Consider the following 57,671-nt stretch of genomic DNA (forward strand, 5'->3'; position numbering starts at 1 on the left):
TTCTCCATTTGGCATTACTTGATGGTTTTTATTCCAAATTCGTTGACCATTTGTATAAAACAGAAGACTTCCATTTTTATCTGATATACTTGCAGGTGCAGAACCGTTACTCATAAGTCCATCAAATTTGACAGATGGATTCTCAGAATCAAAATCTATACCAGCCCTAAATCCAAAATACCAATTAGTGAATTCCTTTTGTCCATGGATAATTCCACTAAAAAATATTAAAAGGAATGTGACAGCGACTTTCATTTTGAATTTGAATCAAACTTTAATATAATATAATAGCTGTATTAATACAACTTTCTTGTTAATATTACGTCAAAGAATAACATAAACACTATGAAGTTCGTTTTGTTTAGTACCTTTGAATTATCCAATACGCTATGAAAGCCTTTTTACTTGTTTTATGTACCCTATTCGGCATGCATCTTTATGCACAGGATACTAATGCACAAAATCAAGATCCCACTACGGTTAAAGGAAAAATTATTAGCACTACGACTAATGGCCCTTTAGTTGACGTTAACATCGTTAACATCAATCAAGTTATTGGGACGACTACCAACAATGAGGGTGATTTTGAAATTAGAGCAAAAGCTAATGACACATTACATTTATCTTACTTAGGCTATAAATCCATCAAAGTGAGAGTCACAAATGACTGGTTAAAATTTGGGAATACCGAAATTGAAATGACCGAATTGGCGTTGGCGTTAGAAGAAGTTGTTGTGAATCAGTTGAAATTGACGGGTTATTTAGAAGTCGATATGGCACAAGTTCCTGTAACATCCAATAACAGATTTAGAATTTCAGGCTTACCTAATCAAGGCTATGAAGCCGGTGATAGAAATGTGGTTAATAAAGTGTTAGGTGCTATTTTTAATCCTGCTGACTTCCTCTACAATATGTTTGGAAAAAAACCGAACGAAATGCGGAAGCTAAAGCAGATGAAGCAAGACGATGAGATCAGAAATACACTTGCCAATCGTTATGATCGCGAAATGTTGACCGTGTTACTACAAGTCGATAAGTATGACCTAGATGAAATCGTGAATCAATGTAACTACTCACGTGATTTTATACGTACAGCCAATGATCTTCAAATATTGGATGCTATTAGTGAGTGTTATGAAGAGTACAAAGTGCTTAACCGAAACGCTAGGAAGTAAGGCTTAACTGTGTCTTACTGATTAGAATGCAATGCTATTCTATTCCCTTCAGAATCAATAAAAACACCCATAAAGCCATGCTCGTCAGATATCTTGGTTTTTTCTAAATAGAGTTTGCCACCCGCTGCTTCTACTCTACCTAATTCTATTGAGACATCGTCGGACATAAAATAAACCAAAGTTCCTTCTTGACTAGGAACATAAGATTCTTGCTTAATCAAGGTACCTGAGGCTCCATTAGCATTTTCACTATGCGGAAACCATCCCATTAATAGACCACCAAAATCGACTTCTTTAATCTCAATTTTGAACACCTTTTCATAAAACGCTATTGCCCGTTTCATATCATTGACCGGAATTTCAAACCATGCTATCATAATTTCTTTGAATAAAGAGTTAGAAATTAAATTTACGAAATTTCTTGCTCTGATTGGTAACGTGTTACAATAGCATCATAATTTTTAATCGTTTTTTTAATCCAGTCGAATCGTTTTTTAATGATTTCAGCCTCTGATAATCGCCAAGAAACTTTGCTCTTCTTTAATTTTGAGGTGACATGTTGTAAAATAATAGCTGCGGAAACCGAAATGTTTAAGCTCTCAGTAAAACCTACCATTGGTATCTTTAAAAAACAATCGGCATTGTCTAACACGTCTTGGGACAATCCTTCAGTTTCCCTACCAAAGAAAAAGCACGACTTTGGAGTAATATCAAAATCATACAACTCACAATCCTCCGCATGAGGTGTCGTTGCTACAATTTGATAACCTTGAGATTTTAATGACTTAATGCATGCTTTTGTGGTATTAAAGCGGTTTAAATCTACCCATTTTTGAGCTCCCATGGCAATTTCACGATCTATCCGCTTCGAATTTATCTCCTCAACAACGTTCACTTCCTGTATACCAAAAACATCACAAGAACGAATCACTGCGCTTGTATTGTGCAGCTGATAAACATCTTCCGTCGCTACGGTGAAGTGCTTTGTACGTTGGGCTAATACTTTATGAAACCTATCCTTACGTCGCTCGGTTAAGTAAGATTCTAAATGTTCTAATAGTTTTAAATCTTGCATTGGTTAAAAATAAAGAAACCTGACCAAACGGTCAGGTTTCTCTCTTAGTTTATAAGCGGAATTGTTTAGTTAATTCCTATGTTTCCTTGAGCAACTAATGTTGCTAGGTCATCAACACTAAGATGTACATTAACGTAGCCATCAACTGCCAACACATCACTATACCCAAACGCTGTAGAGTCATCCAATGCTGATACGTTGGTTTTACTTTCTCCAGATGTACCATCTACAGAATTAAATGTAAATAGTATAGCACCTGGTGCAGTTGCAACACTACCAGCATGAATATGCGCAGGGTGACTTGCACCATCTGTAGTACCAACTAGTGAAATTGTTGCCAATGCCTCCCCGTTAACACGTTCTTCAAAAGTAACTGAACCATCAATACCGGGAACATCAACAGTAGCTAGTGCATATACAGTTGTCTCACCTGTTAATTCATTTTGTCCAATGTCACCTTGAGCAACTAACGTGGATAGGTTATCAGCACTTAAATGTACGTTGATATAGCCATCATAGTCTAATATAGCTTCATAAGTAACTGTAGTTATATTGGTTTTACTCATTCCTGTTGTTCCGTTAACTGAATTAAACGTCACTTCAATATCACCACCCTCAGCAGCAGTATTTGCATGTATGTGAGCTGGGTGCATTCCACCATCTGGTGTGTTATTTAAGGCTAATGTTGCCAATACTTCACCGTTTACACGCTCTTCAAAAGTCGCTGTACCATCGACACCTTCAACATCTACTGACCCTAAGGCATATACTTTTGCTTCACCATTTAGTTCATTTTGCCCAATGTCGCCTTGTGCAACTAAAGTCGATAGATCATCAGAACTAGCATGGACATTAACATAACCGTCAAACTCTAAGAGCTGTTCATAAGAAATAGTTGTGCTATTATCTAACATTGTAGTCGTTACAGTACTAAACCCTGTAGAGCCATCAACAGTTCCTAAGGTTAAAGCAATGTCTCCACCTTCGGCGGCTGTATTAAAATGGATATGTGCTGGATGCATGCCACCAGCTGTAGTTCCATTCAATTGTAATTCAATGGTTGTTGAATTATCAGTATTAGCAATAAACGTTACTGTACCCGAAATACTTGGATCAGAGACCGAACTTAATTGGTAAGTCTGATTTTCACCTGAAGGAGATGGTCCCATATCGGTAGCATCGTCATCAGAGCTACAACCCGTAGCCACAATAAGTAGAAAGCTTAAAAGAATTGATTTGATTGCAATTTTCATAAATATGTTTTTTTGATTCGAATCATAATACTTATATTTTTATACTATGTTTTGCTCTTTTACTATAAAAATTGATTCTATTTCAATGGAGCACCTTAATTTAGCTTTAAAGCACATTAACCTTTAAAAATGAAGCATATTGTTGTATTGACTGGTGCAGGTATGAGTGCCGAAAGTGGTCTAAAAACTTTTAGGGATAGTAATGGCTTGTGGGAAGGCCACGATGTTATGAAAGTTGCCTCCCCAGAAGGATTCAGAGCCAACCCAGAACTGGTCTTGGATTTTTACAACCAACGTCGTCGTCAATTAAAAGAAGTAGAACCAAATAAAGCACACAAAGCTTTAGCCGAACTCGAAAAAGAGTTTAACGTAAGTATTGTTACCCAAAATGTTGATAACCTTCACGAAAGGGCAGGAAGCACCAATGTGATTCATCTGCATGGAGAACTATGTAAAATTAGAAGTTCTGCTAATCTCGATGATGTAAGAGAATGGACTGAGGACATCAATATAGGTGATGTTTGTGATCGTGGCCATCAATTGAGACCACATATTGTTTGGTTTGGTGAAGCTGTGCCCATGATAGAAAAAGCTGCTGAAATTTGTGCCACAGCAGATATTCTTGTGATTATAGGAACGAGTATGCAGGTATACCCTGCTGCGAGTCTTATTCATTATACTAAACCAAATATTCCGATGTATTATATTGATCCAAGCCCTGCTTCTGTAGAACTTCAGAATATAAAAGTAATTCCAAAATCTGCCACAGAAGGTATTGAAGAACTAATCCCGCTATTAAAAAATTAATCAGATGCGTTTAAAAATCACTGTTGCCATACTAAGTTTCGGTCTTTTTAATTGTGGTCATTCAAAGAAAGAATCGAATAAAAATACACTTAACACCTTACATGTTAAAGAGCGTTGTATTGAGAACATTTTAAAGCAAGATGATTCCCTAGGCAGTGTAAGAAATTATGCTTGTGAATCTATGTCATTGAGTAATACCATTAATCAATATGTCAATGCGATTGAAAAATTGAATTTTGAAAAATGTCCGGAAGAATTTCACAAAGCCTTCAAGTCTCATACTGCAGCTTGGTCTAATATGGGTGAGTTTACTGAAGCGTATTCTGATTTAAGAGGTGAAATGCATGATCTATTCGACCAGATAGAAAAAAGCAAGGACAGTACCGAATTTAAATTGCTTTTAGATGCTATTTGGGATACTTGGAAAGATGTTGAAGATGCCAAAATACAGCCAGAAAAACCTTAGCCCAAAAGGATTGTTAAAACGAAATAAACCAGTGACATTACTAAGCTAATCATCATCGCTTAATTTAAAAAAATCATTGACTGGCTTATTGAATATTTCTGAAAGCTTCAGTGCTAAAACCGTTGATGGTACGTAGCGGTTTGCCTCTATAGAGTTTATGGTTTGACGTGACACCCCAATCTTCTTTGCTAAATCCTCTTGTGTAAGACTATGGATGGCACGCTCTACTTTTATGGTATTTTCCATTATCTATTCCGCTTTAAAATTTCAAAAAACATAATTTGGATAATCAGCATAAATGACAATACTTGAAAATAGCTAAAATCATTATCCTTATTTGCTTCCAAAATAAAATTGTTAACTACATAATCGGCAAGTGGCTGAATTAAACTGTATACAACAGCCATAATAAATGCTAAAGTGTAAGCTTTAAATCTTAATGTAGTCACCATTTCATCCTCAATCTTTTCCTTTGATAAAGTCACAATTAACAGACCAATCAGTAAGCATTTACGCAAAACATCCTTCAACCACAGTGGCTCACTATCTGTAAATTTTAATGCTATCATGGTTCCAAATATTAAAAGGCAAATAACCGTTCCTCTTAATTTCCATGCATTTGCTAATTGAAACGAAGACCATTTCTCTATTTTGGTGCGTTCACATTCTCGCATCTCTTTTAAATTCATGTCAAATATATTTTATAATTAGTAAAATTATTTTTACTTAATGACAAATATACTTTACATTTTGAAATAAAAAAATAGTTTAACGATTTTTTTCCTCAATCCACTTACTCATGTATTTGATACTCTGTAATGTATGGTGCATTAATACTTGTCCCATAAAATTGTTTAGTCGTTGATTCTTAAGATTTATCTGGAGGTATTCCATCGTTTTTGAGAATTCTGTTTCAAATTTCTTCTTATCAAATCGTTTTGAAATGGTCTCAAACCCATTCTGCTGCATTTCTTTCCAAACATCTGGTTGATTATATAACTGAATTGCTTTTTGTGCAAAAGTCTCAGGGCTGTCCTCAATAAAACCACAAGGATTGATATCACCAAACATACCTTCTGCTGCTATTGAAGACATTATACAAGGGGTTCCGTTTTGCATGGCATCAATCAATTTTCCTTTAAGTCCGGCACCAAATCGCAACGGTGCCAAACAAACCTTAGCATTCTGCATAACGGTATTGACATCTTCAGCGAAGCCTTTAATCAAAAAGCCCGTTTTTTCATCATTTAGTTGGTTCACTTTCTGTGACTCATAGGCCCCATAAATATGTAATTCCGCATTTGGTAATTGCTTTCTAATTAATGGCCATATATTGTTTTTTAGATAAAGAACAGCATCGCAATTTGGTGGATGTAAAAAGTTACCAATAGTCATAAAATGGTGTCGTTCTTCAAACGTTGGCAAACTTAAAATGGATGTTTCTGACACTGAATCCATCAAAAACGGCAAATAGTGTAGCAGCTTTTGATCAATATTGAAGTCTTCCTGAAGGAGATTCATTTCGAATTCTGAAATAATCAAACTCAAATCACATCGATAGATACTCGCTATTTCTCGTTTAGTTGTGTCATTATAAAGGTCTTCAACAGTTAGTGTCTTGTTCTTTTTTACTACCTCTTCCCTAGCCTTTCGCAATCCATGAAAATCCTCAGTATCTAGAATACGTATAGCATTTGGGCATTGTTCAGTAACTCGCCAACCGAATTGTTCTTCGACCATAAATCTATCAAATACCACAACATCTGGATTTAGGTTTTTTACAAAGTCATCGAATGAGGAATCATTAAGTTTTATGGATTCAGCCTTGACGCTAATAGAATCTAAGTCGAACGCATTATCAGAATGTTTTGCAGCAGTTGCAAAAACGATATCAAAACCTTGGTTCTGAAATTGTTCTATTATTTGCAACAAACGACTCCCCGCAGCAGAACTCCTTGGCTCTGGCCAAACAAAGCCAATAATTAAAAGGTTGCTATGAGACATAACAACCTTTTAAATGAATATTTATAATCTTATGATTACTATTTAGATACATGTTCTGATTTTACTTATCTTTTAAGTAAACAAAACGTTCTAAACGAGCGAGCTCTTTATCATCTACATATTTTCCGATTTCTTTTCTAAATTGACTCATACTAGTATAAGGTCTGTATTCTTCAAATTCGTGTGCCATACGGTTTCCAACTCCAGGCAATGCTTTGATATCCTCCTCCGAAGCCGTATTTAATTCCACCGGAACAAAAACATAATTTAAATAGTGCTCAACCTGATTCTGATCTACATACTTACCAATTTCTTTCTTAAATTGTTTTACGCTTGTATAAGGTCTATATTCTTCAAACTCGTGTGCCATTCGGTCACCAACACCCGGTATCATCTTAAAATCTGCTTCTGCTGTGGTATTCAAGTTAAATGGAACAAACATTTTTTTGTAAAGTTCTTCTTTATTCACACCTTGAAGGATGGCATCTAAATCCTTCATGTCAAGAAATGGCCTGTTTTCTAAAATCTGGGAAATCATTTCAGAAGAAAGTCCCAATCCATTGAGATCGGCTTCGGTAGCTAGATTAGCATTCAAAACCGTATTCACCATCGTTTCGGCTTCTGTACTTACTTCTTCCTCAGTGGTTTCAACAACCTTGTTTGCTTCTTGATTTTCTTCTGAAGAATTTTTACAAGACGTAAAGCTTGTGCCTACTACGACTATTGCTACTATTAACTTTGTTATGGTTTTCATTGTTTTTGATTTATAATTATTAAATATGAATATCCTATTAACGCTAAAACTATCATACTAAATGGTGCTAGCGCAGGCAATGCACCAGAAAGACTTTCAGAAAGTAGGTCCAAATTACTTGCGGTTGGGGTCATCTCAAGCTCAAACTCATAATTGGCAAGAAGATGCAAATAACTGCCATAAATACCACTTAAGGCCGTAATTACCAATATGAATTTAAATATACCTTTGACCAATGGTGTTCTCAAGAAGACCAAAAGTATTGCAGTTAAAATAACCAAGCCAATGCAAAGTATCGGAATGAGCTGTAATTTATCTTCATAATGATTTAGCAGATACAATTCTAGTACAGTACCTAAGGCCATGATGACAAAAGCAAACAAAATAACTTTCTTTAAACTCAAACGCTTTACCGTGTCTTTATAAATTAATATGAAGCCGTAAAATTACACACGAAACATTGGAAATAAAAATTATTTAGATAAATTCTAAATAAAAATAAATCACATTTCTTTAAGGTGATTTTTTTATCGAAAAATTGATAAATTTAGGCTTTCAAGGCTATCCTTTAGAATATACAAGTGCATTCCATTTTGACAAAAGACCAACTTTACAACGAATTAAATTACGTAAACCATTCGCGCGAAAAACGATTGAAATATGCCAACTTGGTCATTGACAATCCTGAATTAATTCAACCTTTATTAGATATTCTGTTTGAAGTTGATGATAAAATTTCCTGCAGAGCAGCTTGGGTTTTTGAGTTTATGTGTAGCGAAAAGCTTGATGAAATCATTCCGCATTTAAATTATTTCACTGAGAACATTTCCAAAGTCCACCTAGAACCTGCCATGCGGCCTGTTGCTAAAATATGTGAACTTTTGGCGACAGCCTATTATGGAAAAGACGATTCCAAAGTAAAATCTCATTTAACACAAGTGCATAAAGAACGAATTATTGAAGCCTGTTTTGATTGGATGATTAACGATATAAAAGTCGCACCAAAGGCCTACAGCATGAATGCCCTATTTTTATTGGGAAAAGAGTTTGATTGGGTTCGTCCTGAATTAAAAATTATTTTGGAACGTGATTTTACTTCGCAGAGTGCGGCTTTTAAGGCTCGTGCAAGACATATTTTAAAGAAGCTTTCAAAATCAAAATAACGACACATTACAACCTTCAAAACTATTATCTTATAACTTACTTTGCTATCTTTGCTGCTTCAAAAAATCTAGGTACAGATGACATTCTCACCACTCACGGCAATATCTCCAATAGATGGTCGCTATAGATCTAAAGTTGAAACTTTAGGCAATTACTTTTCTGAAGAAGCTCTTATAAAATATAGAGTTTTGGTTGAGGTAGAATATTTTATTGCGCTTTGTGAATTGCCTTTACCGCAATTAGAAAACGTACCATCTTCTCAGTTTGAAGATTTAAGAAGCATCTACAAGAACTTTACATCGGTTGATGCTTCAGCTATAAAAGATATTGAGAAAGTGACCAACCATGATGTCAAAGCGGTTGAATATTTTATAAAAGAAAAGTTTGATGGTTTAGGGCTTTCAGATTTTAAAGAATTCATCCACTTCGGATTAACTTCTCAAGACATCAATAATACGGCCATTCCTCTGAGTATTAAAGAGGCAATGAACGATGTTTATGTACCTGAGTATTTAGAAGTTTTAAAGAAACTAGAATCTCTTTCTAAAGATTGGGCAGACATACCGATGCTTGCTCGCACACATGGTCAACCTGCATCACCTACGCGACTTGGCAAAGAAATTGACGTTTTTGTAACACGCTTAAAAGAGCAGTTCAATCTTTTAAATGATATACCAAGTGCCGCAAAGTTTGGTGGAGCCACAGGTAATTATAATGCTCATAAAGTCGCTTATCCTAATATTGATTGGAAAGCATTTGGGACTCGATTTGTTCAAGAAAAACTTGGGTTGCATCATTCCTTCCCAACCACCCAAATTGAACATTACGACCACATGGCTGCTTTGTTTGATACACTTAAACGCATCAATACAATCATTATAGATTTAGATCGCGATATCTGGACCTATGTCTCTATGGATTACTTTAAGCAAAAAATTAAAAAAGGGGAAGTAGGGAGTTCAGCAATGCCACACAAAGTAAACCCAATAGATTTCGAAAATAGTGAAGGTAATTTGGGTATGGCTAATGCTATGTTTGAGCATCTGTCGGCAAAATTACCGATTTCGAGGTTGCAACGCGATTTAACAGACAGCACGGTGTTGAGAAATGTTGGTGTACCTTTTGCACATACCATAATTGGTTTTAAATCAACCCTAAAAGGTTTAGGCAAACTCTTATTGAATAAAACCAAATTTGAACAAGATTTGGAAAACAATTGGGCCGTGGTTGCTGAGGCTATACAAACCATTTTAAGACGTGAAAATTATCCAAATCCTTATGAGGCATTGAAAGGATTAACACGTACTAATGACGCAATAAACCAAGCTTCAATATCAGACTTCATAGAAACACTAGACGTTTCTGATGTTATTAAAACTGAACTCAAAGCTATTACACCAAGTAATTATACAGGGATATAATGTTACCTCGATTATCTAAAAACAATGTTGCTAGAGCATTAACGATACTAGTCGTTGCAGGCTTTTTTATTACAGGTCTTTTTGACATCCTTGATTATGTGATTGTAAAAATCATTTTATTTGGAAGTACAGCAGTGCTCTTAATAGGATTTCTTTACATTCTATTTATGGAGGAAACAAAAAAACGCCCAGAAGATTAATTCTGAGCGATTTCTATTAACATTTTAAATACGTGTCAGATATTTAAAAGGGGCATTATTTTTTACTGGAAAAAATCCATAAACTCATTCACTTTTCCTTCTTCAAAATTGGCATCTTTTAAGGACATTGCCAATTGTACTAAATGACCAGCATTCATATCATCACCCAAAATCCTTACGATAGCAAATCCTCTGTCATTAGCATTTCCAAAAAGAATTAATTCATCTAAACTGTCTGGGTCACCTATTATCTTAACCACAAAACGACCGTCAGTAGAATTACCACCACGCATCAGTTCGTCGTACTTAGGATCTTCAAAAATAGTTTTGACCTTAGCGAGTTCTACCTCGTATTCTGCTCTATTATCTTCATTAACAATAAAGCTGAGCATATTGAGTTTATCAACACTTTTATAAGCTTCTTTCTGCTCTGTAGTGAGACTTGTTTCTTCAATATCCAAAAAACTTGTTGGGATATCCAAAGAACTAAATCCTGGTTTTAACTCATTATCGACGTAATACGTCTGTAAGGTTGGTCCATTATCGCAACTGAAGATAGCTGCGATAAAGAGGACTCCTAATATTGTTTTTTTGATTGATTGGTATAGCATGATAATTAGTTTTTCTTCTTACCTGCCTTTTCTAAGTTTTCACCACCTGGTAAATCCATACTCTTGGTTAACTTAGATATTTGTCTTAGGTCTATATCACCAGTTATGGTAATCAAAACTGTTTCAATCTCTCTTTTCTTACCATTGATAGAAATATCCTGACCTTCAGTTAATTCTTTTAGTCCGTTGACAAACATCAACAACTCCTTAACGTGATTTTCGTCTTTTCCTTCCTTTACATAGAACTTTACAGTTTGATTTCCATCTTTAATTCTCATCAACTCTTCTAGAGTAGAGCTCTTAAGATATTTTGAGACCGTAGCGCTCATATCAGCTGATATTTTCTCATCACCAGTTGTAAATACTTTAAGTCCGGTAATTTTTTTCGCCATATCCATAAATTGCTGTGCTTCTGGGTCGTCCATATCAATATCGATACTTGCCAACATGGTAAACATCTTTTGATTAAGGATAACAGATCCTACTTCGGACATGTCTTCGTATTTATCAAAAATACTTTGTCCAAAAGTTATTGCTGGTGCTAGGATAAGCGCAATTATTACTACTAATTTTTTCATGATTTCTTGTTTTTAAAGTGTGTGTTAATTGTTTGTTTTTAAAATCTTATTTGTTGCTATATTAAAAGCGGTTAATTTACTGGCTCCTTCTCTTCCGTCTTCAAAACCTTCGGAGACTAATGCCAAGGGGTTTAATTGTTCTTTTCCTTCATTGATTCCTAAAGACACTAAACTCAAAGCTTCCATAGTTTGATTATACGTAGCCATAGCTAACTCTCTGTCTTTAAGCTCTTGTTCTGATGGTCCAGACAATTTTGGTATTGCAATACCAAGCATAAGAATTGTTACAGCTGCGACAGAAATCCATTGATACATCGAAGTTTTCTTAGTTTTTAATGGAACGTCTTTGGTAAACTCTTCTTTTTGCGTTTTAGAAAAATACTGAAACAACGGCTTATAATGCTCCAAATGTGGCGCTACATCATCACTATTAAAATAAGCTTTTAATTGTGCTTCTTCTTGTAATGAAGTCTCTGCATTGTTATACTTCTCTAGTAATTTTTCTACATTATTTAATACCATAATTATGTGTATTAGTTAATTGTTCTCTTATTGTTTTTCGTGCTCTTGAGAGATTCACTCGTATTGCCGTTTCATTCATGTCTAACATTTTGGCAATTTCTGCATATTCATACTGCTCAATATCTCTCAGTTGCAATATTATTTTTTGTTGTTCTGGTAGCTCTTCAATAATCTTCGACACCCAATCGACACTATCTATAGCTTCTAATTGCTTTTGAAGCGTTGATCCTTTTTCTTGATAGTTATTATGAACTATTTTCAAATTCTGTGCCTGTTTTGATTTTAGGCGATCTAAACAGAAATTTTTCGTCATCGTCATCGAAAAAGCTTCAACATTGTTATAGCTACTTATCTTTTGTTTATTCTTCCATAATTTCAAAAGGATTTCTTGTGTAGCATCTTCTGCTTCCTCACGAGAAACAAGTAATCGCTTTGCTAAACGAAATACTTTATCCTTAAACGGTGTCACTAAGCTTGTAAATTCTGCCTGTGTCATTTTTGGTTTTTTGATTGGTCGTTGAAGACTTTTGTTTATTGGCCTTCATACTTACGACGATATAGTCTAACATTTGTTACAACAGTATATTATAATTTTTTAAATAACTGATAATTAATTAGATAAGCAGCATTAAAATTACTGGATATAAATCAGAAGTTCCATTCTAAAGCTCTGATTCGCCTTTTTCTTTTTTATTTCACAATAATGTAAGTAAATTTAGAGTTTTGTAGACTACATAAAAAATTGCTAGTATTTTAAAATTTTGAAAATGAAAAAACTAAAACTTATTGCCCTAAGTGTTTTAGCTGCTGTGTCGGCAACAAATTGCTTTGAAGATAGAGACGACAACTTAACTTTTTCTACTAACAGTATTAACGATTATGTGTGGAAAGGCATGAATGCTTTTTATGTCTATGGCGATGATGTACCAAATCTAACGAATGAACGCTTTGGTATTAATGGATTTGACGATAGGTACGATACAACTGAAGAGTACGAAAATTATTTAAACGGTTTTTCTACACCTGAAGCTTTATTTGAATCCTTGATTTTTCAACCTGGTGTTGTTGACCGTTTTAGTTTTATCCATCCAGATTTATTTGAACTCATTGATTTATTGCAAGGTACGTCCACAACAAACGGATTGCGCTTATTTGCCTATCAAGTCCCAGGAAGTGATACTGAGGTATTTGCTCGTATTAGTTTAGTACTTAATGGTAGTAATGCGGATAATGCAGGTTTGGAGAGAAATATGGTCATCAGTGGAGTTGATGGCACAACTTTAACATTATCTAACTTCCAAGCACTTTTATCTCAAACTACAGCCACGTATGATTTTGCCGATTATGATGACAACGGTACAGAGACAACTGACGACGATACCATTACCCCAAATGGACAAAGCGTAACGCTAACCAGAGAAGAGTTTACAGACAATCCTGTACATAGAACTGAGATTCTTAATATAGGTACAGATCGTATCGGTTATATAATGTACAATAGTTTTAGAAGTAATTTTGAAGCGGAATTAAACACTGCCTTCGGTCAACTTGCAGGTAACGTTGACCATTTGGTTCTAGATCTGCGCTACAATGGTGGGGGATCTATTACTACAGCAGTAGCTTTAGGAAGTATGGTGACTGGTCAATTTAATGGAGACGTTTTTTCAAAAGCTATTTATGGACCAAACCGACAAGATGAGAATACGACTTTTAGTTTTACTAATACGCTTAATGGAGGTGCATCAATAAATAGCCTAAACCTAGATAAATTGTATGTCATCACTACAGAATCTAGTGCTTCTGCGAGTGAACTTATAATTAATAGCTTAAGACCTTACATAGACGTTGTACAAATTGGTGAAACCACTACAGGTAAAACAACTATTAATCGACTAGTTTTCGATTCTCCAGATTTTGGGAGTACACAGGTAACTTCGGCACATACATACGTAATGTTTCCACTTATTGGGGATTCAGTAAACAGTAATGACGAATTAGTGCCGTCCACAGGTTTGGTCCCCAATATTACATTGTCCGAGTCTAGCACTAACCTTGGCACACTTGGGGACCCCAATGAACCTTTACTGGCAGCTGCTATTGCCGACATCACTGGTACAGGACGTTTTTTACTTTCTAATCAGAATGAAAATTCTGCTGAAAGGCTAAAATTTACAACAGAATTTTCAACTATTGAAGGGCTAATGTTTATTGAATAGTATAAAAGAGGTCTAAAAAAATGTCATTCTGAATGAAATGAACCTGCCTGCCGCAGGCAGGGAGTCTCATCAATCTATAATATTTTGATTGTTAATTAAATTAGATTCTTCGTCCCTAAGTGTCGGAACTCTGAATGACAGATCAATTCATTTTTTCAGATCTCTCTTTAATTATAACTTTAGATTAAAGCCCAAACTAACATTTCTACCTCTAGTTGCAAACCCAAACAACTCTTGGTACTCAGCATTTAATATGTTTGAAACAGTTGCGAAAACAGTCAATTTGGAATCCATAAATTTTTGACTAAAATACAAATCAAGCAAACTGTAGCTTTCTAAGGTTACATCTCTAGATTCAAACGTTGTGGAATCAAAATACGCATCATTGCGTTCGTCATTATATTGGTAAGACAGGCTTAAAAGTGTATCCTCGCACAATTGATAGTCTAGTCGTGCATTGGCTTTTAATTCTGGAATACGAAGATTTAGTTCCTCCTCTACTTTTGTATAGGTGAAATTTGTACTTAAGCTCAATGTATTTAAAAATTGAAACCGCCCAACGAACTCTAAACCACTTGCGGTAAATTCAGTATCGATATTTTGATATTGAAACACAAAACCACCCGTATCAACAAAATCAATAAACTGCTGCTCGTTTCTGCTAAAATAAACCAAACTAAGCAAGGCTTTATCAGTAATAGAAACCTCCGCACCAATTTCGAGTGTTGCATTTTCTTCAGGTTGCAACTCTGGGTTTCCAAAGTTAGGTTCAAACAGCTGATATAATGATGGGGTTATAAATGCTGTACTATAGCTCGCTAATCCTTTTACGTAACCGAAACCAGTGTCGAATTTATAGGACGGATTAAAGCTATAAACCAAATGGCTACCATATTCGCTATGATTATTCAAGCGTGCACCTGCATTAATATTTAAACCCATATCAGACACATAAACGAGGTTTACGTAAGGGTCAGTAATTTTGAAATTTGCAGTTTCAGGATCAATATCCTGACTGAAATCATCTTCGCCAAAAGGAATAGAAAAACTCTCCATGGTGTTATCTTGATGATTCACCCCTAAAACGGTGTAAAACTTTTCATTAAACGTGTAGCGATTAAAAGCATCAATGACAATATTATCAGCATTGAATTGAGATGGAAAATCGGAGTGAATTTCTCTATCTATAGTACTAAACGCTGCATTTACAGTAAAGCTACCATTGTTGTATTTAAATTTTGGTGAAATACCAATTCTATACTGATTAGAAACAGATAGGTTATCTGCATCAGCAAAATTAAAACTATCATCAAACGCTGCTTTAAATTTATCAAAGCTACCATAAGTGTCCAGTTTAAAGCTATCCGAAAATGAATACCCCAACTTTAAGTTTCCGTTATAACTGTTAAAAGCATCAGATTCCGTTCCTTCAGCAATTGCCGACAATCCATCAGTGAACTGATGACCAAAACTCGCCAAATATTGAAACTTGCCCAATGTACCATTTAGCGCCACACTGTTTCTAAAATCTTCAATATTGTAATCAGATTCACTTTCTGATTGGTTAGTTCCCAATGAACTCTGAACACTCAGACTTACGGGGTCAGACTCCGACTTTTTTAGTGTAATATTAATTACAGCAGTCGCTGCACCTGTTCCATACAAAGTACTTGAAGCTCCTTTTAATATTTCAATAGATTCTACCTGATCTGCATTTAATAAACGTAAATCGTAATCATTTGCAATCTGCGAAGCATCCGTAACTTGAATACCATCAATCATAACTAATACTTGGCGGTTTCGTCCACCTCTAACAAAATAACTCAAGTTTTGGCCAGCGTTACTCCGCACGCCGTTAACTTCGACACCAGCAGTTCTGCCAATAATTTCGGCAACGGACTGTCCTTTAAGTTTTTCTAAATCTTTTGAAGTGATTTTGGTGATGACTTTACCAGAATTTTCGCGTTTTAAATTAAAACGAGAGTCTGTGATGACGACTTCGTCTAATTTTTCTACTGTTACTGAATCTTTCTTTGTTTGTGAAAATCCAGAACTTAGCATACCAATACATAGTATGCAAAACCATTGTGTTTTGTGCATTTTAATTTTTAATTGCTCGAGAACATACAGCGAACCGCACGTAAACTTTTATCCCGAAAGTTTGACTTCTTTGTTGAAAATGGCAGGTCTCCTGACTTGCGTCTTGCTATTTGCCTTCCCGCTCTAATTATAGAACAGTGACTTTTGAAGAATAATAACAAGCTTTATAGCTTACAGTTGCGGGAACAGTTCTGGACTTAATGTTTCCATCTCACCAGATTCCCTTTTAATCGATAACGTCATACATTATCAAACCAAATTTCGACGCAAAAATAAACATTCATTCGGAATCCATATTCAATAAAGCTTATAAATCTTATTTTTGAATCAAATTCTAAAGGCTTGAAGTTTATAACTCTTTTATTTACAGCAATTTTAATCGTTTCATGTAAAAATGAAGCCTCTCAACAGCTTAAAGGTGAGTCTAAATCTATACGTCTAGATTTAAAATATGCACAAGGGTTCTCAACTGAAGATTATGGTGATTATAAAGTATTGAACATAACAAAACCATGGCCTGAAGCTACAAAAACATATAAATATCTTATTGCGTCTAATGAGCAACTAGCCAAAATGACATTCCCAAAAGACGAGTATGACGCTGTTATTACAGATTCAATTTCAAAAATTGTTGTCACTTCTACCACTCACATTCCTGCGTTAGAACTATTGGGCGTAGAGAGCGCATTAATTGGCTTTCCTGAAACGGATTATGTCTCCTCAAAAAAGGCCAGAAAACGAATTGACTCAGGGTTTATACGAGAATTAGGCAAAAATGAAAGTATAAACACCGAGGTTCTTTTAGAACTCAGCCCTGATGTCGTTATTGGTTTTGGTGTTGATGGCGTCAACAAAACCTTTGAAACGATTAAGAAAGCGGGTATTCCTGTAGTTTATAATGGAGATTGGGTAGAATCGTCGCCTTTGGCAAAAGCAGAATGGATTAGGTTTTTTGGTGTCCTTTTTAATAAAGAAAAAAAAGCTGATTCTATTTTTAACCAAATTGAAAAGGATTATTTAAACGCTAAGCAAATTGCATTACAAGCAAAGAGCAAGCCGACAGTTCTTAGTGGTGCTATGCATAAAGATGTCTGGTATCTGCCTAATGGAGAAAGTTCCGAAGGGCAATTAATGGCGGATGCCAATATCAATTATTTATGGCAAGACACTTCTGGTAATGGTAGTTTAGCTTTAAGTTTTGAAACGGTTTTTGACAAAGCCAAAGATGCAGATTTATGGTTAAGTCCATCGTACTATTCAACTTTCGAGCAATTAGAAGAAGCTAATAGTTTATACTCTAATTTTAAAGCCTTCAAACAAAAAAACATATACTCATTTACAAATACCACTGGAGAAACTGGAGGCGTATTGTATTATGAATTGGGAACTGCCCGACCAGATCTTGTTTTAAAGGATCTCGTAAAAATCTGTCACCCAGAATTGGAATTTGACCACGACCCTGTATTCTTTAAACTTCTTGAGTAATTGAAAGATAAACCAGAAACATATAGATTACAGTTTATTGTTCTAAGCTTTTTAGTCGTACTCTGTTTTTTAGCCAATCTCAGTTTGGGCTCAATTCATATTCCCATCTCTGCCATTTTAGAAAGTCTGTTCAGTAGAGCAGATAATGAAACTTGGCAAGTTATCATTACAAATTTTAGATTGCCTAAAGCTATAACTGCGGTCTTGGTTGGCTCTGGACTTGGTATTTCGGGTTTATTGATGCAAACTTTGTTTAGAAATCCGTTAGCAGGTCCATTTGTACTGGGTATTAGTTCTGGTGCAAGCTTGGGAGTAGCTATCGTTATTTTAGGCTCAGGCTTATTTGGTGGTATTCTCGCGACGTATTTAATTTCCAAATGGAGCATTGTTATCGCAGCAAGTTTAGGCAGTTTGTTGGTTCTTTTTTCTGTTTTAGCAGTATCCCAAAAAGTGAGGGACACCATGGCCATATTAATTATTGGGTTAATGTTTGGCAGCATAACCGCTGCAGTTGTAAGTGTTTTATCATATTTTAGTTCTGCAGAACAGTTACAGCAATATATCTTTTGGGGCTTTGGGAGCTTAAGTAATTTATCTTGGAGTGAGTTGCTTGTTTTCTTTTCCATATATGCTGTAGGCATTTGTATGAGTATCGCCTCTATTAAAGCCTTGAATGTGCTCTTATTGGGAGATAATTATGCGAAAAGTTTAGGTCTTAATTTGAAATGGAGTCGATTAATACTCATAATTGCCACAAGCTTATTGGCTGGCACCATTACTGCATTTGCAGGACCTATTGCCTTTATTGGCTTGGCGATTCCTCATTTAACACGGCAAATTTTTAAAACATCAAACCACAAAATACTATTGCCTGCCGTATTTTTAATGGGTGCAATCGTTATGTTAATTTGTGATAGTATCGCTCAAGTTCCATTGTCTGATTATACATTGCCAATTAATGCCATTACCGCACTTGTAGGGGCACCAGTAGTTATTTGGTTATTGGTTAGACAACGAAAAATGTTATTTTAATTTGAAAGAGGCAAACACAAATATCGTTCTTAAAACAGAAAATCTTTCAATTGGTTACACAACTAAAAAGACAATTTATACCGTTGCTTCGTCCATAAATTTCGAATTACATAAGGGTCAACTTATTGGTTTAGTCGGTGCAAATGGAATAGGGAAATCGACATTATTAAGAACTCTAACCAAGGTTCAAGATGCCATATCTGGAAAAGTAATTATTAACGATTCCGACCTAAACGCTTTGAGTCCAATAGAACTGGCGAAACAATTGAGCCTTGTGTTAACAGAACCTCTATATTCAAAAAACAGCACGGTGTACGAATTAGTTGCACTTGGTAGGCATCCTTATACCAACTGGGTTGGTACATTGACAGAAGAAGACAAATCTATAGTCGATAATGCCTTGCGATTAATCGGTATAGAAGTATTAAAATCGAGGCGTTGTTTTGAGCTTAGTGATGGACAGCTACAAAAAGTGATGATTGCCCGTGCTATTGCCCAAGATACAGATCTCATCATTCTTGATGAGCCGACGACTCACTTGGACATGTACCACAAAGCCTATATTTTAAAGTTGCTCCAAAAACTAACCAAAGAAACCAAAAAGACGATACTTTTTTCTTCGCACGAAATTGATTTGGCCATTCAATTATGCGACCAGATGATAGTTATGACCGAAAATGAAGTTGTGTCCGACTCACCTTGCAAATTAATTGAACGAGGTACGTTTGAAAGTCTATTTCCTAAAGACTTGATTGATTTTGATAGTAAGACAGGTAGTTTTAAGGTAAAAAAGTGATTTACTTGATATTCTACCAATCGACACTTTTTTAAAATAGTCTTTGTTTTAAATTAATTTTAGTACATTTAATGGCTGATTATCAATAACTTAATTGTATTTGAAATCTTCAACAAAGCTTCCTTATCTAAGTGACACTTTCTCTTTTCTAATTTGAATGATTATGAAAACTAAAACCAACATCTTACTCGTAGGTCTTATTGCAGTAATACTTGCTTATTTCATTTTTACCGAGCAGTCCAAAGCAATAACAGATCCACCACCCAAATTAGCAATGAATTTTGTTAAATGTACTTCCACCAAATACTTATTGGAAGTTACAGATACGACTAAACAGATTTCACCACTGTTTAAAAATTTAGGAAATCTTCATTTTAAAATAAGTACGGACAACGAGCGATCACAGGCATTTTTTGACCAAGGTTTGAAACTAGTGTATGCTTTTAATCATGCTGAAGCACATCGCTCCTTTATGGAAGCGGCGCGATTAGATCCTAATGCGGCCATGAACTTTTGGGGTCAGGCCTACGCCCTTGGTCCAAACATTAATGATCCACTGCCAACTGAAGAGCGCAAAATCAAAATAAATGAAGCCTTGGCAAAAGCTAAAGAATTGGCAGCAAAGTCTACTTCAATGGAGCAAGCCTTAATTAAAGCATTAACCTCTAGATATAGTAATGATTTAACAGCAGATGTTCCAGAATTAAATATGAAGTACATGCATGCCATGGAGAAGGCTGTGAAACAGTTTCCCGAAGATGCTAATATGCAAATTCTATATGCTGCATCGATTATGAACACAGTACCTTGGAATTATTGGGACAAAGACGGGAATCCTTCACCAAATATTAAAGAAGCAAAGACTGCTTTAGAAAAAGCCATCGCAAAAGAACCCGAAAATCCTGGTGGCCATCATTATTATATTCATATGGTGGAACTGCCTTATCCAGACCTTGGAGTTGCAAGTGCTGACCAACTTGCCTCCTTGATGCCTGGTGCTGGTCACATCGTTCATATGCCATCCCACATTTATATTCGAGTAGGCAGATATAAAGATGCTGTTATCGCTAATCAAAAGGCAATTTTAGCCGATGAAGATTATATCTCACAATGTTTTGCTCAAGGTTTGTATCCCCTAGGTTATTACCCTCATAATATTCATTTTTTATGGTCATCAGCAAGTCTATTGGGAGCGAGCGATATTGCTATTGATGCTGCAAAAAAGACAGCGGAAAAAGTTCCGGTTGGCGAGTTCATAACCATGCCTTTCTTACAAGATTTTGCATCAACACCAATGCTGGCGTATACTAGATTTGGTAAATGGAATGAAATTTTGACCATTCCAGCTCCAAACGCTGAAATAAAACACCTCAATCTCATAAGACATTACGCAAGAGGAATTGCATTTATCAGAAAAGGAAATCTGAAAGATGCACAAGAAGAATTAGATGCGATTGAATCTCTTAAAAATGATCCAGAACTTGAAAATTTAATAGCTACGCCTCACAATCCATCTGTACGCGCAGCCAATATTGCTTACGAGGTAGTTGCAGGTGAATTGAAAGCGGCCAAAGGAAACATTTTGGAAGCTATTAAACATCTTGAAAAAGCGGTAGAACATGAAGATAATTTAACTTATACCGAACCTGCGGCTTGGCATATTCCGACCAGACAAAACTTAGGTGCTGTCTTAATGAAAGCAAAAAAATATGAAGATGCCGAAATTGTTTACAAACAAGATTTAAACATTTTGAGGCAAAATGGCTGGTCGCTTACGGGACTTTATAATAGTCTTGTTGCCCAAGGGAAAACTAAGGAAGCAAATGCTATAAAAAAAGAATTTTCTAAAGCTTGGAAAGATGCGGATATCGAAATTGAAACTTCCGTAATGTAAATATTCAATTTAAAATTCTAATCTTTAAACTGAAAATAGCTTTCTAATGTCAAAATTGAAAATAAATAGGCTAACACTTATATTGAGTATAATCTTGGTATTTGTGTTGGCCTATTTTTCTTCCACTTATTTTTTTCCGAAAGAAACACTTCCTATTTATAATCCTTCAAATTTTAATCCTGAGTTGGTTGATGAAAGTCTCCAAGATAAAAGTAAAGCACACACTGTTTCAGATTTTGAACTCATCAACCAGAACGGGGAAGTTATCAACCAACAAGCCTACAAAGATAAAATCTATGTAACCGATTTTTTCTTTACGCGTTGTGGCTCTATCTGCCCAATCATGACAGACAACATGGTAAAAATTCAAAATGAATTCAAAAATGAAAATGACGTTATGTTGCTATCACTTTCCGTCACTCCAGAAATAGATAGTGTTTCAGTATTACGAGATTACGCCAACAATAAAGGTGTTATTGATGCAAAATGGAATGTTACCACTGGAAACAAAAAGCATATTTACAATTTGGCGCGCAAAAGCTATTTTGCTGTTTTAGAAAGTGGTGATGGTGGCCTACAGGATTTTATTCATACTCCAAATTTTATCTTAATAGATAAGAACAAGCAAATTAGAGGAATTTATGACGGTACAGATGAAGACGAAATAGAACGAATTATTAATGATATTAATGTTCTAATAAACTAATATATATCCTAAACTTCAATACTTTATTTTTCACCAAAACATATATCTTTGGTTAAATTTCAACCATTTCATGAACGATACACTCATTTTATTAATCACCATAATTGTTTCAGCTGGCATTGGTGCTTTTATCGGATTTAAATTCGCACAATTAAAAAGCAAAAGTGAACGTAGTACTTTAGAGGAACGTCAGAGCCAATTAGAAGAAACCATAATCGAATTAAAAGAGACAATTAATAAGATTGAATTTGAACGTGAAGATATCCGTAAAGAAAAAGAGTTCTTAAACTCAGAATTAACTCGAAGAAATACTGAGTATCAAAACCTTTATGAACAATCGAAAAAGCAAGATGAAGAACTGGTAAAGCAGCAAGAGCAGTTGAGAAAAGACTTTGAGTTAATGGCTTCAAAAATTCTGGATGAAAAATCAGAAAAGTTTACACTTCAGAATAAAGAGAATATTAAGAACATTCTAAATCCGCTAGAAGAAAAAATAAAAACGTTTGAGAAAAAGGTAGAAGACACCCAAAAAGAAAGTATCAGTATGCATTCTGCCTTAAAAGAGCAACTACTTGGTCTAAAAGATTTAAATATACAAATGACCAAAGAAGCCACTAATCTCACAAAGGCTTTAAAAGGCGATAGCAAATTACAAGGTAATTGGGGTGAGTTAGTTTTAGAGCGTGTTTTAGAAAAATCTGGTTTAGAAAAAGATCGTGAATATTTTGTGCAGCAAAACTTTCAACGAGAAGATGGCACGAGAGTAATGCCAGATGTTGTTTTACATCTACCAGACTCCAAAAAGATGATTATAGATTCTAAGGTATCACTTGTGGATTATGAGCGTTTGGTAAATGCCGAAGACGAAGAACGTGATGCTTTTTTAAAAGCCCATGTTAACTCCATTAAGCGACATGTCGATCAGTTATCTGCTAAAAACTACCAAGATTTATACGACATAGAGTCCCCTGATTTTGTATTGATGTTTATCCCTATTGAACCTGCTTTTGCAATTGCCATAAATGAAGACAATTCACTTTATAATAAAGCCTTTGAAAAAAATATTGTCATTGTTACACCTTCTACTCTTTTGGCTACGTTGCGTACTATTGATACCATGTGGAACAATGAAAAGCAACAACAAAACGCCGTTGAAATTGCTCGCCAAGCTGGAGCTCTTTATGACAAGTTTGAAGGTTTAGTAACAGATTTAACTGGTGTTGGAAAAAAGATAGATGCTGCTAAGAGTGATTATTCTTCTGCCATGAACAAATTAGTTGAAGGAAAAGGCAATTTGATATCTAGAGTTGAAAAAATAAAAAAAATGGGGGCTAAAGCTAAAAAATCACTTCCCGAAAAAATAATCAAACGTTCATTGAATGAAGATTGAGCGAAGTAATTTTATTAGATATATTGGAAGAATTAATTATGTAGTAATTTTTATTTTTGGAATTATGGCCCTATCAAGCGGAACACTTATTCTTTTTGATGATAATGATTTTAATAATGAAGGATTAAAGTATTTTGTTTCAATATCAGCAATAATTGTTGGTATAGTAATAATTATTATAGCTTTTAACATTCGTAAAGAATTTGAAGAAAAGATAAGTCAAGACGACAAGACGGATTTTTAAAGATTTTGAATAAAAAAACAATAGATATTATCTACAAATGGACTCTCAGGGTATCTTACGCTAGAGCTATAATTTTAGGTATTGTTTTTATAAGCTTTGCCTTAGTGCTTTTAATTACAGATTATAAAATAACAACAAATGCTGGTTTTAATGTTTTCCTTATAATTTTCCTTTCACTATTGGGTATTGTATTTATTATAGTTGGTTTATTTCAAAAGGCTGAAACCGAATACGGCATACGAAATAAATGGCATGAAAAAGAGATTGAATAAACCTTTCTTAGTTATTTATAAATTATTCCATAATAATAGCATAATTAATATTATTCCATTTTAATGGCATAAATTAGTTTATTCCATAAAAAAGGCATATATTTGTATAAAATATATATACTATGACTGGTATTATAACAGGTGATATTATAAAATCTAGGAAGACAAAAGATGAGAATATTTGGCTTACTCCTTTAAAATCAGCTTTATCAGATGTTACAAAAAACGCATCATTTTATGACATATACAGAGGAGATAGCTTTCAATTAGAATGTAATAACGTTGAGGATAGCTTTAGCACTTCTGTTTATATAAAATCGTTCTTAAAATCGGTAAAAGGTTTAGATGTACGTATGTCTATTGGCATTGGAGGTAAATCTCATCAGGGAGATACGGTAAGCGAATCTAATGGGGAGGCTTTTGTTTATTCTGGTGAAACCTTTGAAACCCTTAAAAAGGAGAAACAAAACCTTAAGATCAAAACAAAAGACACTACCATCAATGAAGAATTAAATCTATATTTTAAACTAGCACTTATAGCAATGGATAATTGGACGGTGAACTCAGCAGAGATTGTAAAGCTTAGTTTAGAACACCCAAATATGATTCAATCAGAATTGGCTAAATTAGTGGGTATAAACCAAGACGCTGTCAGTAAGCGCCAAAAAAGAGCTTACTTAGATGATATATTAGCATTAGACCTTATGTTTAGAAAAAAAATAGCCCAACTCAAATGACACTACTACTTTTAAAACTAATTCTTGCACACCTCATAGGAGATTTCTTTTTACAGCCCAAAAAATGGGTTAAGGATAAAGAGAAAAAGAAACTGGCATCGTTATGGCTGTATGCTCATATATTAATTCATGTTGTACTAATGTTTCTAATTGTATGGGATGCTTCATACTGGAAATTGATACTATCCATCGGATTAATTCACTTTGTTATAGATGCATTAAAACTTTTACTTCAAACTAAAAAGAACAAGCGTTGGCTATTTTTTATAGACCAATTACTGCATGTCATCACCATTTTTGGCTTGGCTACTTTCTTTTATAGAGACAGCTATGAATTTGTATTTACTTTCGATCCAAAACAGCTAATACTAATTATTTGCATTTTATTCTTAACAATGCCCACATCTATAATCATGGGAATTGTTTTTAGTAAATGGAACCTTAAAAAAATAGCAAAAGACAATGAGTCTTTAAAAGACGCTGGCAAATACATTGGTATTTTAGAGCGTCTATTAGTATTTGCTTTTATTGCCTTAGATCATTGGGAGGCCGTCGGTTTTTTAATCACTGCTAAGTCCGTATTTAGATTTGGGGATATTTCTAATTCTAAGGAACGACAACTCACCGAGTATATTTTAATCGGAACCTTATTGAGTTTTGGTATTGCCATACTCGTAGGTTTGCTGTATTTAAGCCTTATCAATTATGTTTAAATCTATAGAAGATTCCCGGATTCTTATATCTCAATTGATGTTGCCTTCTCACGCTAATTTTGGAGGTAAAATCCATGGCGGGTACATTCTTAATTTAATGGATCAAGTAGCATTTGCATGTGCTTCAAAACATTCAGGTAGTTATTGTGTTACAGCTTCTGTTGACAAAGTCAATTTCAGAAACCCCATAGAAGTTGGGGAACTAGTGACCATGAAAGCATCTGTAAATTATGTGGGCTCATCGTCTATGGTTGTTGGTATACGTGTAGATTCAGAAAACATACAAACTGGTTTAAAAAAGCATTGTAATTCTTCATTTTTTACTATGGTTGCAAAAAATGATAAAGGACAATCTATTAATGTCCCTGGACTTATTATAAGTTCAAAATTAGAAGCAAAGCGGTTTATTAAGGCTATTTCTAGAAAAGAGAGCGAATTCAAAAAACAGGAAACTCTAAACGAAATATATAAAAACATAGATGAACATTTATCACTTTTAAAGGATTACAGAATTAAATTAGAGTTTTAAAGACTCTAGACATGACTCTGACCTTATCTTAATTTTCGCTATATTTATATTCAACTTTTTTATGCTATGAAGAAAAAGTGGGTCATTTTATTCGTCGCTCTTATTGTTGGAGCATATTTCCTATATAGGTACATCAATAAGGACCACAGGGACATTTCATCCGAAAAAGCAGAGTTTGAGATTTCTGCTGTACAAATTGCTTCAGAATTTCAATCAGAACCTCTAAAAGCTCAAAACAACTATCTCAATAAAACCATTATTGTTTCTGGTAAAGTATCTGAATTTGAATTAAATACATTGACATTAGATAATACTATTTTTTGTGACCTTAAAAGTGGTGCTAATACCAATGAAATTGTAATAGGAGAAACTATATCTATTAAGGGACGTTGTATAGGCTATGATGACCTTTTAGGGGAAATAAAACTAGATCAGTGCTCCATTTTGAATTAAATTTTAAAGTATGAAATATTTAGTTTATTGTCTTTGTCTTATGTCACTCTCAATCTATTCACAAGATGATTTGTTAGATGAAATTGACTCCGTTGCTGTCGCTGACAACTACGCTATAGCAACATTTAAGGGCTTGAAAATAGTAAATTTTGAATCTACGAAATTAGTTGCAAAAGGCGAGCTCACTTTTATAGTTGCCCACCGCTTTGGGAGCATAGAAAATGGTTTTGAAAGCTTCTTTGGTTTGGATGATGCTGTAACACGGCTAAATTTTGTCTATGGAATTAACGATTGGCTTAATATAAGTGCCTCACGTAGTTCTTTTCAAAAAATATATGAAGCTGCTCTAAAATATCGCTTGGTTCAACAAAGCGAAGGAGGTTCTCCTTTTACAATTGTAGGGTACAACTCAATTCTTATAAATACTGCGTTGGATAAAGATAATTTACCAAAATTAGAATTTGATAATAGGCTGGGCTATACAACCCAAGTTTTGATAGCCCGTAAAATGAGTTCTAAACTTTCTTTAGAGTTAGCACCTACGTACTTTCATGATAATTATGTTGTTGACAATAATCAAGATAATTCTCAGTTTGCATTAGGTTTAGGTGGACGTTATAAGCTAGGAAAACGCTGGTCATTAAATATGGATTATGGATGGCACCTCAATAGGTCAGATACTTCACCGTTTAAAAATCCGTTATCTATAGGTATTGATCTAGAAACCGGTGGCCATGTGTTCCAGATGCATTTTACCAATTCGCAGGCTATGAATACCAATGGGTTTCTTGGGCAAGCCACAGGAGATTGGGGTGATGGAGATATTTATTTTGGGTTTAATTTAAGTCGCAGATTTTAATTTTTAATGTTATGAAAAGAAAACATTTATATTTATTTCTATCGACAATTATGTTATTTACAACATCATGTACCAACGATAGTGAAGATGATTTAATTGATAATACACCTCAGCCAAATACGATTACTTATGTTGACGATGTAAGACCAATTATACAAACCAACTGTACATCTTGTCACGGTGATCCACCTACCAATGCAGCGCCAAACTCTATGGTCAACTATAGCCAAGTTGTTGATGCTGTAGAAAACAGAGGGTTAATTAACCGAATATCAAGTCAGCCAGGTGAAAGTGGTTTTATGCCACTTGGTGGTTCAAGATTGCCCCAAAATTTAATAGATTTAATAGAACAATGGGAAGATGAAGGATTTATTGAACAATAATATGAAACAGATTATCAGCATTTTAGTTTTGTGTGTTGCAACTTTTAGTTTTGCACAAGAAAGATACCTTACCAAAACAGGGACAGTTCAGTTTGAAGCTTCTGTGCCATCATTTGAAGAGGTAAAAGCAAAGAATAGCAATTCCACAGCTATTCTTAATACAAAAAATGGTGAGTTTGCCGCTTTGGTATTGGTCAAAGGGTTTCGATTTAAAAACGCCTTAATGGAAGAGCATTTTAATGAAAACTATGCAGAGTCAGACAAATATCCAAAAGCAACTTTTAAAGGTACTATTACTGGTTTTGATCTTAATGCAATAGACAACAACCCAAAAGAAATAATTTATAATGGAGATTTAACGTTCCACGGAAAAACCAAGTCTTTAAAGAACGAGACTTTGACTATTGTAAAAACTTCAAAAAATTCTATCTTAATTTCGGGCAATTTCCAAGTAGATGTTAGTGATTTTGATATAAAAATTCCAAAAATCGTTAGTAATAAATTATCGCGGGAGGTAGATGTCGTTTTTGAGTTTGATTTAGCGGAAAAATAAAATAGCACCTCAATTGAAGTGATATCTAGTATTTTTTCTTAATATTATTGTTATTGCTTCATAAAACGTTTAGTATGTGTTGTTATGTCATTTGAAACACGCACGAGATAAACACCTGACTTCCATCCTGATACTTGAATAGAGGTTTCTAGCTTTGTTAATTTGCCATTGTAAATACGTTTTCCAAGTACATCATAAACCTCAATACTTAATTCGGTAGTAAATTCATCTAACTTAATGTTTAGGAAATTACTAGAAGGATTGGGTTTAATACTAAAATCATCTACAATTGTAGAATTATTAAGTACCACATCATTGGAATTTGATTGACCAAATGCCGAATAAGAACCGATTAATAATAATAAAACGAGTAATTTTATCTTCATAGTTTAGGGCTTTAATCAATCTAAGTTAGAAAAAATATTGATTATATGAGATAATTATCGAAATTTTAACTAAAAAATCGACCAATAACACATTGACAATCAATAAGTCTTGAGAAATTCAATTATTTTACTTACTCAAATACATCTTACGTCTTGAGTACAAATCGTAAAACTCATCATCTTTTAAACTATCTATAAACAATATACTTTCTCCCGTACTCTTCATTTCTGGACCTAACTTTTTATTCACATTCGGGAACTTATTGAACGAGAATACCGGTTGTTTAATAGCATAACCTTCCAATTGTGGGTTAAAGTCAAAATCAGTGACTTTATTCTCACCTAACATCACCTTGGTGGCATAATTGACGTAAGGCTCTTTGTAGGCCTTTGCTATAAAAGGCACAGTACGAGAGGCTCTTGGGTTAGCTTCAATAATGTAAACCATATCATCCTTTATGGCGAACTGAATGTTTATTAAACCAACGGTATTTAAAGCTAGAGCTATCTTATGTGTATGGTCTTTAATTTGTTGCATCACAAACTCACCTAAATTAAACGGTGGCAATGTTGCGTTACTATCACCAGAATGAATTCCACATGGTTCAATATGCTCCATTATTCCTATGATATAAACGTTTTCCCCATCACAAATAGCATCCGCTTCTGCTTCTATAGCACCATCTAAATAATGGTCTAAAAGCAATTTATTATTCGGGATTTTACGCAATAAATCAACGACGTGCTCTTCTAACTCTTGTTTATTGATTACAATTTTCATCCCCTGACCACCAAGTACATATGATGGACGAACCAAAATTGGAAAATTAAGCTTATCTGCTACCGCAAGTGCTTCATCAGCAGTTTCCGCTGTATCAAACTCTGGGTATGGAATATTATTTTCTTGAAGTAGTTTTGAAAAACTTCCACGATCTTCAGCCAAATCAAGAGCCTGATAGGTTGTTCCCATGATTTTAATACCGTAACGATCAAGTTTTTCAGCAAGTTTTAAGGCTGTTTGACCACCTAATTGCACAATGACTCCTTCTGGCTTTTCATGCTGAATGATGTCATAAATATGCTCCCAGAAGACAGGTTCAAAATACAGTTTATCTGCAATATCAAAATCCGTAGAAACTGTTTCAGGGTTACAGTTAATCATTATGGTTTCATAACCGCACTCAGCTGCTGCCAAAACACCATGGACACAACAGTAATCAAACTCAATGCCCTGCCCTATTCTATTAGGACCAGAACCTAATACTACTATTTTCTTTTTATCTGTAACCACACTCTCATTATGAACAGTTACTGTCCCATCAGGATACTCTACTTCACTTTCAAAGGTTGAGTAATAATAAGGTGTTTGAGCTGTAAACTCTGCCGCACATGTATCTACTAACTTAAAAACCCTATTAATTTTAAGCTCTTTTCTTTTGTTATATACCTGACTCTCTAAACAACCTAACATGTGGGCAATTTGACGATCACCATACCCTTTTTGCTTAGCTTCGAGCAGTAATTCTCTTTCAACAGTGTCTATTTTGTATGTCGATATTTCTTTTTGAAGTTGAAACAGCTCTTCATATTGCTTTAAGAACCACATATCAATTTTTGTAATCTCATGGATACGACTTAATGGTATACCCATTTCAATGGCATCATATATAACAAATACACGGTCCCAACTAGCGTATGTCAGCTTTTCAATAATAGTTTCATAATCCTTATAACCTTTACCGTCAGCGCCGAGACCATTACGCTTTATTTCTAAGGATTGTGTGGCTTTATGTAACGCTTCCTGGAAAGATCTACCAATGGCCATTACCTCACCAACGGCCTTCATTTGTAGTCCTAAAGTTCTATCAGAACCTTCAAACTTATCAAAATTCCATCTTGGTATTTTTACCACAACATAGTCAATAGTCGGTTCAAATAACGCTGAAGTGAGTTTTGTTATTTGATTGTCCAATTCGTCTAATGTATAGCCCATTGCCAACTTTGCAGCTATTTTAGCGATTGGATACCCTGTAGCCTTACTAGCCAATGCTGATGACCTTGATACTCTTGGATTAATCTCTATGGCAATTATATCTTCTTTTTCATCTGGGCTTACAGCAAACTGCACATTACAACCACCAGCAAAATCACCAATGCTACGCATCATGTGTATTGCCATATCTCGCATACGTTGATACGTTGCGTCCGATAAGGTCATTGCAGGCGCAATTGTAATAGAATCTCCAGTATGAATCCCCATAGGGTCCATATTTTCGATGGTACAAATGATAACGACATTATCATTTTTATCGCGTAAAAGCTCAAGCTCATATTCTTTCCAGCCAATCAAAGCCTTATCAATCATCACCTCGTGAATTGGCGAAGTTTCAAGACCTCTTGTCAGCATTTCATCAAAATCTTCTTCTTTATATACAAACGAAGCACCTGCACCACCCAAAGTATAAGAAGCTCTAATTACCAATGGAAAACCAAACTCTTGAGCAATTTCCTTTCCTTTAAGATAAGATGTAGCTGTTGCTTGTGGTGCCATGCCAACACCAATTTTTAACATTAATTCCCTAAACTTTTCTCGATCTTCGGTAATATTTATTGCATCTATATCGACCCCAATAATATCGACATTAAAATCTTCCCAAATCCCTTTTTCATCTGCCTCAATACAAAGGTTTAAAGCAGTTTGACCACCCATAGTAGGCAATACAGCGTCAATTTGTGGGTGCTCTTTTAAAATTTTTACTAATGATTTTGTAGTCAAAGGCAATAAATACACATGATCTGCCATTGCAGGATCTGTCATTATGGTTGCCGGATTTGAATTGATTAGAATAGTCTCTATTCCATCTTCACGTAAAGAACGTAAGGCTTGTGATCCGGAATAATCAAATTCACATGCCTGACCAATAATGATGGGGCCAGACCCGATAAGAAGAATAGATTTAATGTTTTTGTTTTTCGGCATTATTTTGATGATTTTGGTTTACAAAAATAGGTATCGATAGGGTATAAAAAAAGGCGTTACACCTAAGTAACACCTTTAAATATTAACAATTGTTAATCATTATTTTTTATGTCTAGCTTCAGAAGATACAGACAATCTCTTTCTACCTTTAGCACGTCTACGTGCTAAAACTTTTCTTCCATTAACAGAAGCCATTCTTTCTCTGAAACCGTGCTTGTTTCTTCTCTTTCTTTTTGATGGTTGAAACGTTCTTTTTGGCATTACTCTATATCTTTAAATCTTACTTTATTTCTTTAGTTGGATGCTATTCCAAAACTGCGTGCAAATATACAACAAGTTTTTACTTTAACAAGAGCTCTTTTAAAAATATTTTTATTTGTTTTTATTACCTTTGCCCTCCTAAATTGTCAATACTATATGTTCAATAAAAATATAAAACTTGTTATTGCTTTTTTAATTGTTGCCTATGCTGTTTATCAGTTTACAGAAGGTGAAATAGGAAATGGCATCATGTATATTCTGTTATCAACAATATTCATTTTTCTGTATTTTAAGAATGAAATGATTCTTTTAGCATTTTTTAAGTTGAGAAAACAAGATTTTGAAGGCGCTAAAAAGTGGCTAGATAAAATTAAAAATCCTGAAGGAGCTTTAGTTAAGAAGCAGCAAGGATACCTTAATTATCTTAATGGCATTATGGTGTCTCAAACAAACATGAATGATGCTGAAAAGTACTTTAAAAAAGCACTGAGTTTGGGGCTATCAATGGATCATGACGCGGCAATGGCAAAATTGAATCTTGCTGGTATTGCTTTTAGCAAAAGAAGAAAGGCTGAAGCACAAAAGTTGTTAGCTGAGGCTGATAAGCTCGATAAAAGAAATATGCTTGCCGACCAGATTAAAGTGATGAAGCAACAAATGAAAAAGGCTTCTATTCCGAAACAGCATTACGGCCAACCGACATCTCCTAGGCAACAACGACGAAGCCGAAGATAACCACTAAAGTAAAGGTGCCATCAATCGTGCTACTGCTTCAACAACTTTAATCCTTTTGGGACGATTTCGCCAAGATTTAAGTGTTAACTGCTCACAGTCCTCTAAATCTGTTTTAAAAAGCGATTTTAAAGCTATAGTTGTTTCCTTATTATAAATAAGAGCATTAACCTCAAAATTAATATTAAAGCTTCTGTAGTCCATGTTTGCCGTACCTATGGTACTAAACACATCATCAACTACCATTGTTTTAGCATGTATAAACCCTTTTTTGTAATGGTAAATGCTAGCCCCAGCTTCTAAAAGACGCCCTAAGTAAGAATTAGTAGCGTATTCCGCTATCCACGAATCAGACTCTTTAGGTACAATTATCTTAACATCAATATTGCTCCGTGCAGCAACCTGTAATGCTGTTATAATTTCATCGCTTGGTATTAAATAAGGGGTTGTGATATATACATAATCAGTAGCATTGGTAATGGCTACAAAAACAGACTCCATAATGTTAGACCAATCCGTATCTGGACCACTCGCAGCAATCTGGATGGGCACATCTTCCTTTATTTTATGTTCTGGAAAATACGCTTTTGAGATCTTAATATCATGATCAGTGACAAAATCCCAAGTTGTAAAAAATAAAATCTGAAGGGATTTTACTGCTTCACCTTCAATCCTTAGATGAGTATCTCTCCAATACTTTTCATTATTGGCGTTGACGTAGGTGTCCGAAATATTTATACCCCCAACATATCCTATTTTACCATCTATAACCACAATTTTTCTGTGGTCTCTATAATTCATTTTACCAGTGAATTTAGAAAAGAGAACAGGCATAAATGAGTACAATTGCACTCCACAATCCTTTAGTTTGGATTTATATTTTGAAGATATTGAACTCCCCACATCATCAATAATTATTCTTACCTCTATACCCTCTTTCGCTTTTTGGCAAAGGGTATCTAAAACTTTTTTTCCTATTTTATTGTCCTTGATGATAAAGTATTCTAAATGGATATGATGTTCAGCCTTATCAATATCCGCAAATAATGCTTCAAATTTTTCATCTCCGTTTTTTAGCAACTGGGCTTTATTTTTAACGGAAAGTTTAGAGTTTTCATTATTGTAAAGCAGCCTTATCAATTTAGACTTTTCATCTAAAATGGAATCTACTTCATCTATGGTGCGCGAATCAAGTTCTAAGTCATTTTGAATTCTCTTTACAACATTTTGATTCAGAACATTTTTTCGACTAAAAATCTTATTCTTCCTATATTCTTGACCGAAAAGGTAATAAGCGATTAGCCCAACAAAAGGAAAGACCAAAAGCACAATAATGTAGCTTAAGGTCTTTGTAGGGTTTAATTTTCTTAATAAGATAGTAATTACACCAGAAATGGCCAATACATAGTTTAACACTATGAGAATTTGCCAGATATTATCTTTCACATAATCCAAACAGTTAAGGGTTTACCGAGTAATGGCCTTTCTCAGGGATTTCAATGTGGTATAATTTTCTTGACTTATTATTGAGATGAGGCTCTCGTAGCCAAGGGTTGTGGAGTTTTAAGATTTTATAATTTATTTCAAATTGTTTTGCAAATTGGGCAAAATCGGTAACTGCGGTATCTACTTTAACCTCATAGGTTGGCACGTTTTTATACAATTGATTTTTATTAAAGTTAAAACCGTATTTCTGCGGATGGGATAGAATTTCCTTCAATGCAACGATTCTAAACATATAACGCCCGGTTTCCTCCCCCAAAAGCAAATCGTAATAATCCGTAACCTGTTGCTCTCTTAATCGTCTCGAAATCCCAGCATTACCTGCATTATATGCTGCAGCGGCCAATGTCCAGCTTCCTAAATTTTCTTTGGCTTCCTTAAGGTATTTACAAGCTACTTCGGTTGACATCTCCAAATGGTAGCGCTCGTCAACATTATCATTCACTTCAAGACCATTTTCTCGTCCTGTTGCTGGCATTATTTGCCAAACCCCTCTTGCTCCAGCAGGCGATACTGCATTAGTCAAGCCACTTTCTATGACTGCCAAATATTTAAAATCATCAGGTATTCCGTTCTTTTTTAGAATAGGTTCTATTACCGGAAAGTATTTTTCTGCTCTTTTAAACATCAACAATCCGTTAGATTGCCAATAGGTGTTAACAAGCAGTTCCCTATCCATACGCTCATAGATATCGGGATTTTGAAGTGGTACAGGTTCTCCAGCAAAATTCAAATCCATTGGTACTTCCAGTGCATAGACATTGTAGTCATTGACCAAAGGATCTTCTTTTGCAACCTTATCATCGGAAGGTGCTTTGTCATTTTGAACGGCAAATATGAATAGTCCTGATATACAGATTAGACCTATTGCACTCAGTATATTTTTAATTGTTTTCATAGCAAGTATATTTTCTATAAATGTATATAATTATCACATTCAATTCAAATTCAATCTAATATAAGTTTAGGTAAATTTTCATTAAACCATTTAAATTTATTAATGATCATTATGTGAGTGCCCCCTTTAATAACTATACAATTTCCTTGGCAAGAATGTGGGAAAACTATATCCTTATCTCCATGAATGTAAGTCGCATCTGGATTTGGCTCTTCTTGATTCCATGTGACTACTTGTTTTATGGCCCAGTCTAGATATTTAGGATCTCTTACAGAAAGGTATTTTTTATATAAAGACAATCGTTTTTTAAAAAATGAGCCAAACGAATATTTTTCAAGTACATCGACATGGCTCACTAATCTAGTGGGTAAAATCTTGTAGGCTTTTGTTTTTCGAAGGATTTTTAGCCTTTTGGGCAATTCGTGATGGGATTTAATACTAGATACCACAAACAATTTTCTTAGATCAATATGCTTACACATTTCTTGAACTAACATCCCCCCAAATGACACTCCCAAAAGTACAGAGCCTTTGTATTCTATATAATTGCACATGCGTTTGGCATAATCTTCAAGAGAGTTATCAGAATTGGGGATCTCCCATTCTAGCCAATGAATTTTAAATGTATCCTCGGGTAACTTAATGTTTTCGAATATAGATGGGTTTGCTGCTAATCCGGGCATTAAATACACGTGGATATAATTTTCATCCACTTTTAAATTCTTTTTAGCGTCAATATTACCCATTAAGTCTAAAAATTTGTCTTATTATTCCTATAACCCTTTATCTACAAAGCATTTAACACTATCACCCTAAATGATTTGGTTATTTTTTGTATCTTTGCACTACAAAGCTATATATAATATAGCATCTACACTATCGACCGCTAATATTTTAATAAAAACAAATATGACTGAAGCTGCTGAATTGATTGACAATGATTTTTTACGTCAATTTGAATTAAAGGTTGAAAACGACATGGCCATTATTGAATATTCTTTGCAAGAGCGCAAGATATTTTTGACCAAAATGATTATCCCGGACAATCTAAAGTCGGATGAATTTGAAAAAGATTTTTTAAAACAGGTTTTTGACAACATCAAAGAACGAAACATTAGCGTTGTACCAACGAGTCCTGAAATTGCAAAATTTGTAAGAAGCAACAGAAAGTACAAGCGTATGTTACCTGTAGGTATTAGAATTTAGACTTATACCAAATAAAAACAAAAAAACCGAAGCGTTGGCTTCGGTTTTTTTGTGGGTTGTATTTTAATTTTAGCTTTTGCTAAATACGTATTCTACATCTTGGGATATTACAATGTCTAAAGTCTCTATATCAGTCACTTCAAAGCCATTAGAAACATTCATCTTCAACGTATTACCATCTACAGTTAAAACAGAATTTATTAACCCTACTTTATTAAAGGTAATATCATCGTTTATTGTTATCTGATCTGATGATTCTGAATGAATAAATGAAACCGATTGATCCCCAGGAGGAATAGAAGATGCCACTAAAAACATTAGTTTTCCGTTATCATATCTTGTATTAAAAGATACATTTGAGTTATAATTGTAAGAGCCAGTTGATGCACTATCAAAAATTATAGTTCCATCAATAATAGGCATTTTATCTACTAAATTGGTATCAGCAATGTTATCACCATCTAAATCTAGCGGTGTACTTAAATTTATTGCCGTTAATTTCCATGTTCCTTGATACATAGAACTAGAATCCATATCATCCTTTGAACAAGATGAAAGACATACTAACGTGATAAATAATAGGAGGAATTTTTGGGGCGCCTTCATATTAAAGTTTTTTTGAATGCTGTAAATGTATTAGAGTAATTAAAAGTGGCTCTAAATATTAGACAAATGGGGATAATTTCTGTTAAACTGCCAATTCTTTAACAAATTGAAGCCTAACAAGCCCATCTTCAGCGATTTCAGTTAAATGAATATTGTGGATGGTATTTACCAATTCAGGGTTCCAAGGTGCTTTAACTTTAACATAGTTTTCTGTGAATCCATGAATGTAACCGGCTTTATTTTCACCTTCGAAAAGGACAGACTTGTTAGTTCCTATTTGGCTCTCGTAAAACGCACGACGTTTTTTTGCAGATAATCCACGAAGCATTTTACTACGTTTAGCCCTCACATTCTTTGGCACTACACCATCAAATGAAGCCGCTTCTGTATTATCACGTTCAGAATAGGTAAATACATGCAGATAGGAAACATCTAATTCGTTGAGGAAATTGTAGGTCTCTAAAAACAATTCATCGGTTTCTCCAGGAAAACCAACAATGACATCAACCCCAATACAAGCATGAGGCATGATTTCCTTTATTTTCTTTACTCTATCGACATACAATTCTTTCATATATCGACGCTTCATCTTCTTCAAAAGTGTGTTACTCCCACTTTGCAATGGAATATGAAAGTGAGGCACAAAAGCTCTCGATTTAGCAACGAGCTCAATCGATTCGTTTTTAAGCAAGTTTGGTTCAATAGAAGAAATCCGAAGCCGTTCAATTCCATCTACCTCATCGAGTTGGGTTATTAGATCTAAGAAGGTATGCTCGTGCTTTTTGTTACCAAATTCACCTTTACCATAATCACCAATATTAACGCCTGTCAATACGATTTCCTTAATCCCTTTATTTGCAATTTCTTTAGCGTTAGAAATCACATTTTCCATAGTATCACTTCTAGAAATGCCCCTGGCTAACGGAATAGTACAGTACGTACACTTGTAATCGCATCCATCTTGTACTTTCAAAAAAGCTCGTGTACGGTCACCAATAGAATAACTGCCTACATAGAAATCCGCATCTTGAATTTCACAAGAATGCACCTCACCCATATCATTCTTAGACAAGTCATTAAGATAGTCCGTAATCTTAAATTTTTCTGTAGCACCAAGCACCAAGTCAACCCCGTTGACATCGGCTAGTTCCTCAGGCTTTAGCTGTGCATAACAACCAATGGCAGCTACAAAGGCATCTGGATTTACTTTTTGGGCTTGTTTTACAATCGTTTTAAAGCGCTTGTCTGCATTCTCTGTAACGGAACATGTATTAATGACATAAATATCTGCTTTCTCAGAAAAATCTACACGATTAAAGCCTTCACTCTTAAAAGAGCGAGCAATTGTAGAGGTTTCTGAATAGTTCAGCTTACAGCCTAATGTGTAAAATGCGACTTTTTTATTGGCGTTCATTCTTGTACTTTTACCAAGGCTGCAAATTTACAACTTAATACTAAAATGATAAAACAGATAATAAGTAATACTAAACAAGTAAGTTTCTACGTACTAGCAATTTGCCTTATTTTCCTTTTATCATCCTGCAAACAGAACGAAAACACCAATAGAGACCACCTCGTCTTTAGATACAACGAACACAAAAATATTGGTTCTTTAGATCCTGCATTTTCAAAAGATCTAGCTGATATATGGGCAACCAATCAGTTATTTAATGGCTTAGTACAAATGGATGACAGCCTTAATGTACAGCCTGCCTTAGCTGAATCTTGGGAAATAAGTGACAGCGCCAAGAGGTATCGCTTTAAGCTGAAATCTGGTGTAACGTTCCATAAACATCACTTATTTAGTACTTCGACTGGGCTCAACAACCGAGATTCTACAAGAGCTGTTAATGCTAAAGATTTTGTATATAGCTTTAATCGTTTATTAGACCCAAAAGTAGCCTCTCCTGGTAGTTGGGTCATGGGAAAAGTAGATCGTTTTTATGCTGAAAATGACTCCGTTTTCACCATTGAATTAAAGCAACCGTTCCCTGCCTTCTTAGGGTTATTAACCATGAAATATTGTTCTGTAGTACCAAAAGAAATCGTTGAGCATTATGGCTCAGACTTTAGGTCGAATGCTATTGGAACTGGTCCTTTTAAATTAAAGCGCTGGGAAGAGAACATTAAATTGGTAATGAGGCGCAATACTGATTATTTTGAAATGGACAAAAACGGTGATAAACTCCCCTATCTCGAAGCCATTTCTATTACGTTTTTACCCGATAAACAAAGTGAATTTCTTCAGTTTGCACAAGGTAATATCGATTTTGTTTCAGGACTGGACGCTTCCTACAAGGATGAAATTTTAACATCTGAAGGTCAATTAAAAGAGAGTTACAAGAATGATGTCAACATGATTAGAGGTCCATACCTTAATACAGAATATCTCGCTTTCTTTATGGAGTCTGAAGTTGATGAAATTCAATCTGAAAAACTGAGGAAAGCCGTAAATATGGGGTTTGACAGACAGAAAATGATCACCTATTTGAGAAATGGTATCGGCATACCTGCTTATGGAGGGTTTATACCAAAAGGACTACCAGGATACGACTCAGAAATTGGATATAGCTATGACCCCGAAGAAGCAAAGAGGTTAATCCAAGATTATAAATCAGAAACTGGAAACACAAATCCATTGATAACATTAACTACAACCAGTAATTATTTAAGTTTTTGCGAATATATTCAACGTGAACTTCAAAAAATAGGGCTAGAAATTAATGTGGATGTGATCCCTGCTTCAAGTTTAAAAGATTTAAAAGCTAATGGGCAACTCAATTTTTTTAGAGCGAGCTGGATTGCCGATTATCCGGATGCTGAAAATTACCTTTCACTGTATTACAGCGAAAATTTTGCCCCTAATGGCCCAAATTACACCCATTTTACAAGTGATACTTTTGATTCACTATACAAAGCAGCCTATTTGGAAACGGATTCAGAAGCTAGAGCACATCTATATACCACAATGGATAGTTTAGTTATGCAAAGTGCCCCGATAGTTCCTTTGTATTATGACGAAGTGGTTCGCTTTACACGAAAAAATATTGAAGGTCTTGGAATTAATGCTACTAATTTGTTGGAATTAAAAAAAGTGAGAAAGTCGAATTGACTTCCTCACTTAAATTATAAACCTAACTAAAACTACAAAGCGATTTCATATTACAAAAGTACTATGACACTATAGATTGAGGCATACATTATAACTAATGTAATTTCTAGTCGGTTTTTCTCTAAATAACCCCTCATAATTAATAACGATTTCGAGATATTTCGTAAATATCCGCAGCATTCAATACACGGTCGTAAACCAATATATCATCGATTTTTCCTTTGAAGTATTCTCCTCCAGCTTCTTCCAGCGCTCCAATAACCACTGAATTGTTTGTCCAATTATTGCTGTAAGCATTAGGGTTAGATATTTTTAATTCACCATCAATGTAAACGCTCCAAGTATTATTTTCTTCCTCAACAGTGAGGATTACATTAATCCATTGATTTAAAGGTACCGAATCTGGTGTGGCATTGTGATAATATAAATCTCTGTAATAATGTGCATTTATTTTATCACCATCAAAGCGAAGGACATAATCACGATCCACCCCAGCTTTGGAGATAATGGCATTATTAAATCCTGGTGACATGCTTGTATCTTTATACACCCAAACAGATATACTAAATTCTGTTGCATTCTCTCCAAACGAAGGAATGGACATAAAGCCTTCATTAAATTCCACAGCAGAATCTAATTTACCAAATCGGTTAGGTATAGTCGTTATTCCTGTTGAAGAATTATTTGTAACGTGATTGCCATTACCAGAGTAATCGTCCATGTCATTATTAAAAGGGTAATACGCCAAAAGATTACCCGCTGGCCCAGGCACGTCGTTAATAGAAATTATTAACTGCATCGATGTAGTTAACTGACCATCGGATACTTCAATTGTTGCTGTAACTTCATCACGTTGTTCAAAATCAAAAGCATCGGGTGTTTGTACTATGAGTTGACCATTGGTCTCATTTATGGTCATGGCATCTGCTGGTGTTTGTGAAGCAATTGAGAATGTGAGATCATCTCCATCATTGTCGTAGGCTTCAATTGTGCCTAACAAATCTGAAGTGAGATATTCATCAACTGAAAAAGACACATCTTCTGTAATAGGAGCTGTATTTACAGGTTCGGTTTCAGTAGGAGAATCATCATTGCTACAGCTCATAATAACGAGAGCACTCCAAATAAATAATTGTTTTTTCATAATAAAATAGGTTAAATGTTTAGGGCTAATATATTTACGATTAATTGTTTCTTAGTTACACTTTTATATCTGCTATATATGGTTTAACAAGTGTTGATTTCTATTGAAGAAGAGAGGGATAACGCATAGCATATCTCTCCTAATTTAATAGATAGTGATTAATTTTTTAAGATTTTATGTGTCATGCTTTGGCTACCATCCTGATTTGAAATAGAAATGATATACATACCAGAACTTAAGCTCGAAACATCGATTTTATCTAATCCACTTGTATAATTGCCCTCCAACAATTTTTTGCCTTGAAGGGTTATCACTTGATAATTGAATGCTTCTAGTCCATTAATTAGAATGAATTGCTTGGTGGGGTTAGGATATATCTTGATGTTTGTAGTTGAGAAATCGCCGTTACTCAATGAGTTTTCTTGAAGCTTTTGGATAAAAAAGTCAGAATTTCCATTTGAGTTAAATGTTAAAGTTGAAGCACCAGGAGCTAAATCAATTGATCCACTGTAACGACCAACTTGTATGATATCTGATCCATCAATAATTGTACGTTGTATATAATCTGTTCCGTTCTCACCCACTTTTAATGTATATTGATAACTGCCTGCACTAGTCATTTTAGTCATGAAGCCGTTAAAGGTTCCGTTGGCTGTTAAAAAACTACTAGAACTTGGGTTCTGTTGATAGTTATCACTAAACCTACCTGAAAAATAGAGGTCATCATTACTATCAATATCGACTGAAAAAGATGATAATGTATCTGAAGTACTGTCAAAATCCCTAACCCAAATTAACGAGCCAGAATTTGATAGTTTCCATAAAAAAAGAGATTGCTTATTATCACCTGTAGCATTAACAGAAGATAAATTATTGGTTCCTGCATTAGGGTCGAAATCAGTAGTTCCATCAAAACGCCCAGTTGTAACAATATCATTATTAGAATCGATGACAATATCCATAATTTCAACACCTTCACCTTCAGGAAAAGGCTCTCCACCGTCTAAAGTTTTGACAAAAACAAAATTTCCGTTAGAATCTAATTTAGATATATAACTATTATAAATTCCTGTGTGACTTTTATTGGCTGCTCCTGGGCCTGGATCAAAGTCGTTGGTGCCTCTAAAACGACCCACTGATATTATATTATTACTTGAATCTAAATCTAATGCCCTACCAAAACTTGTAAATGCAGTATCGTTTCCGGTAAAAGTCTTTGCCCAAGAAAATGAAGGACCTGATGTACCTAAACTCAATTTCATAACATAAGGGTCCGTTAGTCCACCAGCCGTCTCATTTTGTATTCCAGAGGTTGGGTTTAAATCTGCAGTAGCTGAAAAATTCCCAGTTACAATAAGATCATTATTAAAATCAACTTTATTGTCAAAAACATTATCATTTCCAGTTCCACCAAAAGTCAATATATAATCGTTTGCACCTCCAGCAGTAAGTCCTAAGATAAAGGCATCTACGCCACCATTAGATGTCCTATTTAAAGGTGTTCCTGTATTAGAAAAGTTAACTGTATTTCTAAAACCACCACCTATGATGACCTTTCCAGAGTCATCTAATGTAACAGTTCTAGCAACTTCATCAGCTGTTCCTCCATAAGTTCTAATCCAAACGAAATTTCCGTTATTATCTAATTTTAAAACAAAAATATCTAGTCCGCCGTTAGAATTTCTATTGACGGTATTTGCTCCAGGGTCGAAATCAACGGTTCCTGAGAACTCGCCGACGATATATACATTACCTGATGCATCTACAACTGCATCTTTGGCATAATCACTTCCTGTTCCTCCAGTGGCTTTTGCCCATTGCAAGGTTTGTGCATTAAATGCTAAATGAAAAGCAAATAGCATAAAACATAATAAGTAAAATTTTTTCATGGTTAAGTTATTTTATAATTTGGACTCTAATCTAACCACCTTACTACATACAAAGACCCACCTTTTTATAACTGTAAGGTTTTATTTAAGGGATGCTACTTTTCGTTTAATTCTTGAAAATTGAATACTGAAGTAATAGTTGTAATTTTAATTAAATTAAAATTACAATGCACTATTTTACTCTTCTCTGCCTAATCTCAATGCATTTTGCCATGTTTTCGCAAACCAATGAGCAACAGCTTTTAGATGAGCACCACTCATTTTTTAAGTCGGTAAGTAATAATTTAGACCTAATGGCCACCAATGAAAACCGAATTGCTTATTTGGATTCCTTAAAGTCAATCGTAAAAACTGACTATTTAATTAATAGGCTAAATATTTTGAGAGCTAATACCTATCGCAATTTTGACCTCAATAAAACCTACGAGATATTACAGCAGGTTGAGGCTTATTTAAAAGAATATTCGGACTATCATCATCTAAAAACGCATTACAACATTACAAAGGGACGTGCTTTATATGATTCTGGAAAGCATAACGAATCTTTAGGTTATTACACCAAAGCTGAAAGCGTATCACAAAAATTTAATGATCCCGATGAGCTTTGGCGCTATCCCATTGAAAGTAAAACAGGTATCATTTCTAATTATGTAGCTCTAAATAGAAATGATGAAGCCATTTCGCTATTGACTGAGCTTGAAAAAACTGTATCCCCAAATGATAAGCTCGACGAATACGTTTATGTTCTAAACATGCTTGGGTACCTACATACCAAATCAAAAAATTATAAGGAAGGTATTAGATATTTTGCTGAAATAACAAATAGATTAAAAAATAAAGATGATTATAAGGAATCCTATTTTGGTGCAGTAAATAATTTGGCATATATCTATCAGCTAAACAAAAGAAGACCCGAGGCCATTAATATCCTAGAAGAGGCACTTGTCCAAACTAAAAAATATCAAATCATTAATAGGGAATTACTGTTAAGCAATAATTTAGGGTTTCTTTATCTTGAAGAAGATAACTTAGACAGAGCTGAAGAGTTAGGACTGAACTCTATTGAAAAAAGCACTAATACCTTTGAAGAAATAAAAGCCGATGCTGAACGCCTGTTATCTGTAGTTTACTATCGAAAAGGTGAATCTCAAAAAGCATTAGAATATGCAGAATCCTCAGCAAATTATTTTAGACAAATAAATGATTTGAAACGTCTTAAGTATGCACTTAGCATAAAAAACAAGGTACTTATTAAAACAGAAGATTTTGAAGAAGCTACTAAAGTGAATGCGGAGATGATAAGCCTTATGGACAGCATCACTATAAAAAATGATATGCAAAATCTCCAAAAAACATTGGTAGAGTTTGAAACCGAAAAAAAGGATAGTGAAATCACTATACTAAAGCAGAAAGAAGAAATTGCGTCTGTTAAATTAGCTCAACAACGCGATCAAATATTATTTTTAGTTGGACTCTTAATAGTCGTTTTAGTTCTTGGCAGTGTTGTGTTTATATACCACAAAAAACTGGGGAGAATTCAGAATTTAGTCTTAAGATCAAAGCTGACACGTTCACAGTTCAATCCGCATTATATCAACAATGCTTTTACAGCATTACAAGCCGAATTGGTGGAGCACAGTTTTAACGAGAAACTCATTAATTATACATCCAGTATTTCCAGATTTTCTAGGCTAGTATTAGAAAGTACCTTCAAAGATGAATGGAGCTTAAATGACGAAAAAAATATGATTGAAAATTACCTCAGCATTCAGCAACATCGCTTAGAGAACAGTTTTCAATACTATATAGATTCTAATATAGACCAAAATGAATTGCTCCATTCAAAAATACCAAGCGCAATCACACAAACGGTTTTAGAGAATGCTATAGAACATGGAGGCTATTCAAATTCTAACAAACACGGAAAAATTGAAATTTTATTTTCGTCAAAAAATAATCAATTGCTCATAAGTATTAAAAACAATATCTTAGATGAAGTCCTTGAGAATTCTGTTGAGAAACGGCCAGACAGTCCTTCGAGAGGATTACAAATCACAAAACAACGTATAGAATTGCATAGTAAGCTTTACAATAGAGCTGCAAATTTTAATTTCATTAAAAAAGAAAATGAAGCTGAAGTCGTATTTCAACTTCCTGTTTTAGCGGCATGAAAGTATTAATTATAGATGACGACAAGCGTATTTGCAAGCTTATAAAATCATTGCTTGACAAGTATTATGACTCAGATTTTGAAATCATTAGTAGCGCTTTTTCAATAAGCGAAGGGCTTAAATCAATAGAAAATATAGACTACGACTTATTACTATTAGATATCCACCTTGGAAAAAACAGTACAAGTTTTGATATTCTGAAAAAAATAAAAAAGAATAAGGCTAAAATAATTTTTATCACTGGGCACGAAAATTATGCCATAGAAGCCATTAAATCTGGAGCCTTAGATTATATTCTTAAACCGATACAAACCAAGGAATTTAAATTAGCAATAGATAAGGCAATAAAAGAGATTCGTAAAGAAGACCAACACAAAAATCCAAGTCAATTTATAGCAAAGCAAGATAATAGTCTTATGCTAAAAGATTTGGACGGCATGAGGTTAGTTAAACTTAACGAAATTGTTTACCTCGCTGCTGGCGGAGCTTATACGGATGTGTTTTTGGAATCATCAGAAAAAATTACAGTAACCAAGCATCTCAAAGATTTTGAAAATAAATTAGAAGGCACTGGATTTTATAGGGTTCACAATTCGTATATCATTAATACCTTAAAAATGACGGGGATTACCAAAAAAGATGGATTATGCGTAAATATGGTAACTGGTGAAAATATTGTAATTTCTGGTCGTCGCAAGGATGAATTCATTAAGTTTATTGAGAATTACTTGCAAGTATAAGTACTACTGCATCACAAAGTAATAAATGTCATCATCGCCTTTACCAGACTTACGCTTAGATGTCACATAACCTGTTTTATCACTAACCATTACAAAGCAAATATCACTAGCAGTACTATTTATAGGTTTAGAAAGATGTTCTGCCTTTTTAAAATTGCCTTCGTCGTCCATTTCGGATTTATAAATATCATAACTTCCCATACCACCAGGTTTGCTCGAAGCAAAATATAAGGTATTATCCCTACTTATAAACGGGAATAGCTCTTGCGCATAAGAATTGACATTAATCCCTACATTTTCTGGCTCACTATAGCTCCCATTCTCATCAATAGTAACTTTATAAATATCTGATTTCCCTCTCGTAAATTGACTGCCCTGTCCCTTTACGCTAGAAATAAAGTACATCGTTTTTCCGTCTGCACTAATTGAAGGATGCGCATAAGAAAACTTTGGATTGCAAAATGGCAAAACCGTAAAATTAGACCACCCTTTGCCTTCAATATATTCTGCGACCTCAATATGTAAATTGGTTTCCTTAAAGTTTCCTTTAGGTTTGTTTTTACGTTTACCATATTTAGTCGTCACATATAACTTTTTGCCATCTGGAGAATAGGTTGCACTAACAATATGCTCAATGTCTTCAGACTGAGCAAACTCAACTGGAGATATGTCAGTAATCTCACCACTAGGTTCCACGTTACCCTCATATAGACCTAATACAGGGTCTATACCATCCATTATCACTCTACCTTTCTTATTGGTTTTAAAGGAAGTGATTAGAATCTTACCGTTAGGACCAAGCGCCATACCAAAATGAGGGTTTTTAGTGTTCATCTCTAAGTTGGTAAGCACAATCTCAGAATCTTGTGCAAAAATCAAATTGCTTATAAATAAAAAAAGAAATGTAATCCTGAAACTAATCACGCCTAAATCTTTTAGTAATTTCAAAAACATGTTCTAAAATGGATTTATCTAAGGTGGTAAATGCTATGTTACGTCTGTTCATTACAACTTCGGCGACTTCAAAGGCTTTATTCGTTTTATAAGTAATAAATCCTCCATGTCCTCCCCAAGAAAAGCTTGGCACAAAATTTCTCGGAAAACCACTTCCGAAGATATTAGCGCTGACGCCAACAACAGTACCAGTATTGAACATCGTATTAATGCCACACTTACTGTGGTCGCCCATCATCAGTCCACAAAATTGCAAACCTGTCTTGGCAAAACCTTCAGTATTATAATCCCATAAACGTACTTCAGCGTAATTATTTTTTAAGTTAGAATTGTTACTATCCGCACCAATATTACACCATTCGCCTAACACAGAGTTTCCTAAAAACCCATCGTGTCCTTTGTTTGAGTACCCAAAGATGACAGAATTATTAATTTCTCCTCCCACCTTGCTATGAGGTCCAATAGTCGTTGGCCCATAAATTTTAGACGCCAATTTTACAGTAGAATGACTACATAATGCAAATGGTCCTCTAATGACTGACCCTTCCATAACCTCAGCATCTCTACCTATATAAATTGGACCCGAACTAGCATTAAGGGTTACAAAATTCAAGTTTGCTCCTTTTTCGATAAAAATATTCTCTGGGTTTATAGTATTTACGGTATTAGGAATTGGTTCTGAAATCCTATTCTTCGTAATTATTTCAAAATCTTTCTCAATGGCTATTCCGTTTTTTGAAAATATATCCCAGGTGTGTTCAATTTTTAAAATGTCTTCTTCAAACTCGATAGCATCAAAAGCAGAGAAATCATCATGCTCCTCTCCTTCCTTCACATAAAACGCAATAACATCCTGATCTTTAAAAATAGCCTGATTATCTTTTAAGTTCTTAATAAGACCAGTAATAGCTTCATTCGGAAGGAAAGAAGCATTAATCATAATATTGGCTTCCATTTCTACCAACGGAAATTTTTCGGACAAATAGTCTTCCGTAACGGTAGTTGTTGTGTAATCAAGGTAAGATTCCCATTTTTCCCTAATCGTCATAATACCAACCCTAATATCTGCCACTGGACGTGTATAAGTAAATGGCAAAAGATTATTGCGATGAGGACCGTCAAAAAGAATATAATTCATATAAAATTGAGAAGTTAAAAGCTGAAGGCTTTGAGTCTTAGACCCCTGCCACAACTAATTCTATGTTCTCAAATGTAGTTGAATTCGATAAAATAAAAAAGCCTTTCCAGGGAAGAAAGGCTTTTAAAAAAATATCTGTAGTAGGATTATTTCTTAAACTTAGCGTATTTGTTTTTAAACTTATCAATACGTCCAGCTGTATCTACCAATTTAGATTTACCTGTGTAATACGGGTGTGATGATCTTGAAATTTCTAACTTCACTAATGGATACTCAACACCATCAACCTCTAAAGTTTCATTAGTCTCTGCTGTAGATTTAGTTAAAAACACATCTTCGTTAGACATATCTTTAAACGCTACTACTCTATAATTTTCTGGATGTATACCTTTTCTCATCACTAAATGCTTTAATATTCGATTTTTTCGAGGTGCAAATTTAATGATTTTTTAGAATTCTACAATACTTTTTGCAAAATTAATTATCAATTAAATCTGTAACAAATTTATATCTTTAGGTACTAACTAAACGAAACTATTAACTAATATAACCAAAAATGGAAAAAACATTAAAATCTTCAGCTCTTAATTACGGTATTTATTTAGGTCTCATCTTTGCTGTACTAACAGTAATTGGATATGCAGTCTACCTTGATTTGTTTACGCAATGGTGGTTTGGAATTGGATCTTTATTACTAATAATTGTTTTTGGAATTATCTCTAGTGTCAAAGCTCGAAAATTACTAGGTGGATTTATCAGTTTTAAAAATGCATTCACAGCTTATTTTATTACAATTTTAGTGGCTTTAGTGATCAGCACAATCGTCAATCTTATTATATTTAATGTCGTTGACCCTGATGCTGCACTAGTTTTGAAAGAAAAAATTATTGAATCTCAAATGGCTATGATGGAACGTTTTGGAGCGCCACAAGAATCAATTGATCAGACAATAGCACAATTGAGAGCACAGGATAATATGTTCTCTATCGGCAGCATCTTTAAATCTCTTGCATATCAATTGGTTGGGTTTAGTATTGTTGGATTAATTGTTGCAGCAGTAGTAAAACGCAAAGACCCTAATGCTGCTTAAATAATTTCTGTATTTTTGACGTTTAGCCAATAGACTGAAATTATTATATGAACATATCAGTAGTTATACCACTACTTAACGAAGAAGAGTCCTTAAAGGAACTATACGATTGGATTGTATCTGTGATGCAATCCAATCAGTTTTCTTATGAAATCCTTTTTATTGATGATGGGAGTACTGACAACTCATGGCAAGTCATTGAAGCACTCTCTAAAAATGACCCGTCAGTAAAAGGCATTCGATTCTTAAAGAATTTTGGTAAATCACAGGCGCTACATGCTGGTTTTGCTCAAACCCAAGGCAACGTGGTCATTACCATGGATGCGGATTTGCAGGATAACCCTGAAGAAATCCCTGAGTTATATGAGATGATAACTAAGGGTGGTTATGATTTGGTGTCTGGCTGGAAAAAGAAACGTTTCGACTCTGTCATCGCTAAAAACCTTCCTTCTAAACTCTTTAACTGGGCGGCTCGTAGAACGTCTGGTGTAAAGTTACACGATTTTAATTGCGGATTAAAAGCGTATCACTCTGATGTGGTAAAGAATATTGATGTTAATGGTGAAATGCACCGTTACATACCTGTTTTAGCCAAAAATGCTGGATTTATTAAAATTGGGGAAAAGATTGTGAAACATCAAGCCAGAAAGTATGGCACTACAAAATTTGGCATGAACCGTTTTATCCATGGCTTTTTGGATTTATTGACCATTTGGTTTGTGTCTCGTTTTGGAAAACGACCCATGCATCTTTTTGGAGCTCTTGGCGTATTGATGTTCATCATTGGATTTGGCTTTGCCATTTACCTGGGTATAGACAAATTATTTTTTAACCCAACAGGAAGACTGATAACGCAACGTCCTCAATTCTTTATTTCTTTAGCAACCATGGTCATCGGCACCCAATTTTTTGTAGCAGGGTTTTTAGGCGAATTGGTTCTTGGTTCTAAGCGTCAACAAAAGCGCTATTTAATTCAAGAAAGTCTTAATACCGCTTAGAAACTTTCCAAATTATTGAATTCAAAACACATCTGAATTTTTCGATTTCCGTATTTTTGTTTTAGCAAAAAATATCACAATGCAAATAGAACCAAAGATTTTAGAGCGTGTCAACTCATGGTTGACCCCAGCATTCGATTCTGAAACCCAAAAAACAATTACCACTCTACGTGATAAAAATCCAAAGGATTTAATAGAAAGTTTTTATAAAGACCTTGACTTTGGAACTGGTGGTATGCGTGGCGTCATGGGTGTTGGTACTAACCGTATCAATAAATATACGCTTGGAAAAAACACACAAGGCTTAAGTAATTACCTAAAGCAACAATTTGGGGGCGAAAATATAAAAGTAGCAATTGCTTATGATTGCAGACATAATAGTAAATCCTTAGCTAAAGTTGTTGCCGATGTGTTTTCTGCCAATGATATTACGGTTTATCTTTTTGAAGATTTAAGAACCACCCCAGAATTGTCCTTTGCCGTTAGACATTTAGACTGCCACTGCGGTATTGTTTTAACAGCATCTCATAACCCACCTGAATATAATGGTTACAAGGTGTATTGGCAAGACGGTGGGCAGTTAGTACCACCTCATGATGGAGAAGTGATTAAAGAAATTAATAGTTTACAATATTCAGATATAAAATTCCAAAGTCAAGAAAACCTTATTAAGTACATCGGTAAAGATGTGGACGATGCCTTTATTAACGCTTCAGTTTTAAATGGAGATATTGGCTTAAAGTTAGATGCAAAAGATGATTTAACCATTGTCTTTACCTCTTTACATGGTACATCAATAACCACTATTCCTGAAACGTTGAAACGCGCCGGATTTAAAAATGTACATGTTGTCGAAGAGCAAGCAGAGCCTGATGGAGACTTTCCTACAGTAGCATCTCCTAATCCTGAAGAACCCGCTGCATTGAAAATGGCCATGGAATTAGCTGAAAAAACCAATGCCGATATTGTTATTGGCACTGACCCTGACAGTGACCGATTAGGTGTCGCCATTAGAGATTTAGACGGCAATCTAAAATTACTGAATGGCAATCAGACCATGGTCGTAATGACAGATTTCTTGCTGAAAAAGTGGAAAGATGAAGGGAAAATTAATGGTAAAGAATTTATTGGTTCTACGATAGTTTCTACACCGATGATGCAACCACTGGCAGATGCTTATGGAGTGGATTATAAAATTGGACTTACAGGTTTTAAATGGATTGCCAAAATGATTCTCGATTTTCCAGAATTGGATTTTATCGGAGGTGGTGAAGAAAGTTTTGGGTATATGGTTGGTGACTTTGTAAGAGATAAAGATGCTGTTACCTCTACCCTATTGGCCTGTGAAATTGCAGCTTGGGCAAAACACAATTCCAGCTCCTTCTACAAGTCATTACTTAACTTATATGTAGAACATGGTTTGTATAAAGAGCGCTTAATTTCTTTGACTAAAAAAGGTATTGAAGGAGCTCAAGAAATTAAACAAATGATGATTGACGCCAGAGAAAATCCCTTAAAAGAAGTCAACGGCTCTAAAGTTATCCGTATTGAGGACTATCAGTTATCAGTAGCCAAAGATGTCATAAACAATAAGGAAACTGAAATTACGATTCCAAAATCTAATGTGTTAATTTATTATACTGAAGATGGTAGCAAAATTGCATTGCGCCCAAGTGGTACTGAGCCGAAGATAAAATTCTATGTGAGTGTAAATACCTCACTTGACAATGTGTCTGCATTTAAACAAACGGAGCAATTATTGGAAGAACGCATTGATGCTATCCTAGCGGATATGAACCTTTAATACATGAATTATTTTAAGCAAATTCTTCGTTTTGCAAAGCCCTACAAAAAGTATGCGGTTTTAAACATCATTTTCAACATTTTCTATGCGCTTTTTAGTGCATTGGCATTTGTGGCATTTATTCCAATGCTCGATGTATTATTTAATGAAGAAAAAGTAGTTGTTACCGCAGAGCCTACATACACTGGTTTTATGCAAATAGGGTCTTATTTAGAAGATTCTTTGTCATACCACATCAACTCCTTAGCCCAAACCGATATTATGGGCGCATTGATGCTGGCCATTACACTTATCATTAGCTTATTTTTCTTGAAGAATATTTGTAACTATTTCGCCATGTATTTCATTACATTCTTAAGAAATGGCGTGCTGAAGGATCTAAGAAATGCTATTTATAAAAAGATTACCAATTTACCAATCGCCTTTTTTTCTGAAAAGCGAAAAGGTGATACTATAGCACGTATTTCAAATGATGTGCAAGAAATCCAGAGTTCATTTTTATCCATTTTAGAATTAATTATTCGTGAACCTCTAACTATACTTTTCACGATTATATTAATGTTTAAAATAAGTACGCAACTCACCTTGTTTGTATTTATCTTTTTACCTATTTCAGGGTTTATTATTTCAAGAATCGGGAAGAGCTTAAAAAAGAAGTCCGATCGTGTTCAAAAAGAACAAGGTCAGTTTTTATCGATTGTTGAAGAAACTTTAGGTGGACTGAAAGTGATTAAAGGTTTTACGGGAGAGTCCACTTTTCAGAAACGATTTGAAGATTCTACGTCTCGCTTTTATAGATTTTCAAACAAATTATTAAACCGTCAAAATTTGGCGTCACCGACCAGTGAGTTCTTAGGAATTGCTGTGATTGGAATTATCTTATGGTTTGGTGGCCGCATGGTATTGGTTGAAAATATTTTAAAGGGCAGTGAGTTTTTGGCGTATTTAGGGTTGGCCTATAACATCCTTACACCAGCAAAGGCGATTAGTAAGGCAAGCTATAGTGTTAAGAAAGGAAATGCTGCCGCAGAACGAGTATTGGAAATTTTGAATACTCCTTCTACTTTAGAAGACAAACCAAATGCTAAAGCAAAAATTGATTTTACGTCATCTATTGACCTAAAAAATATATCCTTTAAATACGAGAACGAATTAGTCCTTAAAAGCTTCTCGTTACAAGTACCAAAAGGAAAAAGTGTTGCATTGGTTGGGCAGTCAGGAAGTGGAAAAAGTACCATTGCCAATTTGGTCACCCGTTTTTATGATGTCAATGAAGGGGCTATTGAGATAGATGGAGAAAATATAAAAGACATTACCAAACAGTCTCTAAGAGGTTTGATGGGGTTGGTAACACAGGACTCTATTTTATTTAATGATACCATAAAAAACAACATTAAATTGGGGAAACCTAATGCAACAGAGGAGGAGATTGTCGAGGCCCTTAAAATTGCCAATGCTTGGGAGTTTGTTGAAGTATTACCAAACGGTATGGATACCAATATTGGAGATTCTGGTAACAAACTTTCTGGTGGTCAAAAACAACGCCTAAGTATTGCCAGAGCTGTACTTAAAAATCCCCCAATTATGATTTTGGATGAAGCCACATCAGCCTTGGACACAGAAAGCGAACGCTTGGTCCAAGATGCATTAGAACGCATGATGAAAAACAGAACGTCTATTGTTATTGCTCACAGATTATCTACTATTCAGAATGCTGATCTTATAGTGGTCATGAATAAAGGTGAAATTGCTGAACAAGGCACACATGTAGAGCTTCTCTCTAAAAATGGTGTTTACAAAAAGCTGGTGGACATGCAGAGCTTTGAATAAATCTAAGTACGGTTCTACAACTTATCAAAATTAAACCCCAACTCAATTCACATTTTAATCGAAAAATTCTTTTTCCGTCTGTTCGAGTGATTTTGAGGCACGAAAAATCGCATCGAGAACTCGTTTAGTAATTAAAATCCTTCTTCTCGATACAAATTTTTCTCATTTCAATCGAAAAATTCACTCGAAGTGACGATTTTTTTAAACTTACAATGGTTAAACCCAATAATATATAAAACGAAAAAGAGCGCATCAAACGACACACCCTTTCTCCTTTTTTACCAGATTTGGGGAAACTGGTAAAGCCATATAGGTTAAGCTGATGTAAACATATAACTAAAATTGTTAGAAAACAAGAAAAATATGCATTTTATCGTGTTTATTTGTATTTAATCGATATAATATATTGTATGTTACTGTTAATCAATTATTTACAAATAACTATATTTTATTGATTAAACTTTTAGTAATTTACTGCGTCTAACTACAGATATATTCATTTTTTGACCGACGAAACTCAATTCATACAGCGCTTACAGAGCCAATCAACAAAAGAAAAAGCTTTTAGTGAATTGATGACACTTTACAAAGAGCGTCTATACTGGCATATCCGTAAAATTGTTATTTCGCATGATGACGCCGATGATGTGCTTCAAAATACATTTATCAAAGTATTTAAGAATATCAATAAGTTTAAGGGAGAAAGTCAATTATTTTCATGGTTATACAGAATAGCAACTAACGAATCCATTACACACATAAACAAGAATGCCAAACGAACTAAAATAAGTTCCGAAGAGCACCATAGAAGCTTAATAAATAGTTTAACTGCGGATGTTTATTTTGAAGGGGATACCATTCAATTAAAATTACAGAAAGCAATTGCCACATTGCCACAAAAGCAACAGTTGGTGTTTAATATGAAGTATTTTGATGACATCAAATACTCAGAAATGTCAAAAATTTTGGACACAAGTGAAGGAGCTTTGAAAGCTTCTTACCATATTGCCGTCAAAAAAATAGAAACCTACCTCACCTCAGAATGAATAAAAAAACAAATAAGAAAAAAATAGACGTGTTCGCCAAAGTTTTATCGAAGGCGAATTAAACCTTTTTCTTTAATTATAGTCTAAAAGACAGATGAAAAAAGAAAATTTAAATATTAAATCAACAGGCTTTAAAGTCCCAAAGAATTATTTTGAGGAATTAGACGACAAAGTGCTTCAAAAAATAAAAACAGAAGCGGTTTTGCCTAAAGCAATAAAACCTGGTTTTAAGGTGCCCGATTCTTATTTCGACACTGTTGACGATACTGTTTTCTCTAAACTAAATAAGGAAAGTAAAGTTATTTCCTTAGTAGATTGGAAGCGAGTATCCGCGCTATCTGGCATAGCAGCAGCACTATTGATATGTGCAGCCATATTTTTTAATACGAATTCGCTTGAGGATGAACTTTCCGTCGATTTGGTTGAAAGTTATTTTGAATCACAAGATTTAGATACTTATGAATTAGCTCAGCTACTATCCGATGCTGATTTTATTTCTGAAGACTTAAATCTAATTGAAACGTCATTTGAAGAAGAAAATATAGAAACCTATCTGTTAGAAAATTCAGATATAGAATATATCATAGAATGAAAAATATAATACTCCTTATCGCAATTGCATCATTCACATTTGGTTTTTCACAAGACCGCCAAGGTATGCGTGATAAAATCAAAGCGCAAAAAATAGCTTTTATAACAGACAAATTAGAATTGACTGTGGAAGAGTCCAAAGAATTTTGGCCTATTTATAATCGATTTGAAGAGACCACAAACAATATCAAAAGAAACGATTTAAAACCCATTAAGAAAAAAATGAAAAGTTCTGAAGAGCTTTCAAATGCTGAAGCTGATGCGCTTTTAAATCAATTTATAGAAGCTGAAAACGAAATGCACACTGCAAAGGTTAAGATGATGAATGACCTTAAAAAGGTGATTTCTTCAGAAAAAATCATTCGTTTAAAAGCTGCAGAGGATGAGTTTAACCGAAAGCTTTTAGAAAGACTAAGGGAATATCGAAAAAACAAATCTAGAAATGATTAACCTATATAAAAGCCTTTCAAACTCTTGAAAGGCTTTTTTTATTTAAAGTTCAACTTCGCTATTCGCTTATTACCTGCAGCATAAGCCACAGAATCATTTAAAAACCGAATAGTGTAAAAGCCTTCATCACTTAGGTGATTCCAGCTATTACCAGCATCGTTGCTATAATCAATGCCTTTAAATCCAATAGCCACCAATTCCTGAGCATCACTATTTGGAACGTATTGCACACAACTTCTATACCCTGGGCCTTTTCCATTGGCAACAACGTGCCAAGTTTTGCCCCCATCTGTAGTTCTTATTTTATTATTTAAAGTGTCATTAGACTTAGTATAGTCTCCTCCAATAGCAAAGCCGTGTTGCTCATCATAAAAGTCAATGGAATACATTCCCCTTGTTTCTTTTCCTTGAATAATAGGAGTTTCAAAAACTTCCCATGTTTCTCCTTTATCAGGCGAATACATCACTCTACTTGCCTTGCCTCCAGTCGCTACCCAAGTATGGTCACCAATAATAGCAATATTAGTGTCACTGGCGGCAAAAGCAGCTTCACCGTCTTTGGCTTTTGGCAAATCATCGCAAGAGAGTTTATTCCAAGTACTGCCTCCGTCTCGTGTAATAATTATACTCATACAATCGTCTGTAGGGTCTCCAATAGCAATGCCCTCGTTATCATTCCAAAAATCTATGGAATCATAAAAAGCTTTTGGATGAGTTTCTTTATAAACCAACTTTAAAGAATCAGAAGCTTTATAAAGTAAAGCAGGACTTCCTATGCTTAAAATAAAGGCTGCCTTATCTGTGACAGCGATTGATCGAATATTTGGGGTAATCGTATCGTGAGTAATTTTATAAGTTTTTAGGGCAGTCTCAGGTAAGCCTTCATCCGGATATTCTCCCCATTTATAATCCTTTCCTCCAATTTCTCCGTTAGATGTTGCAAACCCAAAATTACCTTGATTATCAATTTCTAAGGCTCTTACATTTAATAACGAATCTTGAAGCAATACTTGAATTTCAACTTCAGAAAAGCTTTTTTTTTCAGTAGGGTTTTCAGACTTACACGATATAAACCCCACAAATAATAATACCAGAATAATAAAGCGCATAATTTTGAATTTTTATAAAAATAGAAAAGCCAAACGAATAAATCGATAACCTCATAAAAAATAAACTTTTAACGTACCTTTGCATCCTAATTTTTTTCAATGCGACTACACAGAAACTTATGCTTTGCGGTTATTGATGGTTTACATAAAATCTTCAATGAGAATGAATATGCCGATAAGGTCGTGCAATCTTTATTAAAGCGTGATAAACGCTGGGGCAGTCGAGATCGAGGCTTTATTGCTGAGACGACTTACGAAATCGTTCGCTATAAAAGGCTCTATGCCGAAATAGCTGACGTCAAAGAGCCTTTTGATAGGGATAATTTATGGCGTCTTTTTGCTGTTTGGGCAACCTTAAAAGGCATTTCATTACCAGATTGGAAATACTTTACCGACACCCCAACACGTAAGATTAAAGGGCGATTCGATGAGCTTTCAAAAATTAGAAAAATCAAAGAATCTATCCCAGATTGGATGGATGAGCTCGGGATTTCAGAATTGGGAGAATCCACGTGGTCCAAAGAGGTTGAAAAACAAAATGAACAAGCAGATGTCATCCTAAGGACAAACACCTTAAAAACCAACAAGAAAGATCTGCAACAACGTCTAGCTTCAGAGGATATTGAAACTGATGTTTTACC

63 protein-coding genes and 1 riboswitch (2 of these 64 running past the window's edge) are annotated in these 57,671 nt (G+C 34.6%); of the genes, 35 read left to right on the forward strand and 28 right to left on the reverse strand.

Going from position 1 to position 57,671, the window contains the following annotated elements:
* Positions 1–255, reverse strand: partial view of a T9SS type B sorting domain-containing protein gene (locus tag ACFEMA_RS05230; RefSeq protein ID WP_411766989.1) — the start only. The gene continues 2,406 nt to the left of window position 1, outside the view; only the first 255 of its 2,661 coding nucleotides appear in the window; the start codon lies at positions 253–255; its stop codon lies beyond the left edge, outside the window.
* A gap of 134 nt (positions 256–389) precedes the next feature.
* On the opposite strand from ACFEMA_RS05230, the gene ACFEMA_RS05235 reads away from it, so the two are divergent.
* Positions 390–1,175 carry a carboxypeptidase-like regulatory domain-containing protein gene (locus tag ACFEMA_RS05235; protein WP_411766990.1) on the forward strand — a complete coding sequence of 262 codons (786 nt, stop codon included), beginning with the start codon at positions 390–392 and terminating at the stop codon, positions 1,173–1,175.
* 14 nt (positions 1,176–1,189) lie between these two features.
* Here the strand turns inward: ACFEMA_RS05235 and ACFEMA_RS05240 are convergent, their stop codons facing one another.
* The 3 genes from ACFEMA_RS05240 to ACFEMA_RS05250 form a co-directional block, all read right to left on the reverse strand.
* Positions 1,190–1,552, reverse strand: coding sequence for a VOC family protein (locus ACFEMA_RS05240; RefSeq protein WP_411766991.1), 363 nt, complete (start codon positions 1,550–1,552; stop codon positions 1,190–1,192).
* 32 nt (positions 1,553–1,584) lie between these two features.
* A complete protein-coding gene (locus ACFEMA_RS05245) occupies positions 1,585–2,250 on the reverse strand; it encodes a TrmH family RNA methyltransferase (protein ID WP_411766992.1) in 666 nt (221 codons plus the stop codon).
* A 65-nt stretch (positions 2,251–2,315) separates the two neighbouring features.
* The gene (locus tag ACFEMA_RS05250; protein WP_411766993.1) at positions 2,316–3,503 is read right to left on the reverse strand and encodes a hypothetical protein; all 1,188 of its coding nucleotides are present in this window, start codon (positions 3,501–3,503) and stop codon (positions 2,316–2,318) included.
* 129 nt (positions 3,504–3,632) lie between these two features.
* On the opposite strand from ACFEMA_RS05250, the gene ACFEMA_RS05255 reads away from it, so the two are divergent.
* Together ACFEMA_RS05255 and ACFEMA_RS05260 are read left to right on the forward strand one after the other, a co-directional pair.
* The gene (locus ACFEMA_RS05255; RefSeq protein WP_411766994.1) at positions 3,633–4,310 is read left to right on the forward strand and encodes an SIR2 family NAD-dependent protein deacylase; all 678 of its coding nucleotides are present in this window, start codon (positions 3,633–3,635) and stop codon (positions 4,308–4,310) included.
* A gap of 4 nt (positions 4,311–4,314) precedes the next feature.
* A complete protein-coding gene (locus ACFEMA_RS05260; RefSeq protein ID WP_411766995.1) occupies positions 4,315–4,776 on the forward strand; it encodes a hypothetical protein in 462 nt (153 codons plus the stop codon).
* A gap of 45 nt (positions 4,777–4,821) precedes the next feature.
* On the opposite strand, the gene ACFEMA_RS05265 is transcribed toward ACFEMA_RS05260, so the two are convergent.
* From ACFEMA_RS05265 to ACFEMA_RS05285, 5 genes are all read right to left on the reverse strand, one after another.
* A complete protein-coding gene (locus tag ACFEMA_RS05265; RefSeq protein ID WP_411766996.1) occupies positions 4,822–5,022 on the reverse strand; it encodes a helix-turn-helix transcriptional regulator in 201 nt (66 codons plus the stop codon).
* Positions 5,022–5,465, reverse strand: coding sequence for a hypothetical protein (locus tag ACFEMA_RS05270; RefSeq protein ID WP_411766997.1), 444 nt, complete (start codon positions 5,463–5,465; stop codon positions 5,022–5,024). Before ACFEMA_RS05270 ends, ACFEMA_RS05265 begins: the two co-directional genes overlap by 1 nt.
* Positions 5,466–5,544: 79 nt before the next feature.
* Complete coding sequence (locus tag ACFEMA_RS05275) at positions 5,545–6,780, reverse strand: glycosyltransferase family 4 protein (protein ID WP_411766999.1); 1,236 nt, start codon at positions 6,778–6,780, stop codon at positions 5,545–5,547.
* Between the two features lie 61 nt (positions 6,781–6,841).
* Complete coding sequence (locus ACFEMA_RS05280; protein ID WP_411767000.1) at positions 6,842–7,534, reverse strand: helix-hairpin-helix domain-containing protein; 693 nt, start codon at positions 7,532–7,534, stop codon at positions 6,842–6,844.
* On the reverse strand, positions 7,531–7,938 hold the full coding sequence (locus ACFEMA_RS05285; RefSeq protein ID WP_411767001.1) for a hypothetical protein: 408 nt from the start codon (positions 7,936–7,938) through the stop codon (positions 7,531–7,533). The genes ACFEMA_RS05280 and ACFEMA_RS05285 overlap by 4 nt, the downstream gene beginning before the upstream one ends.
* Before the next feature lie 189 nt (positions 7,939–8,127).
* On the opposite strand from ACFEMA_RS05285, the gene ACFEMA_RS05290 reads away from it, so the two are divergent.
* The 3 genes from ACFEMA_RS05290 to ACFEMA_RS05300 all read left to right on the forward strand — a co-directional run bounded on the left by ACFEMA_RS05290 (position 8,128) and on the right by ACFEMA_RS05300 (position 10,319).
* Complete coding sequence (locus tag ACFEMA_RS05290) at positions 8,128–8,697, forward strand: adenylosuccinate lyase (protein WP_411767002.1); 570 nt, start codon at positions 8,128–8,130, stop codon at positions 8,695–8,697.
* Between the two features lie 78 nt (positions 8,698–8,775).
* The gene (purB, locus tag ACFEMA_RS05295) at positions 8,776–10,119 is read left to right on the forward strand and encodes an adenylosuccinate lyase (RefSeq protein ID WP_411767003.1); all 1,344 of its coding nucleotides are present in this window, start codon (positions 8,776–8,778) and stop codon (positions 10,117–10,119) included.
* Positions 10,119–10,319, forward strand: coding sequence for a hypothetical protein (locus tag ACFEMA_RS05300; RefSeq protein WP_411767004.1), 201 nt, complete (start codon positions 10,119–10,121; stop codon positions 10,317–10,319). Before purB ends, ACFEMA_RS05300 begins: the two co-directional genes overlap by 1 nt.
* A 62-nt stretch (positions 10,320–10,381) precedes the next feature.
* Here ACFEMA_RS05300 and ACFEMA_RS05305 read toward each other — a convergent pair whose 3' ends face one another.
* From ACFEMA_RS05305 to ACFEMA_RS05320, 4 genes are read right to left on the reverse strand one after another with little or no spacing between them, the layout of a single operon-like run.
* Positions 10,382–10,930 (reverse strand): DUF4252 domain-containing protein, encoded by a 549-nt coding sequence (locus ACFEMA_RS05305; protein WP_411767005.1) that lies wholly within the window; start codon positions 10,928–10,930, stop codon positions 10,382–10,384.
* A 5-nt stretch (positions 10,931–10,935) separates the two neighbouring features.
* Complete coding sequence (locus ACFEMA_RS05310; RefSeq protein WP_411767006.1) at positions 10,936–11,508, reverse strand: DUF4252 domain-containing protein; 573 nt, start codon at positions 11,506–11,508, stop codon at positions 10,936–10,938.
* A gap of 24 nt (positions 11,509–11,532) precedes the next feature.
* The gene (locus ACFEMA_RS05315) at positions 11,533–12,030 is read right to left on the reverse strand and encodes a hypothetical protein (protein ID WP_411767007.1); all 498 of its coding nucleotides are present in this window, start codon (positions 12,028–12,030) and stop codon (positions 11,533–11,535) included.
* Positions 12,017–12,526 carry an RNA polymerase sigma factor gene (locus tag ACFEMA_RS05320; protein WP_411767008.1) on the reverse strand — a complete coding sequence of 170 codons (510 nt, stop codon included), beginning with the start codon at positions 12,524–12,526 and terminating at the stop codon, positions 12,017–12,019. Before ACFEMA_RS05320 ends, ACFEMA_RS05315 begins: the two co-directional genes overlap by 14 nt.
* 271 nt (positions 12,527–12,797) lie before the next feature.
* Between ACFEMA_RS05320 and ACFEMA_RS05325 the strand changes: the two genes are divergently transcribed.
* Positions 12,798–14,246 carry a S41 family peptidase gene (locus ACFEMA_RS05325; protein ID WP_411767009.1) on the forward strand — a complete coding sequence of 483 codons (1,449 nt, stop codon included), beginning with the start codon at positions 12,798–12,800 and terminating at the stop codon, positions 14,244–14,246.
* 171 nt (positions 14,247–14,417) lie between these two features.
* Here ACFEMA_RS05325 and ACFEMA_RS05330 read toward each other — a convergent pair whose 3' ends face one another.
* A complete protein-coding gene (locus ACFEMA_RS05330) occupies positions 14,418–16,346 on the reverse strand; it encodes a TonB-dependent receptor plug domain-containing protein (protein ID WP_411767010.1) in 1,929 nt (642 codons plus the stop codon).
* A 63-nt stretch (positions 16,347–16,409) separates the two neighbouring features.
* Positions 16,410–16,620: riboswitch (cobalamin riboswitch) on the reverse strand.
* Between the two features lie 68 nt (positions 16,621–16,688).
* Here ACFEMA_RS05330 and ACFEMA_RS05335 point away from each other — a divergent pair.
* The 15 genes from ACFEMA_RS05335 (at position 16,689) to ACFEMA_RS05405 (ending at position 28,392) form a co-directional block, all read left to right on the forward strand.
* Positions 16,689–17,831: an ABC transporter substrate-binding protein gene (locus ACFEMA_RS05335; RefSeq protein WP_411767011.1), complete on the forward strand. Its 1,143-nt coding sequence runs from the start codon at positions 16,689–16,691 to the stop codon at positions 17,829–17,831.
* Positions 17,832–18,863: a FecCD family ABC transporter permease gene (locus tag ACFEMA_RS05340; protein ID WP_411767012.1), complete on the forward strand. Its 1,032-nt coding sequence runs from the start codon at positions 17,832–17,834 to the stop codon at positions 18,861–18,863.
* Between the two features lies 1 nt (position 18,864).
* Entirely contained in the window at positions 18,865–19,659 is a 795-nt protein-coding gene (locus ACFEMA_RS05345) for an ABC transporter ATP-binding protein (protein ID WP_411767013.1), read from the forward strand.
* 163 nt (positions 19,660–19,822) lie between these two features.
* The gene (locus ACFEMA_RS05350) at positions 19,823–21,553 is read left to right on the forward strand and encodes a tetratricopeptide repeat protein (RefSeq protein ID WP_411767014.1); all 1,731 of its coding nucleotides are present in this window, start codon (positions 19,823–19,825) and stop codon (positions 21,551–21,553) included.
* A 46-nt stretch (positions 21,554–21,599) separates the two neighbouring features.
* Complete coding sequence (locus ACFEMA_RS05355) at positions 21,600–22,259, forward strand: SCO family protein (protein WP_411767015.1); 660 nt, start codon at positions 21,600–21,602, stop codon at positions 22,257–22,259.
* A gap of 70 nt (positions 22,260–22,329) precedes the next feature.
* Positions 22,330–23,649, forward strand: a complete 1,320-nt coding sequence (gene rmuC / locus ACFEMA_RS05360) for a DNA recombination protein RmuC (RefSeq protein WP_411767016.1) — start codon at positions 22,330–22,332, stop codon at positions 23,647–23,649.
* Positions 23,639–23,893 (forward strand): hypothetical protein, encoded by a 255-nt coding sequence (locus ACFEMA_RS05365; RefSeq protein WP_411767017.1) that lies wholly within the window; start codon positions 23,639–23,641, stop codon positions 23,891–23,893. Before rmuC ends, ACFEMA_RS05365 begins: the two co-directional genes overlap by 11 nt.
* A gap of 5 nt (positions 23,894–23,898) precedes the next feature.
* On the forward strand, positions 23,899–24,165 hold the full coding sequence (locus ACFEMA_RS05370; RefSeq protein WP_411767018.1) for a hypothetical protein: 267 nt from the start codon (positions 23,899–23,901) through the stop codon (positions 24,163–24,165).
* Between the two features lie 122 nt (positions 24,166–24,287).
* On the forward strand, positions 24,288–24,902 hold the full coding sequence (locus ACFEMA_RS05375) for a transcriptional regulator (protein WP_411767019.1): 615 nt from the start codon (positions 24,288–24,290) through the stop codon (positions 24,900–24,902).
* The gene (locus ACFEMA_RS05380; RefSeq protein WP_411767020.1) at positions 24,899–25,615 is read left to right on the forward strand and encodes a DUF3307 domain-containing protein; all 717 of its coding nucleotides are present in this window, start codon (positions 24,899–24,901) and stop codon (positions 25,613–25,615) included. The genes ACFEMA_RS05375 and ACFEMA_RS05380 overlap by 4 nt, the downstream gene beginning before the upstream one ends.
* Positions 25,608–26,144 (forward strand): acyl-CoA thioesterase, encoded by a 537-nt coding sequence (locus ACFEMA_RS05385; protein WP_411767021.1) that lies wholly within the window; start codon positions 25,608–25,610, stop codon positions 26,142–26,144. Before ACFEMA_RS05380 ends, ACFEMA_RS05385 begins: the two co-directional genes overlap by 8 nt.
* A gap of 66 nt (positions 26,145–26,210) precedes the next feature.
* On the forward strand, positions 26,211–26,597 hold the full coding sequence (locus ACFEMA_RS05390; protein WP_411767022.1) for an OB-fold protein: 387 nt from the start codon (positions 26,211–26,213) through the stop codon (positions 26,595–26,597).
* Between the two features lie 10 nt (positions 26,598–26,607).
* Positions 26,608–27,456, forward strand: coding sequence for a DUF5777 family beta-barrel protein (locus ACFEMA_RS05395; RefSeq protein ID WP_411767023.1), 849 nt, complete (start codon positions 26,608–26,610; stop codon positions 27,454–27,456).
* Positions 27,457–27,467: 11 nt separating this feature from the next.
* Entirely contained in the window at positions 27,468–27,839 is a 372-nt protein-coding gene (locus ACFEMA_RS05400; protein ID WP_411767024.1) for a hypothetical protein, read from the forward strand.
* 1 nt (position 27,840) lies between these two features.
* Positions 27,841–28,392 (forward strand): YceI family protein, encoded by a 552-nt coding sequence (locus ACFEMA_RS05405; protein WP_411767025.1) that lies wholly within the window; start codon positions 27,841–27,843, stop codon positions 28,390–28,392.
* Between the two features lie 50 nt (positions 28,393–28,442).
* Here the strand turns inward: ACFEMA_RS05405 and ACFEMA_RS05410 are convergent, their stop codons facing one another.
* The 3 genes from ACFEMA_RS05410 to rpmH form a co-directional block, all read right to left on the reverse strand.
* Entirely contained in the window at positions 28,443–28,778 is a 336-nt protein-coding gene (locus ACFEMA_RS05410) for a T9SS type A sorting domain-containing protein (protein ID WP_411767026.1), read from the reverse strand.
* Between the two features lie 127 nt (positions 28,779–28,905).
* Complete coding sequence (carB, locus tag ACFEMA_RS05415) at positions 28,906–31,758, reverse strand: carbamoyl-phosphate synthase large subunit (protein ID WP_411767028.1); 2,853 nt, start codon at positions 31,756–31,758, stop codon at positions 28,906–28,908.
* 99 nt (positions 31,759–31,857) lie between these two features.
* Positions 31,858–32,019, reverse strand: a complete 162-nt coding sequence (gene rpmH, locus ACFEMA_RS05420) for a 50S ribosomal protein L34 (protein WP_411767029.1) — start codon at positions 32,017–32,019, stop codon at positions 31,858–31,860.
* Positions 32,020–32,175: 156 nt separating this feature from the next.
* On the opposite strand from rpmH, the gene ACFEMA_RS05425 reads away from it, so the two are divergent.
* Complete coding sequence (locus tag ACFEMA_RS05425) at positions 32,176–32,754, forward strand: DUF2892 domain-containing protein (protein ID WP_411767030.1); 579 nt, start codon at positions 32,176–32,178, stop codon at positions 32,752–32,754.
* 3 nt (positions 32,755–32,757) lie between these two features.
* On the opposite strand, the gene cls is transcribed toward ACFEMA_RS05425, so the two are convergent.
* The 3 genes from cls to ACFEMA_RS05440 are packed head-to-tail and all read right to left on the reverse strand — an operon-like array spanning position 32,758 to position 35,898.
* On the reverse strand, positions 32,758–34,197 hold the full coding sequence (cls, locus tag ACFEMA_RS05430) for a cardiolipin synthase (protein ID WP_411767142.1): 1,440 nt from the start codon (positions 34,195–34,197) through the stop codon (positions 32,758–32,760).
* Positions 34,198–34,210: 13 nt separating this feature from the next.
* Positions 34,211–35,152 carry a lytic transglycosylase domain-containing protein gene (locus ACFEMA_RS05435; protein ID WP_411767031.1) on the reverse strand — a complete coding sequence of 314 codons (942 nt, stop codon included), beginning with the start codon at positions 35,150–35,152 and terminating at the stop codon, positions 34,211–34,213.
* A gap of 50 nt (positions 35,153–35,202) precedes the next feature.
* Complete coding sequence (locus ACFEMA_RS05440) at positions 35,203–35,898, reverse strand: alpha/beta hydrolase (RefSeq protein ID WP_411767032.1); 696 nt, start codon at positions 35,896–35,898, stop codon at positions 35,203–35,205.
* Positions 35,899–36,061: 163 nt separating this feature from the next.
* Between ACFEMA_RS05440 and ACFEMA_RS05445 the strand changes: the two genes are divergently transcribed.
* A complete protein-coding gene (locus ACFEMA_RS05445; RefSeq protein ID WP_411767033.1) occupies positions 36,062–36,358 on the forward strand; it encodes an N-acetyltransferase in 297 nt (98 codons plus the stop codon).
* Between the two features lie 69 nt (positions 36,359–36,427).
* On the opposite strand, the gene ACFEMA_RS05450 is transcribed toward ACFEMA_RS05445, so the two are convergent.
* Both ACFEMA_RS05450 and mtaB read right to left on the reverse strand, forming a co-directional pair.
* Positions 36,428–36,964: a hypothetical protein gene (locus ACFEMA_RS05450; protein ID WP_411767034.1), complete on the reverse strand. Its 537-nt coding sequence runs from the start codon at positions 36,962–36,964 to the stop codon at positions 36,428–36,430.
* Between the two features lie 82 nt (positions 36,965–37,046).
* Positions 37,047–38,378: a tRNA (N(6)-L-threonylcarbamoyladenosine(37)-C(2))-methylthiotransferase MtaB gene (mtaB, locus tag ACFEMA_RS05455; RefSeq protein WP_411767036.1), complete on the reverse strand. Its 1,332-nt coding sequence runs from the start codon at positions 38,376–38,378 to the stop codon at positions 37,047–37,049.
* A gap of 45 nt (positions 38,379–38,423) precedes the next feature.
* Between mtaB and ACFEMA_RS05460 the strand changes: the two genes are divergently transcribed.
* The gene (locus tag ACFEMA_RS05460) at positions 38,424–40,076 is read left to right on the forward strand and encodes an ABC transporter substrate-binding protein (RefSeq protein ID WP_411767037.1); all 1,653 of its coding nucleotides are present in this window, start codon (positions 38,424–38,426) and stop codon (positions 40,074–40,076) included.
* Positions 40,077–40,215: 139 nt separating this feature from the next.
* Here ACFEMA_RS05460 and ACFEMA_RS05465 read toward each other — a convergent pair whose 3' ends face one another.
* Positions 40,216–41,220 (reverse strand): LamG-like jellyroll fold domain-containing protein, encoded by a 1,005-nt coding sequence (locus tag ACFEMA_RS05465; protein ID WP_411767038.1) that lies wholly within the window; start codon positions 41,218–41,220, stop codon positions 40,216–40,218.
* A gap of 158 nt (positions 41,221–41,378) precedes the next feature.
* A complete protein-coding gene (locus ACFEMA_RS05470; protein WP_411767039.1) occupies positions 41,379–43,109 on the reverse strand; it encodes a T9SS type A sorting domain-containing protein in 1,731 nt (576 codons plus the stop codon).
* A 167-nt stretch (positions 43,110–43,276) separates the two neighbouring features.
* On the opposite strand from ACFEMA_RS05470, the gene ACFEMA_RS05475 reads away from it, so the two are divergent.
* Entirely contained in the window at positions 43,277–45,280 is a 2,004-nt protein-coding gene (locus tag ACFEMA_RS05475) for a histidine kinase (RefSeq protein WP_411767040.1), read from the forward strand.
* Positions 45,277–46,020: a LytR/AlgR family response regulator transcription factor gene (locus tag ACFEMA_RS05480; RefSeq protein ID WP_411767041.1), complete on the forward strand. Its 744-nt coding sequence runs from the start codon at positions 45,277–45,279 to the stop codon at positions 46,018–46,020. The genes ACFEMA_RS05475 and ACFEMA_RS05480 overlap by 4 nt, the downstream gene beginning before the upstream one ends.
* A gap of 3 nt (positions 46,021–46,023) precedes the next feature.
* Here the strand turns inward: ACFEMA_RS05480 and ACFEMA_RS05485 are convergent, their stop codons facing one another.
* The 3 genes from ACFEMA_RS05485 to ACFEMA_RS05495 all read right to left on the reverse strand — a co-directional run bounded on the left by ACFEMA_RS05485 (position 46,024) and on the right by ACFEMA_RS05495 (position 48,510).
* The gene (locus ACFEMA_RS05485) at positions 46,024–46,899 is read right to left on the reverse strand and encodes a hypothetical protein (RefSeq protein WP_411767042.1); all 876 of its coding nucleotides are present in this window, start codon (positions 46,897–46,899) and stop codon (positions 46,024–46,026) included.
* A gap of 37 nt (positions 46,900–46,936) precedes the next feature.
* The gene (locus ACFEMA_RS05490) at positions 46,937–48,112 is read right to left on the reverse strand and encodes a GlmU family protein (protein WP_411767043.1); all 1,176 of its coding nucleotides are present in this window, start codon (positions 48,110–48,112) and stop codon (positions 46,937–46,939) included.
* A gap of 146 nt (positions 48,113–48,258) precedes the next feature.
* Positions 48,259–48,510 carry a type B 50S ribosomal protein L31 gene (locus tag ACFEMA_RS05495; protein ID WP_411767044.1) on the reverse strand — a complete coding sequence of 84 codons (252 nt, stop codon included), beginning with the start codon at positions 48,508–48,510 and terminating at the stop codon, positions 48,259–48,261.
* Positions 48,511–48,668: 158 nt separating this feature from the next.
* Here ACFEMA_RS05495 and ACFEMA_RS05500 point away from each other — a divergent pair, with 158 nt between their 5' ends.
* From ACFEMA_RS05500 to ACFEMA_RS05530, 7 genes are all read left to right on the forward strand, one after another.
* Positions 48,669–49,202: a DUF4199 domain-containing protein gene (locus ACFEMA_RS05500; protein ID WP_411767045.1), complete on the forward strand. Its 534-nt coding sequence runs from the start codon at positions 48,669–48,671 to the stop codon at positions 49,200–49,202.
* A gap of 47 nt (positions 49,203–49,249) precedes the next feature.
* Entirely contained in the window at positions 49,250–50,200 is a 951-nt protein-coding gene (locus ACFEMA_RS05505) for a glycosyltransferase family 2 protein (protein ID WP_411767046.1), read from the forward strand.
* Between the two features lie 79 nt (positions 50,201–50,279).
* Positions 50,280–52,004, forward strand: coding sequence for a phospho-sugar mutase (locus ACFEMA_RS05510; RefSeq protein ID WP_411767047.1), 1,725 nt, complete (start codon positions 50,280–50,282; stop codon positions 52,002–52,004).
* A 3-nt stretch (positions 52,005–52,007) separates the two neighbouring features.
* On the forward strand, positions 52,008–53,834 hold the full coding sequence (locus ACFEMA_RS05515; protein WP_411767049.1) for an ABC transporter ATP-binding protein: 1,827 nt from the start codon (positions 52,008–52,010) through the stop codon (positions 53,832–53,834).
* Positions 53,835–54,337: 503 nt separating this feature from the next.
* Complete coding sequence (locus ACFEMA_RS05520; RefSeq protein WP_411767051.1) at positions 54,338–54,880, forward strand: RNA polymerase sigma factor; 543 nt, start codon at positions 54,338–54,340, stop codon at positions 54,878–54,880.
* A 94-nt stretch (positions 54,881–54,974) separates the two neighbouring features.
* The gene (locus tag ACFEMA_RS05525; protein ID WP_411767052.1) at positions 54,975–55,472 is read left to right on the forward strand and encodes a hypothetical protein; all 498 of its coding nucleotides are present in this window, start codon (positions 54,975–54,977) and stop codon (positions 55,470–55,472) included.
* Positions 55,469–55,921: a hypothetical protein gene (locus ACFEMA_RS05530; RefSeq protein ID WP_411767053.1), complete on the forward strand. Its 453-nt coding sequence runs from the start codon at positions 55,469–55,471 to the stop codon at positions 55,919–55,921. The genes ACFEMA_RS05525 and ACFEMA_RS05530 overlap by 4 nt, the downstream gene beginning before the upstream one ends.
* 38 nt (positions 55,922–55,959) lie before the next feature.
* On the opposite strand, the gene ACFEMA_RS05535 is transcribed toward ACFEMA_RS05530, so the two are convergent.
* The gene (locus ACFEMA_RS05535; protein ID WP_411767054.1) at positions 55,960–57,030 is read right to left on the reverse strand and encodes a WD40/YVTN/BNR-like repeat-containing protein; all 1,071 of its coding nucleotides are present in this window, start codon (positions 57,028–57,030) and stop codon (positions 55,960–55,962) included.
* A 99-nt stretch (positions 57,031–57,129) separates the two neighbouring features.
* On the opposite strand from ACFEMA_RS05535, the gene ACFEMA_RS05540 reads away from it, so the two are divergent.
* Positions 57,130–57,671, forward strand: the beginning of a protein-coding gene (locus ACFEMA_RS05540; protein WP_411767055.1) for an RsmB/NOP family class I SAM-dependent RNA methyltransferase. Its footprint extends 676 nt past the window's final position; 542 of the gene's 1,218 nt are visible here — the first part of the coding sequence; the start codon lies at positions 57,130–57,132; its stop codon lies off the right edge, out of view.

The sequence above is a fragment of the Winogradskyella sp. A3E31 genome, from assembly GCF_046720935.1.
Lineage (GTDB): Bacteria > Bacteroidota > Bacteroidia > Flavobacteriales > Flavobacteriaceae > Winogradskyella.

Bases quoted from the DNA above. Each gene is read 5' to 3' on its own strand.
- ACFEMA_RS05435 (WP_411767031.1), bottom strand. From the start codon at position 35,152: ATGAAAACAATTAAAAATATACTGAGTGCAATAGGTCTAATCTGTATA.
- ACFEMA_RS05355 (WP_411767015.1), top strand. From the start codon at position 21,600: ATGTCAAAATTGAAAATAAATAGGCTAACACTTATATTGAGTATAATC.
- ACFEMA_RS05530 (WP_411767053.1), top strand. From the start codon at position 55,469: ATGAAAAATATAATACTCCTTATCGCAATTGCATCATTCACATTTGGT.
- ACFEMA_RS05470 (WP_411767039.1), bottom strand. From the start codon at position 43,109: ATGAAAAAATTTTACTTATTATGTTTTATGCTATTTGCTTTTCATTTA.
- ACFEMA_RS05300 (WP_411767004.1), top strand. From the start codon at position 10,119: ATGTTACCTCGATTATCTAAAAACAATGTTGCTAGAGCATTAACGATA.
- ACFEMA_RS05490 (WP_411767043.1), bottom strand. From the start codon at position 48,112: ATGAATTATATTCTTTTTGACGGTCCTCATCGCAATAATCTTTTGCCA.
- ACFEMA_RS05350 (WP_411767014.1), top strand. From the start codon at position 19,823: ATGAAAACTAAAACCAACATCTTACTCGTAGGTCTTATTGCAGTAATA.
- ACFEMA_RS05385 (WP_411767021.1), top strand. From the start codon at position 25,608: ATGTTTAAATCTATAGAAGATTCCCGGATTCTTATATCTCAATTGATG.
- rmuC (WP_411767016.1), top strand. From the start codon at position 22,330: ATGAACGATACACTCATTTTATTAATCACCATAATTGTTTCAGCTGGC.
- ACFEMA_RS05260 (WP_411766995.1), top strand. From the start codon at position 4,315: ATGCGTTTAAAAATCACTGTTGCCATACTAAGTTTCGGTCTTTTTAAT.
- ACFEMA_RS05410 (WP_411767026.1), bottom strand. From the start codon at position 28,778: ATGAAGATAAAATTACTCGTTTTATTATTATTAATCGGTTCTTATTCG.
- purB (WP_411767003.1), top strand. From the start codon at position 8,776: ATGACATTCTCACCACTCACGGCAATATCTCCAATAGATGGTCGCTAT.
- carB (WP_411767028.1), bottom strand. From the start codon at position 31,758: ATGCCGAAAAACAAAAACATTAAATCTATTCTTCTTATCGGGTCTGGC.
- ACFEMA_RS05495 (WP_411767044.1), bottom strand. From the start codon at position 48,510: ATGAGAAAAGGTATACATCCAGAAAATTATAGAGTAGTAGCGTTTAAA.
- ACFEMA_RS05400 (WP_411767024.1), top strand. From the start codon at position 27,468: ATGAAAAGAAAACATTTATATTTATTTCTATCGACAATTATGTTATTT.
- ACFEMA_RS05475 (WP_411767040.1), top strand. From the start codon at position 43,277: ATGCACTATTTTACTCTTCTCTGCCTAATCTCAATGCATTTTGCCATG.
- ACFEMA_RS05250 (WP_411766993.1), bottom strand. From the start codon at position 3,503: ATGAAAATTGCAATCAAATCAATTCTTTTAAGCTTTCTACTTATTGTG.
- ACFEMA_RS05510 (WP_411767047.1), top strand. From the start codon at position 50,280: ATGCAAATAGAACCAAAGATTTTAGAGCGTGTCAACTCATGGTTGACC.
- ACFEMA_RS05325 (WP_411767009.1), top strand. From the start codon at position 12,798: ATGAAAAAACTAAAACTTATTGCCCTAAGTGTTTTAGCTGCTGTGTCG.
- ACFEMA_RS05270 (WP_411766997.1), bottom strand. From the start codon at position 5,465: ATGAATTTAAAAGAGATGCGAGAATGTGAACGCACCAAAATAGAGAAA.
- ACFEMA_RS05365 (WP_411767017.1), top strand. From the start codon at position 23,639: ATGAAGATTGAGCGAAGTAATTTTATTAGATATATTGGAAGAATTAAT.
- ACFEMA_RS05390 (WP_411767022.1), top strand. From the start codon at position 26,211: ATGAAGAAAAAGTGGGTCATTTTATTCGTCGCTCTTATTGTTGGAGCA.
- ACFEMA_RS05330 (WP_411767010.1), bottom strand. From the start codon at position 16,346: ATGCACAAAACACAATGGTTTTGCATACTATGTATTGGTATGCTAAGT.
- ACFEMA_RS05375 (WP_411767019.1), top strand. From the start codon at position 24,288: ATGACTGGTATTATAACAGGTGATATTATAAAATCTAGGAAGACAAAA.
- ACFEMA_RS05245 (WP_411766992.1), bottom strand. From the start codon at position 2,250: ATGCAAGATTTAAAACTATTAGAACATTTAGAATCTTACTTAACCGAG.
- ACFEMA_RS05320 (WP_411767008.1), bottom strand. From the start codon at position 12,526: ATGACACAGGCAGAATTTACAAGCTTAGTGACACCGTTTAAGGATAAA.
- ACFEMA_RS05280 (WP_411767000.1), bottom strand. From the start codon at position 7,534: ATGAAAACCATAACAAAGTTAATAGTAGCAATAGTCGTAGTAGGCACA.
- ACFEMA_RS05240 (WP_411766991.1), bottom strand. From the start codon at position 1,552: ATGATAGCATGGTTTGAAATTCCGGTCAATGATATGAAACGGGCAATA.
- ACFEMA_RS05535 (WP_411767054.1), bottom strand. From the start codon at position 57,030: ATGCGCTTTATTATTCTGGTATTATTATTTGTGGGGTTTATATCGTGT.
- ACFEMA_RS05525 (WP_411767052.1), top strand. From the start codon at position 54,975: ATGAAAAAAGAAAATTTAAATATTAAATCAACAGGCTTTAAAGTCCCA.
- ACFEMA_RS05515 (WP_411767049.1), top strand. From the start codon at position 52,008: ATGAATTATTTTAAGCAAATTCTTCGTTTTGCAAAGCCCTACAAAAAG.
- ACFEMA_RS05235 (WP_411766990.1), top strand. From the start codon at position 390: ATGAAAGCCTTTTTACTTGTTTTATGTACCCTATTCGGCATGCATCTT.
- ACFEMA_RS05460 (WP_411767037.1), top strand. From the start codon at position 38,424: ATGATAAAACAGATAATAAGTAATACTAAACAAGTAAGTTTCTACGTA.
- ACFEMA_RS05405 (WP_411767025.1), top strand. From the start codon at position 27,841: ATGAAACAGATTATCAGCATTTTAGTTTTGTGTGTTGCAACTTTTAGT.
- ACFEMA_RS05500 (WP_411767045.1), top strand. From the start codon at position 48,669: ATGGAAAAAACATTAAAATCTTCAGCTCTTAATTACGGTATTTATTTA.
- ACFEMA_RS05505 (WP_411767046.1), top strand. From the start codon at position 49,250: ATGAACATATCAGTAGTTATACCACTACTTAACGAAGAAGAGTCCTTA.
- ACFEMA_RS05310 (WP_411767006.1), bottom strand. From the start codon at position 11,508: ATGAAAAAATTAGTAGTAATAATTGCGCTTATCCTAGCACCAGCAATA.
- mtaB (WP_411767036.1), bottom strand. From the start codon at position 38,378: ATGAACGCCAATAAAAAAGTCGCATTTTACACATTAGGCTGTAAGCTG.
- ACFEMA_RS05440 (WP_411767032.1), bottom strand. From the start codon at position 35,898: ATGGGTAATATTGACGCTAAAAAGAATTTAAAAGTGGATGAAAATTAT.
- ACFEMA_RS05380 (WP_411767020.1), top strand. From the start codon at position 24,899: ATGACACTACTACTTTTAAAACTAATTCTTGCACACCTCATAGGAGAT.
- ACFEMA_RS05465 (WP_411767038.1), bottom strand. From the start codon at position 41,220: ATGAAAAAACAATTATTTATTTGGAGTGCTCTCGTTATTATGAGCTGT.
- ACFEMA_RS05315 (WP_411767007.1), bottom strand. From the start codon at position 12,030: ATGGTATTAAATAATGTAGAAAAATTACTAGAGAAGTATAACAATGCA.
- ACFEMA_RS05445 (WP_411767033.1), top strand. From the start codon at position 36,062: ATGACTGAAGCTGCTGAATTGATTGACAATGATTTTTTACGTCAATTT.
- ACFEMA_RS05480 (WP_411767041.1), top strand. From the start codon at position 45,277: ATGAAAGTATTAATTATAGATGACGACAAGCGTATTTGCAAGCTTATA.
- rpmH (WP_411767029.1), bottom strand. From the start codon at position 32,019: ATGCCAAAAAGAACGTTTCAACCATCAAAAAGAAAGAGAAGAAACAAG.
- ACFEMA_RS05395 (WP_411767023.1), top strand. From the start codon at position 26,608: ATGAAATATTTAGTTTATTGTCTTTGTCTTATGTCACTCTCAATCTAT.
- ACFEMA_RS05305 (WP_411767005.1), bottom strand. From the start codon at position 10,930: ATGCTATACCAATCAATCAAAAAAACAATATTAGGAGTCCTCTTTATC.
- ACFEMA_RS05275 (WP_411766999.1), bottom strand. From the start codon at position 6,780: ATGTCTCATAGCAACCTTTTAATTATTGGCTTTGTTTGGCCAGAGCCA.
- ACFEMA_RS05425 (WP_411767030.1), top strand. From the start codon at position 32,176: ATGTTCAATAAAAATATAAAACTTGTTATTGCTTTTTTAATTGTTGCC.
- ACFEMA_RS05265 (WP_411766996.1), bottom strand. From the start codon at position 5,022: ATGGAAAATACCATAAAAGTAGAGCGTGCCATCCATAGTCTTACACAA.
- ACFEMA_RS05255 (WP_411766994.1), top strand. From the start codon at position 3,633: ATGAAGCATATTGTTGTATTGACTGGTGCAGGTATGAGTGCCGAAAGT.
- ACFEMA_RS05450 (WP_411767034.1), bottom strand. From the start codon at position 36,964: ATGAAGGCGCCCCAAAAATTCCTCCTATTATTTATCACGTTAGTATGT.